Here is a 56,922-nt window from a genome sequence, read left to right on the forward strand (position 1 = left end):
GATCGCCTTCACGCCGGACCAGGTGAAGCCGGGACGCCCGACGCCAATGCCGTAGCGCATCGCCCTGCCGTTGCCCTCGACGAGATAGAGGAACTTGTTCGGGGTATCGACCACGATGGTGCCGGGACTTTCCTTGCCGCTATAGTCAACAGATTGCTTCTCGAACCTCGGATCGAACGGACGCTGCCGCGGGTCGACCGTCTCCTGCTGAACCGCGCCTTGCTGATATCCACCCTGCTGCGGCTCGCCCATCGGCGGCAGGCGGCGCTGGTCGTAATAGCCGGGCTGCTGTTGATAGACCGGCCGCTCGGGCGCGTAGGCCGGACCGCGGCCGGGACCGTCGCCGAACAGGAACTCGATGAAGCCGCCGCCCATGTTCGCATTGGAGGCGACGCGCACCGGCGCCGGCGGCACCTGCGGCTGGTAGAGCACCGCGGGCGGATCGTTCGGCACCGAATTGTCGAAGGCGCTGGCACTGTTTGCGCCGGCAATGAAGGTGCAAGCGCTGCCGAGCAGCGCGACAGACATTTTCTTGAACATCGACGTACTCTGTACTGTTTCGTCTAGATCACATGCGCCGTGGAGAGCTGATGGCTTTCCGCGCCCCTCGACGTGGTCAATAAAAGGCAAAAGCCGTTTTGTTTGGTAAACAGAAACGGCGTTTGGATTCACCACGTCGTCAGCAGCGGGGCAATTTGGCGATCAGCGTTTATTTTCGATGAACGCCGCGCGCGCATGGTTAATCGCTTCTTTGCGCGCCGTCGCGCGCAGCCGCACAACAGTTCCTGCCGTGAACTTCGTGTTAAATCGCTTCTGCCTACAAAGACGCGTGAGTGAGGTGGGGGGAGTATCCTGATGGCTGTTCACCGCAAACGTTTTCGCGTCGAGGATATCGCTGGTGGCGAGATGCCGATTTTGGACGTAACCGAAGAGGCAATCCCGATGCATAGCGAGATCATGGCCGAGCTACGTGCGATCCGTGCACAGATGGCGAAAGGCGCTGCGCCCTTGCCCTTGTCCGGCAGCGCAGCCATGGCGGCGATCGACGCCTCCACCGCCCACGAGCTCTCCGAGGCTCGTACCATGCTCGAAACCTATCGGGCCCAGATCGAGCAGTGCGAAAAGCTGAAGGTCGAGCTCGACCTCATCCATGACGCCATCGACCGCACCAAGCGCGAAATCGCGACGCTGCACGGCAAGAGCTTTGACGGCGGCGAAATGGCCAAGGTCAATGGCGAGCTCGGCGCGGTGGTCGGCGGCACCGAGCAGGCGACCCAGCAGATCCTCGAAGCCGCGGAATCGATCGACCAGGCCGCCAGCGCAATGTCCAAGGTGGACTCGATCGACCAGCAGAAGCGGCTCGCCGACGATATCCAGGAACGCGTCATCTCGATCTTCGAGGCCTGCAACTTCCAGGACCTGACCGGCCAGCGCATCAGCAAGGTCATGACCACGATGAAGTTCATCGAGCAGCACATCAATGCGATGATGGAGATCTGGGGCGGCGTCGACGCCATCAAGTCCCACGTCGTGCCGCCGGTCGACAATCGCAGCGAGGACGACAAGCTTCTCAACGGCCCCAAGCTCGCCGGCGACGTCGGCCACGCCTCGCAGGACGACATCGACGCGCTGTTCGACTGAGCGGACGCCAGATAGAGAAAAACAAAGCGCCGGCCTTTGGCCGGCGTTTTTGCTTTTTGGGACCATCCTCTCCGCTGTCATCGTCCGGCTTGACCGGACGATCCAGTATTCCAGAGGCAGCAGTGATTGAACCGAGAAGCCGCGGCGTACTGGATGCCCCGCTGTCGCGGAGCATGACGTAGGCGAGAAGCTACGCCCGCGGCGCGCAGCGGACGTAGACCATGTTGCCGTAGCGGGTGGCGGCGTCCTTGTCGATGAAGCGGGTGATCAGGACGCGGCCGTCGAAGGAGATGATTTCGCGGTCCTGCTCGCCGGGGGTCGGACCCGCCGGTCCGATGTAGTTCTTGCCGCTCGGCGAGCCCTTCAGCCGCAGCTCCTGCGGCGTTGCCTGGTCGGCCAGATGCATGATCACGCCGCCGGAGGAGCCGGCGGTGATCACGTAGGGATTTTTGCACTGGGCCCGGGCGGCAGCCTCGGTGCGGGCGCGGTCGGCCGGGTTCTGGAACGAGGCGAGGCCCCAGCGGCCGACGATCTCGTCGGCGCGAATGGTCGCAGGCATTTCGGGCGCGACGCCCGGCTCGGCTTCGGGCGGCGGCGAGGACGACGAGAAGGACGGCAGGCTCATGCCGCCGCCGCAGGCGCCCAGCAGCAGCGCCAGACAAGAGGCGGCGGCCAGATTGGCAACCGTGCGCGCGTGAGCTGAACTGATCATGGCATTCCCCCGAACAAGACCATGGCCGCACCCCTCCTGCAGCCAAGCGCAAAACCGCTGCCGGAGCAATGACGTCCTTTAATACGTCGGCGCCCCGAACAAGTTTCCAGTGCCACCATCCTATATCCGCCTCACCAATCGCTTAACCACCTTTGCTTGACAGGATCGCGGCCAAGCCATATTTCCGGGCCCACTATTAGCACTCGGAAAGCCCGATTGCTAAGCACGCCGTTCGATCCTCGGGATAGGGGGCGGACGGAAGCGCCGCCCCACCCACTTCACTACTTCCGAAGCGAGCCTCCAAAGGGAAACGTCATGGCTAAATCCAAATTTCGTCCGCTGCATGACCGTGTCGTGGTCAAACGTATCGACGCCGAGGAAAAGACCAAGGGCGGCATCATCATTCCGGACAGCGCCAAGGAAAAGCCGTCCCAGGGCGAGGTCGTCGCCGTCGGCCCCGGCGGCCGTGACGAGACCGGCAAGCTGACCCCGATCGACCTCAAGGTCGGCGACCGCGTGCTGTTCGGCAAATGGTCGGGCACCGAGGTCAAGATCGACAACGAAGAGCTCCTGATCATGAAGGAGTCGGACATCATGGGCGTACTGGCCTAAGGCCATCCGCCTGAACAGCCGCTGAATGTCATGCCCGGATCCAGGCGATCCGGGCATCCATCATTCCGCCGGGTTCGGTCCTCGAATCCCGGAATTGATGCGACGGGCGAGCGGCAGACACATCACCACACACGAGGGATTGCTAAAATGGCTGCCAAAGACGTCAAGTTTTCCGGAGACGCGCGCGATCGCATGCTGCGCGGCGTCGACGTTCTTGCCAACGCCGTCAAGGTGACGCTCGGCCCGAAGGGCCGCAACGTCGTCATCGAGAAGAGCTTCGGCGCACCCCGCATCACCAAGGACGGCGTCACCGTCGCCAAGGAGATCGAGCTCGAGGACAAGTTCGAGAACATGGGCGCCCAGATGGTGCGTGAGGTCGCCTCCAAGACCAACGACCTCGCCGGTGACGGCACCACCACCGCAACCGTGCTGGCCCAGGCCATCGTGCGCGAAGGCGCCAAGGCCGTTGCCGCCGGCATGAACCCGATGGACCTCAAGCGCGGCATCGACAGCGCGGTTGCTGCGGTCATCAAGGACATCGAGAAGCGCGCCAAGCCGGTCGCCGCCTCCTCCGAGGTCGCCCAGGTCGGCACCATCTCCGCCAACGGCGATGCCGCCATCGGCAAGATGATCGCCCAGGCAATGCAGAAGGTCGGCAACGAAGGCGTCATCACCGTCGAAGAGAACAAGTCGCTCGACACCGAAGTCGACATCGTCGAGGGCATGAAGTTCGACCGCGGCTATCTCAGCCCCTACTTCGTCACCAACCCCGAGAAGATGACCGCCGAACTCGAGGATGCCTACATCCTCCTGCACGAGAAGAAGCTCTCGGGCCTGCAGGCCATGCTTCCGGTGCTGGAAGCCGTGGTGCAGTCGGGCAAGCCGCTCGTCATCATCGCCGAGGACGTCGAGGGCGAGGCGCTGGCCACCCTGGTCGTCAACCGCCTCCGCGGCGGCCTCAAGGTCGCCGCCGTCAAGGCGCCGGGCTTCGGCGATCGCCGCAAGGCCATGCTCGAGGACCTCGCCATCCTCACCGGCGGCCAGCTCATTTCCGAGGACCTCGGCATGAAGCTCGAGAACGTCACGGTGAAGATGCTGGGCCGCGCCGGCAAGGTCGTGATCGACAAGGAGAACACCACGATCGTCAAAGGCGCCGGCAAGAAGCCGGATATCGAAGCCCGTGTCGGCCAGATCAAGGCGCAGATCGAGGAGACCACCTCGGACTACGACCGTGAGAAGCTCCAGGAGCGCCTCGCCAAGCTGGCCGGCGGCGTCGCGGTGATCCGCGTCGGCGGCGCCACCGAGATCGAGGTCAAGGAGAAGAAGGACCGCGTCGAGGACGCCCTCAACGCCACCCGCGCCGCGGTGCAGGAAGGCATCGTCCCCGGCGGCGGCGTCGCGCTGCTCCGCGCCAAGAAAGCGGTGGGCCGTCTCACCAACGCCAATGCCGACGTCCAGGCCGGCATCAACATCGTGCTGAAGGCGCTGGAAGCTCCGATCCGCCAGATCTCCGAGAACGCGGGCGTGGAAGGCTCGATCGTTGTCGGCAAGATCCTGGAGAACAAGTCCGAGACCTTCGGCTTCGACGCCCAGAACGAGGACTATGTCGACATGGTCGAGAAGGGCATCATCGATCCCGCCAAGGTGGTGCGCACCGCGCTCCAGGACGCCTCCTCCGTGGCCGGCCTGCTGGTCACCACCGAGGCCATGGTCGCCGAAACGCCGAAGAAGGAAGCCCCGCCCGCGATGCCCGCCGGCGGCGGCATGGGCGGCTTCTAAGCCTGCGTTCCGTTACAGTGTTGCGAAGGCCGCCTCCGGGCGGCCTTCTTTTTTGCCGACCCTGCCCCTCCGCTTTCCGATTCAACCGTCGGCCAAAACCCACTACGGTGACGCGCCGATTCGAATTGTTTGGGCATGATCCTCTCGGAAAACCGCTTCATACCTTTCCGGATCATGCCCGTTGCGCGAGGATTTCATCGATGCGTGCGCTTCTGGTTTGTTCGACAGCCGTTTTGGCGGCTCTGCTTGCAGCTTCTCCGCATCCCGCCTCCGCCCAGATGAAGCTGTCGCCGAAGGCCACGATGCCCGGCGGTCCGGAGACGCGCTATTTCACCTCGATCGACGGGCTGATGGACGGCAATGCCGACGTGATCCTGAAGGAGACGCGCCAGGGCAAGACGGTGACGGCGGCCGTGCTCGACGTCTGCTATCCCGTCGCAAAGAATTCCGACCGCAAGGACCGCTTCGTCGTCAATCTCCAGGTCGCGGGCCAGACCCTGACCGGCACCACGCAGAGCATCAGCGAGAAGTCGCCGGTCAGCGTCAAGCTGCTGCGCAAGCAGAGCGGCGACACTTTCGAATTCCGCGGCCAGATCAGCGTCGGCCAGGTGGTGACCGAGGTGACCTCGCCCGACAATTCCGATCTCAGCGAAAAGGAATTTCAGGACAACCAGACCTCCGACGACGGCATCACGCCGCAGCCGAAGGATTTCACCGACGTCTCGCCGGAGGCGATCGCGGTCAAGGTCAAGCTCGACGCTGCAACCGACTTCCTGAAGAGCCTGAAGGGCCAGGCGGTCGAGGTGACGCTGGCGAGCCTCACGGTCGGCTGCGATGCCCTGCGCGCAGGCGAGCAGACCATCAACATGTCGGTCGATCCCGAGCGCGCTGGCGCGCTGCTGGCGAAATTCAAGGCGACGCCGGGCGTCACCGCCGCGGGGTGGACTGCGGGCATGACCGAGATGGACCGCACCATCCGCTTCGCCGCGGCCGACTGGCGCGACGGCGACAAGATCAGCAAGGACAAGCTCGCGGCTGCCGTCTCGAACGTTTTGAGCCGGACGCTCGCGGCAAAGCCGGTTTCGCAGAGCTTCAACCCCGCCACGGGCAAGCTGAAGCTGGTCTTCAAGCGGCCGAACCCGGACTTCCCCGCGCTCGATCTCACCGACACGATCGAGGTCGCAGGGCTCGTCTCGCCCGACAAGCCGGGCACGACCGACAAGCTCATGCTCTGGATCGGCAGCCCCGCGACGACGACCGCCGACGAGAGCAGCGGCGCCAAGCTCAATCTCTCCGACGACACGTCGGTCGACGAGGAAGGCGAGCAGCCCGACGACAACGGTTCGGTCGAGGCGCTCGCCAAGGAGCTTAGGGGCCAGCGCTGGGATGCCGACAAATCGGTGTGGAAGTAGGCTCTCGTGCCCCGGACGCTGCGCAGCACGTCAGTGATGCGCTGCAGAGCCGGGGCCCAGAGGCCCCGCGCAGTCGCCGATCGAGTCTGGGTCCCGGCTCTGCGCAGCAGCGTTGCACGCTGCAGCGCGTCCGAGACACGAGAGCGGAGCTAATTCCCCGTCGTCCGAAAACGCAGCGGCTTGGGGCCGATCAGCGTCAGCACGTCGCCCTGACGCTTCCAGGTCTCGACGCTGCTCAGTGCCGCGACCAGATCGTCGTCGGCCTGGGCCCTTGCCGGCGGGCAGGAGCGATCCTGGATCTGGCCGGGGACGAAGATCACGGTGTTGCCGGCGACCGAGAACTGGCCCTTGCCGCCCTTGCACCAGAGCTCGAGCACGACCTCGCCATGGTCGCCGATCTCGATGTTCGGAATTCGCTTCGAGCCTGCTTGCGGCAGCGCTTCCAGCGTCATCTCGGTGCCGAACGGGAAACCGTCCTCGGCACGCGCGACAATGGACATCGCGAGCATTGCAACCGCAGCACACACCAATCGCTTGAGCGAAACCATGAGACCTCTCGTCCGACCTGATTTGCCGCACCTTCTATAAGACGGCGGCGCCATTGAGAAGGTTCGCGCAACGTAGAGCGCGATGAGATTTGATTGGGCACAAAAATCCCCGCGGGGCGGAACCTCGCGGGGATTTGCGTTCGAGCCTGAGTTGGCCTGCTACTTCAGGACCATTGCCGTGAACGGCCAGACATAGGCCTGCAACGTCACGAGCACGCCGACGAGACAGGCCAGCACGATCGAGTGCCAGAACACGAAGCGCAGGATCGTGCCCTCGTGGCCGTACCAGTTGGTGGCAGTGGAGGCGACCACGATCGACTGCGCGTCGATCATCTTGCCCATCACGCCGCCGGATGAGTTCGCCGCGGCCATCAGGACCGGCGACAGGCCGAGCTGCTCGGAGGTGATCTTCTGCAGGTTGCCGAACAGCACGTTGGAGGCGGTGTCCGATCCCGTCAGCGCCACGCCCAGCCAGCCGAGCAGCGTGCCGAAGAAGGGATAGAGCACGCCGGTTGCGGCGAAGGCGAGGCCGAGCGTCGCGTCGACGCCGGAGAGCCGCGTCAAGGTGCCGATCGCCAGCATCGCCGAGATCGTGATCAGCGAGATCGCGCAGAGCCGGATGGTGCGGCCGTACTCGGTCACGAGCTTGCCGGGACCGACGCCCATCAGGACACCGGAGATGATCGCCGCGATCAGCATGCCGGTGCCGGTGAAGGACAGGTAGGTGAAGCCGAACACCGCGCTCTCTTTCGTCGGCGCTGGCGCGACAGGCGGCATCTTGTTGATCATCTGGTGCAGCTCGGGCACGGGATAGTTCCAGACGAAGATCGAATTCGCCCAGGCCTTGAACGCCCCGTTGCCCCAGATCAGCATCACGATGCAGACGATGATCCACGGCAGCAGCGCGCCGAACAGTTCGCTCTGCGTCAGCGGCGTCTTGTCGAGCGGTTTGGCCGCCGCCATGGTGGCTGCCGATTCATCGCGGCCGCGCAGCGCCGGCGACAGCCAGAGCTGCCTGGGCTGCCAGACCTTGAGGAACAGGATCAGCGCGCCCATCGAGATCAGCGACGCACCGATGTCGACGATCCAGGGGTTGATGAAGTTCGAGATCACGAATTGCGGAATCGCGAACGACACGCCGGTGACCAGGATCGCCGGCCAGACATCCTTCATGCCCCTCCAGCCCGCGAACGCCCACACCACCCAGAACGGCACGATCAGCGAGAAGACCGGCAATTGCCGGCCGACCATGGCGCCGAGGATGTAGGGATCGAGCCCGGTGACCGAGGCAAGGCCCTGGATCGGCGTGCCCAGCGCGCCATAGGCGACCGGCGCGGTGTTGGCGATCAGCGACAGGCCGGACGCCGCGAGCGGCGAGAAGCCGAGGCCGATCAGCACGGCACCGGTGATGGCGACCGGCGTGCCGAAGCCCGAGGCGCCCTCGAAGAACGCGCCGAAGGAGAACGCGATCAACAGCAATTGCAGCCGCCGGTCCTCGGTGACGCCGCCGATGGCGCGCTTGAGCAATTCGAAGCGTCCCGTGCTCACTGTCACCTGGTAGAGGAAGATGACGTTGAGGACGATCCAGCCGATCGGGAAAAAGCCGGTGACGATGCCCAGCACCGAGGCGCGGATCGACATGTTCGCCGGCATGGTGAAGACGAAGATCGTGATCAGATTGGCCACGATCACGGCGATGACCGCCGCGATATGCGCCTGGACGCGGCCGCTCGCGATCAGAACCAGCAGCGTGACAACGGGCACCGCCGCCGCAATCGTCGACAGCACCGGGCTGTTCAGCGGATCATAGACTTGATTCCACATGGTCTTCCTCCCCACGCATGTTTGCGGCAGACGGCCCGCGTGGAGAGCCGATCCTGCTTGACGCTGGAAGCGGTAACCCCCGAGCTGGACGCGAATTCCTCGCGAATGCGGCGGTTCCCGTCCCGCTCACAAGCTCGCGAAATCCCCGAGCACCCCTACCCCGCGCCGTCGAACCCCATGCTAGGGTTGCGGGGTGCGACAAGACAACGCAAATTGCAGACCTTGCGACTTTAGTCTAAGCGCGCCGCTTTTCGCCATTGCCTCAAGTGGTTGGCTCAGGGCATTTGTGCACATCCCCCCAGGAGACCCCGCTCTGTGAAGAACATCAGCGCCACGCTCGCGATCGTCTGGCGAATCGCCGTCCCCTATTTCCGGTCGGAAGACAAATGGGCCGGCCGCGGCCTGCTCGCCGTCGTCGTCGCGATGGAGCTGGTGCTGGTCGCGATCAATGTGCTGCTCAATCAATGGCAGAACCGGTTCTACAGCGCTTTGCAGGCCTACGATCTGCCCGAATTCGTCAAGGAGGTCTGGATCTTCCTTGGGCTTGCCTTCACCTTCGTCGCGCTGGCCGTCTACAAACTCTACCTGAACCAGTGGCTCCAGATCCGCTGGCGGCAATGGCTGACTCAGCACTATCTCGGCGAATGGCTCGAGGGCGCCACGCATTACCGCATGCAGCTCAAGGGCGATGCCGCCGACAATCCGGACCAGCGCATCACCGAGGACGTCAAGAATTTCGTCGAGCAAACGCTGACCATCGGCCTCGGCCTGTTGTCGTCGATCGTGACGCTGGCCTCGTTCGTGGTCATCCTCTGGGGCCTGTCCTACAAGGCCCCCTTGTACATTTACGGCACCGATATCCTCGTGCCCGGTTTTCTGGTCTGGTGCGCCCTGGCCTACGCTATTCTGGGTACCGCGCTGACCCACTGGATCGGCGCCCCGCTCATCAATCTCAATTTCGAGCAGCAGCGCTTTGAGGCCGACTTCCGCTTCAACCTGATCCGCGTGCGCGAAAATTCCGAGCAGATCGCCCTTTTGAAAGGCGAGAACGCGGAGCGAGGGCATCTGCTGCGGCGCTTCGGCTTCGTCATCGGCAACTGGTACGAGATCATGGGCCGGACCAAGCGCCTGACCGCCTTCACGGCAAGCTACGGTCAGGCCGCGACGCTCTTTCCCTATGTGGTGGTGGCGCCTGCCTACTTCGCCAAGCGCATCCAGCTCGGCGACATGATGCAGACCGGCTCGGCGTTCGGCAGCGTGCAGGATGCGCTGTCCTTCTTCGTCACCGCCTATCGCTCGCTCGCAGAGTGGCGCGCGGTGATCGCCCGCCTCGATGGCTTCGAGATGTCGGTCAGCTCCGCCGCCTACGGCGCAGCGCTCGAACCGACCATCGACATCGCACCAGCGAACGGCAAGGCCATCGCGCTCGAGCAATTGCTCGTCAAACTGCCGAACGGCGCGCCTCTGGTCGCAGCCGATGCCTTCACGATCCAGCCGTCGGAGCGGGTGCTGGTGACCGGCCCGTCGGGCTCCGGCAAGTCGACACTGTTCCGGGCCATCGCCGGCGTCTGGCCGTTCGGCACCGGCACGATCGCCATTCCCGAGACGTCGAAGCTGATGATGCTGCCGCAGCGGCCGTATTTCCCGATCGGCGCGCTTGGCGACGCCGTCATCTACCCGACCGAGCACGGCTCCGTCCCGCCCGAGAAGATCCGCGACACCTTGATTGCCGTCGGCCTGCCGCGACTGGCGGACCGGCTCGACGAGCACGGCCACTGGAACCGGACATTGTCGCTCGGCGAACAGCAACGCCTTGGGCTTGCTCGTGCGCTGCTGCACATGCCGGACTATCTCTTCCTCGACGAGGCGACCGCCTCGCTGGACGAGCCGTCCGAGGACCGGCTCTATCGGCTGCTGACGGAGAAGCTGCCGCAGGCCACCATCGTCTCGATCGGCCACCGCTCGACGCTCGACGCCTTCCACACCCGGAAGGTGACGCTGGGGGAGGACGGCGAGATCCACGTCCTCGGTAAAGCCGGCGAGCCGGCCCGGGCGGAGCCGACCGCAGCGCGCTGAGGGGCCGGCCGGCATCTCGAACTACCAGGGCGGGCCCGCGGCCCCAAAGCAAAAGGGCGGCAGATTGCTCTGCCGCCCTCGTAGATGGTCTCGGAACAAACTTACTTCAGGTTGGTCATCGCCGTCAGGTCGAACGAGAGCTTGGCGATGCCGGTCGCGCCGCACCACTTGGAGCCGACGCCCGACGGATTGATGCTGCTGTAGCTGCTGCTGAAGGTGGCGGTGTTGTCGCTGGTGAAGGCGTTGCAGTTAGCCTTCGAGAGGTCGGTGTCGGAGTAACGGAGATCCAGGGTCATCACCTTGTAGGTGAAGCCGACGCCGACGTTCCAGGTGTTGTAGTCAGCGTATTTGATGCCGTTCGGGAACGGGCCTCCGCCCAGCGGGCTGGCGATGCCGGTGCCGTAGAATGAGTCGGAGGTGCCGAACCACTGACGGCCGAATTCACCCGACACATACATGCCGACGCCGCTTGAGCCGAACGTCGTGCTCGGCGCCGTCCACTTGGCCGTGACCGAGGTGTAGTTGCCCCAGGCGCCGGTGTTGAGGAAGTTCGGCGAATAGAACTCGTTGATGCCGAACGCCCAGTTGTCGTTCACCGTGTAGGTCATCTTGCCGTAGACTTCGAAGAAGCTGACGTCCTTCTTCATGACGTTTCCGTTCGCCAACGCGTTGGCGGCGCATTCTGCGCTGAGCGGATTGCCGGCGGTGTCGAAGCCGGCGCCGTAATAGCAGGTCCCACCCGGATACAGGTAACCCCAGACGCCGATGTCGAAGGCGAAGGCACCGAAGGTCGGGCGGATACCGCCGTAGATGTCGATCTCGGCCGCGGCGCGGTTCGGGAAGGAAATGCTCTCACCGGCGACGCCGACATAGAGCTGCAGGTCCTTGGTGACGTTGTAGCGCGGCTCGAAATAAGCCGCGACCGACGGCTTGTTGTTCGACTGGGTGATACCGCGGAAGACGTAGTTGCTCATGATCGCGCCGCCGAAGGCGATATCCCAGGGGTCGAAGGCGGGCGGCGGCGGGGCCTTCAATGCCTTCACGCGCAAGTCTGCCGCGAAAGCCGAACCCGTCGTCACCATTGCCAGCGCCGTTGCCAACAAAGCCACTTTCTTCATTTCGATCCCCATCGTCAGTTCTTACCCAGTCGGATCCCGGAAGCCCCCCGGGGCAAACGACTTGTTCTGCAAAATTGCGTTACTGCGACAATCTGGATTGAGGGATGGGGACCGTGAAGCAAAAATCACGGGCATCTGCCGACTTTTTGGGCGTTTTGACGATTCCACGAAAGGTTATCGCCCTGTGTGTCTTCTCGATCACATTATTTGCATTCCAAAGTGCACGAAGGGACCGTGCAAGTACGGGGAAGGCAGTTAGCGTGGCAACCGGGCTACGAATCAGGCTGGCGGGGGGAAGAGACGGCTTCGGGAGGTACTTGCGGCGATGCAAAAAGGCCGCAGCGTCACCGCAGCGGCCTTCCCTGTTGGCGATCGCGGTCGCAGGACGGGAGCTAGCTTTGCCCCTCGGCCGGTGCCGCTTCCGCAGAAGACGAAGGCATCGCCCAGCTCGTCTCGGCGGCCGGCTCGGGAGCCGGAGCTGGCGCCGGCGCTGACGGCTTCGGCGCGGGAGCTGCCTTCGCCTTCTTCGGTGCCGCTTTCTTCGCGGCCTTCTTCGGTGCAGCCGGCTTGGCTGCTTTCTTGGCTGCCTTCTTCACAGCCTTCTTGGCGGCCTTCTTCGAAGCTTTCTTGCCAGCTTTCTTGCCAGCTTTCCTGGCAGCTTTCTTCGTGGATTTCTTGGCAGACTTCTTCGCGGACTTCTTCGCCGCTACAGCCTTCTTCGCCTTTTTGGCCTTCTTGCTTTTCTTCTTCTTCGCTTTCGCCATCGTGGTCCTCCTGTTGCCGACGAACAATGGTCGATCGGGCGTCGTTCTACCGTCGCTGCCGGAGGAAAGCTCAGGCTTGAAAGCTCAAACTTGCGCGTTCAATGCCGGCCGCGACCCGCCCGTAGCCCAATCGAGAAGCTCAATCGTGTGTACGACCGGAACTGACGTGCCACTGGCAATCTGCACCATGCAGCCGATATTGCCCGCGGCAATCATGTCCGGCTTGACGCTTGCGATGTTGGCGACCTTGCGATCGCGCAACCGGCCCGCAAGCTCGGGCTGGAGAATGTTGTAGGTCCCCGCCGAGCCGCAACACAAATGGCTCTCGGGTACATCTTTCACCACGAATCCATTCTTGGAAAGCAATTCTTTCGGAAGGCCCGTGATTTTCTGCCCATGTTGCAACGAACACGCCGAGTGATAGGCGACGACGATGTTGTCATGTCGCGCAGTCGGCTCGAGTGCGAGGCCGGCGATGTATTCGGTGATGTCCTTGGCGAGCGCGGACACCCTCGCCGCATCGGCGGCGAACGCAGCATCCTCGCGCAGCAGATAGCCGTAGTCCTTGATCACTGTGCCGCAGCCGGACGCCGTCACCAGGATGGCGTCGAGCCCCTCGCCGCCCGCTTCCTTCCGCCAAGCCGCAACGTTGGCTCGCGCCCGCGCCAATGCATCCTGATCGTTGCCGAGGTGATGGGTCAGCGCGCCGCAGCACTGCTCGTCCCGGACCAGGACAACCTCAACACCGTGGCGGGTGAGAAGACTGATGGCCGCCTGGTTGATGCGCGGCGCCAGGACCTGCTGGGCGCAGCCCTGGAGCAGCGCGACCCGGCCGCGCTTCTTGCCGAGCGCCGCGAACACGCTGCCGGCGGCGGGGCCCGGCGGCGGCAGCCGGTGCGGGGCCAGCGCCAGCATCGCCTTGATGCGCTGGATCAGGCCGGGCGTCGCCGAGGGCCGCGGGGTCGGCAGGAAAACGGCAAGCGGACGGGCCAGCCGCGCCAGCACCATGCTGATGCGGAAACGCTGCGGATCCGGCAGGACGAAGGCCAGCACCTGGCGCAGCAGCCGCTCGGCCAGCGGCCGCTGATAGCGCTGCTCGATCCTGACCCGGGCCTGGTCGACGAGATGCATGTAGTTCACCCCTGAGGGGCAGGTCGTCATGCAGGCCAGGCAAGACAGGCAGCGGTCGACGTGCTTGACCACCTCCGCCGTCGGCGCCTGGTCCTTCTCCAGCATCTCCTTGATCAGGTAGATGCGGCCGCGCGGGCTATCGAGCTCGTCGCCGAGCAGCACATAGGTCGGACAGGTTGCGGTGCAGAAGCCGCAATGGACGCAGGCGCGCAGGATCTTGTCGGCTTCCGCAATGTCGGGATCGGCAAGCTGGGCGAGTGAGAATTCGGTCTTCATGCCACAGCGCCTCGGCTCAAGCGGCCCCGGTTGAGAACGGCCTTTGGATCGAAACTGGCGCGCACCCGCTCGCTCAGGGCGGCAATGCCCGGCGCCTGCGGATGAAAGACGTCGACCTCGCGCCTGACGTCCTCGGCCGCCCGGATCAGCGTGGCGTGACCGCCGACGGCGTTGGCACGCATCCGAACAGCCGGAGCATGCGCGTCGCCCTTTGGCGGCAATGCCGCCCAGATCAGACCGCCGCCCCAATCATAGATCACGTCGCCGCCGGTCTCGCGCGCCAATTGCGAGCCGAGCGCAGCGCCTGAGGCCGGCGGGCAGACGATCCGCCAGACCGGCCAGGCGCCGAGCGCGCCGCTGGCCGCGAACGGCAGCACGTCGCGGATCGTGGCCCACAGCGCGGCAGACGCCGCGTCCTCGATCAGCATCGCGGTTCCGAACGGCGTCAGCAATTCCCGCAGCGAGTTGGCGCGGTGGGCGGCTGAGGCCGTGATGCCCTCGAGCCGCAGCACAGTCAGCGACTCGTCCTGGCCTGCGAGATCACCAAGCCCGTCGGTCTTGGCCCGGAACGCCGATTTCGGCAGATGCGCGGCACCGGAAACGTCGAAGGGCGAGCCGAGCGCCGCGGTCATCGCCTTGTTGGCGGCGGCATCATCTAACCCGCGCAGCAGCAGCGTCCGCTCGGCCTCGGGCTTGGGCATCACCTTCAGCGTGACCTCGGTCATGACGGACAGCGTGCCCCAGGACCCCGCGAGCAGCTTGCAGAGGTCGTAGCCGGTGACGTTCTTCACCACCTTGCCGCCGGTCTTGAAGCTGTCGCCGAAGCCCGAGACGGCGTGCGCCCCGAGCAAATGGTCGCGCGCCCCGCCCGCCCTGATCCGCCGCGGCCCGGCCAGCCCAGCCGCGATCATGCCGCCGATGGTCCCGAGCGCGGGCGTGCCGAGCAGCGGCGGGGTGTTGACAGGCTCGAACGCGAATTGCTGGTTCTTGGTATCGATCAGCGCCAGCACATCGGCCAGCGGCGCGCCGGCCTGGAGCGTGATGATCAGCTCGTTCGGCTCGTAGGAGGTGACGGCGTTCAGCGCGGAGAGGTCGAGCACGGCATTGGTCGCCATGGCATGACCGATGCCGCGCTTGGAGCCGTGACCGATAATCTCGAGCGGCTGCTCATTGGCAATCGCCGCGCGCACCACCTCTTCGACGTCTTTGGCGTCTCTGACCTTAAGCGTATCCACGACTGAGCCGGTATCCAAGTTTAGAACGGAAAGCAAATTTGGCGGTTGCAGCGAAGGCGCAGCGACCGACGCTAGAACCGCGGGAGATCCGGAAACGCCAGCTTGCCGGCATGCACATGCATGCGGCCGAGCTCGGCGCAGCGGTGCAGAGTCGGAAACACTTTTCCGGGATTGAGCAGGCCTTGCGAATCGAAGGCGCATTTCAGCCGCTGCTGCTGGTTGAGGTCGATCTCGCTGAACATGTCGGGCATCAGGTCGCGCTTCTCGATGCCGACGCCGTGCTCGCCGGTGAGCACGCCGCCGAACTCGACGCAGGCGCGCAGGATATCGGCGCCGAAGGCCTCGGCGCGCTCGATCTCGCCGGGCTTGTTGGCATCGTACAGGATCAGCGGGTGCAGATTGCCGTCACCGGCGTGGAACACGTTGGCGCAGCCGAGCTGGTATTTTTCGCCGAGCTCGCGGATGCGCGCCAGCGCCTTCGGCAGCGCGCCGCGGGGAATGGTGCCGTCCATGCAGAGATAGTCCGGCGAGATCCGGCCGACGGCGGGGAACGCAGCCTTGCGGCCGGCCCAGAACAGATTGCGCTCGGCTTCCGAATTGGAGATCTGCAGCGTTACCGAGCCGCAGCCGCGTGCGATGGTCTCGACGCGCGTGATCAGCTCGTCGACCTCGATCTTGGGCCCGTCGAGCTCGATGATGAGCAGCGCTTCGACATCGAGCGGATAGCCGGCATGGACGAAGGCCTCGGCGGCGTGGATCGCGGGCTTGTCCATCATCTCCATGCCGCCAGGAATGATGCCGGCGCCGATGATCCGCGCCACGCATTCGCCGGCGGCCTCGACCTCGGCGAAGCCGACCATCAACGCGCGCGCCGTCTCCGGCTTCTGCAGGATGCGCACCGTGATCTCGGTGATGACGCCGAGCAGCCCTTCCGAGCCGGTGATGACGCCCATCAAATCGTAGCCCGGGTTCTCGCACCCCTTGCCGCCGATGCGCAGGATCTCGCCGCTCATCAGCACGATCTCGCAACCGAGCACGTTGTTGGTGGTCATGCCGTATTTGAGGCAGTGCACGCCGCCGGAATTCTCCGCGACATTGCCGCCGATCGAGCAGGCGATCTGCGAGGACGGGTCGGGCGCGTAATAGAAGCCGGCATGAGCGACCGCCTGGCTGATGGCGAGGTTGGTGACGCCGGGCTCGGTGACGACGACGCGGTTGTCGAAATCGATCTCGCGGATGCGCTTGAACTTGCCGAGCCCCAGTAGCACGCCGTCTTCGAGCGGCAGCGCCCCGCCTGAGAGCGATGTGCCGGAGCCGCGCGGCACCACCTTGATACCTTGCCCTGCACAATATTTCAGGATGAGGGAGACCTGCTCGGTCGTATCGGGCAGCACCACGACCATCGGCGGCTGCCGATAGGCCGTCAGCCCGTCGGATTCATAGGCCCGCATCTCCGCAGGCGTATCGATCACGCCCTCGCCGGGCACGATCGCGCGCAATGCAGCAACGATCTCGGCACGCCGCGCGAGCACGGCCTGGTCGCTTGCGGGCATCATGATGGCCATTTTATGGAGCCTTCGTCCGACGGATGGAATTGTTTCGGCAAATCAATCATGTCTTGCCGTCTTTGGGTAGGTCCTCCGAAGGTCTCATTGCTTTGTTGCAGCGCAAGTTCTCTCTGGGGCAAGTCTGCTATCAGGAAACCTGTCAAAGTTTCGCGGCTTGTCCACTTGCATCGAACCTGCCAAAACCACGACCCTCCATCTGACCCGGGAAGAGACGAAGAGCACACTTATGACAAAACTGACTTTCGGCGCGCTGACGATCCTCACCGTCATTGCCACCGCACCCGCCGCGATGGCGCAGGATGTCGCGGCCGGCAAGACATCGTTCAACAAATGCCTGGCCTGCCACGCGATCGGCGAAGGCGCCAAGAACAAGGTCGGCCCCGAGCTCAACGGTCTCAACGGCCGCAAGTCGGGCACGGCTGAGGGCTACAGCTACTCGGACGCGAACAAGAATTCCGGCATCACCTGGGACGAGGCCGTGTTCAAGGAATACATCAAGGACCCCAAGGCCAAGATCCCCGGCACCAAGATGGCGTTCGCCGGCATCAAGAACGAGACCGAGATCAACAATCTCTGGGCCTATGTCTCTCAGTTCGACAAGGACGGGAAGATCAAGCAGTAAGCCTGCACAAGGCATTCGCTGCAGCTTCGGATCCGATCGAATCAGGGCCGAAGCTGCAGCTTTTTGTTTTGACGCGCTTTCTTCGCGCGGCCCGTCATTGCGAGCGCAGCGACTTGCCCGCCGAAACCTTGGCGGAGGCGGAAGCAATCCAGAATCATTCCTCCGAAAGACTCTGGATTGCTTCGTCGCAAGAGCTCCTCGCAATGACGGAGCAAGGGGCGGCATCGCGATGCTCCAATGCATATCCCAGCTGCAGTGCCGTAGGGTGGGCAAAGGCGCATAGCGCCGTGCCCACGATCTCCGTCCATAAGCAACAAGGCGTGGGCACGCTGCGCTTTGCCCACCCTACAAAATCGAGATTGTGGCATGCAGCTCAAGTCGCGGACACGCCTTCGCGTTCTCGCGGCGCATTCGCCCGAGCTTTGCTTCGTCGCTACCCTCTAAAGCCAAGAGGGCGCAGGGAAGGCCGGGTGCCGGCTGGCACCCGCGGTCCGCTGCGCGAAAAGCGCACGCAAGAAGACCGCACAGCAGCATACAGGTGTCGCCGATCACTCGGCCTTCCCTGCGCGATGGTTGGACGGCTTATGCCGTGATCTCCCGGGAGCCGACCATTCCTTCTGGCCTCCCTCGCCGTTCGAATTGATGATGCCGTCCACCCGGTTGGGCTCGCGCGCATCTTCGAAAGGCTTGACCGTAGCAACGACGGCCAGGACCACACGGTTTTGCCGTACGCGCGTTCGCTGGTCACCACATTATCTCCCGGCCTTGTCGACGTTGCCGAAAGAATGTGGCGAGACGAACTGAACAGCGCCGTCGTCCGCACGAAGCCTCGGGCTCACAGGGACTACCCGCCCTGCCCGCGCCTCTCGTGCCGACGCTGCCGCGTCCACCGCAAGCCCGGCTCGCGACAGTGACGACCACATCGTCGCCCCTCTTGGGTGAGCCGGGACGGGCGACACATACGCCGAAACCGAATTTCGGTAAAGTGGAATATTTTTGGCGAAGCGGATTGACAGAGGGCGACACAGGCACGGTGCCGTAGGGTGGGCAAAGCGAAGCGTGCCCACGTATCTTTCGCGACCGAGAGAGCTCGTGGGCACGGCGCAAATGCGCCTTAGCCCACCCTACGAGAGCTCTACGGGTGCAGCCACTTCGCGCGAAAAAGCTTAATCAGCCGCCGCCTGTGCCGGGGCGATGCTACCGATCATCGTCTCGATTTCCGTCTTCACGAGCTCCGGCACGGCGTTCTGCACCATGTGGCCGAGCTCGGGCAGCACGATCAGCTTCGCATGCGGCACCATGGCTGCGAATGGGCGCGCGTGGATGTTGGTCTTCACCGTCTTGTCGGGCTCGCCGGCAATGATCGTGACCGGCGCCGAGATCTCGCCATAGCGCGCGGCTTGCGCAGTCACCGCCTCCTTCAGCGTCACCAGATCATCGGCATTGGCGATGAACTCGCGCGGGCGCAGCAGCAGCGGCGTCGCGGAGTCCTGCACGAATCCATCCGGCATCATTTGCGGCAGGAACACGTTGCGCGCGCCGGGCTCGGCCAGAAAGTAGCCGAGCGGCAGGGTGATCGTGTAGGCGAGCAGCGGACCGATCACCGGCGTTGCGATGATCTCGTTGTAACGGCCGACACCGCCGCGCCAGGGATGGGTGACGGGGGCGAGCATGACCAGGCCGGCGACGCGGCCGGGATGATCGAGCGCGATCCGCGCGCCGAGCGCACCGCTCCAGGAATGCACGACGAAGACCGCGCGATCGATGCCGAGCTTGCCAAGCGCCTCATCGATCATCCGCGCCTGGACCTGCGGCGTCGAATCCTCGCGCCGCGCGCGTGTGCTCCAGCCATGGCCGGGACGGTCGACCAGGATGACGCGATGATCTTTGGCGAGCAGGTCCCCGAGCGGGCGCCGCATCGCTTCGAGATTGGAGCTCGCGCCGTGCAGCATCACGATCGGCAGGCCTGCTTCGCGCGGACCGATATCGACGACGTGAAGCGTCGCGCCATCAACCTCGACCATCCCGCCCTGCGGCGGAAAGGCGCGCTGCACGGCGACGATTCCAGCCTGCGTGACCAGCGCCAGCAGAACCAGCGCCGTCACGACTGACATCACGATCATGGAGAGAATCCGGGTGATCCTGGGCACAGGGCAGTTACGGGCATTATGGGCGGCAGTTTCGCTCCGCCAGCCTTCCGCGCTTGCGCCGAAACTGCCGGGGCTGTGGATATGTGCATAATTGAAGAACGTGAAAACTCAATAGAATCAACAATATTCCAGGAGGGCACGCAAGCCTCGGAACAGCTTCATGGGGCCGTCATCGCGGCCTCCATATAATCGCCATGGTCGGTTCCGCCATCTAGGAGCGGGTGGGCGCCGATCCTCCTCGCAGGCCCCGGGGCAACCTCAGGGGATGCGGGAAAGACCGGCAGGATTTGTCCTGATTTGAACCGGAGGATTTTCGATGAGCTTCAGATCGAACGACACTGCGATCGACGAGATCGTGGCGAGCTGCAACGGCGATCTGCGCGGTGCCGTGCGGGCGCTGCTGCTGATCAACGAGCACCTGGAATCGGAGCTTGCAAAGGCTTACGCCGCAGCCGCCGATCGCGGCCTGGTCGAGCGCGGCGGCAACGCCCTGCACTAGATGCAGGCTAGTTCGTGCCGTCCTCGGCTTTTTCCTCGTCCGGCGTAGGCACGGGACAGGCACGGATCGTCGAACGGGCAAGCTTGGCATCGGCCCTCGACTTGTAGGGACCGTCGCCGAACCAGATATCGCCGATGATGACCGGGTTGCTGGTCACGATGTTGCATTTTCCGGTGGCGCGGTTGCCGACCACCCAGAAAAGTCCATCGGCGAAGCTCACCGTCCCCGACGCGAGCAGCAAGCTACCCGCAAAGATCAAACGCTTCATGGCTTTTGCTCCTGCCATGCAGGTAGGCCTGCGGCGGCGCCGGCAATAGTGCTCACGATGCCGCGCTTCCGATCGTGGTTAATCGGCGCAGGCGGCCATCACTCGGAAGATGATCAAACTATCCGCGTCCGGATCGTGCGCTAGATATCCCGTCCCTCGACCTTCTCGGTCAACGCCTTGACCTGGTCGGGAATCTTTTCGAGATGCGGATTGACGGCGAGCGCCTTGCGATAGGCCTCGAGCGCGCGCTTCTCGTCGCCAACCTCCTGCATGATCATGCCGAGGCCAGCGAGCGCGCCGAAATGGCGCGGCTCCCGGATCAGCACCTGCTGGATGTCCGCGAGCGAACGGCCATAGTCGTTCTGCATGTAGTAGAGCGTGGCGCGCCGGTTCCAGGCCTCGATGTAGTCGGGCCGGAGCTTGATGACCGAATCCAAGAGCTTGATCGCGACCTCGATCTTCTTGGCGTCGACCGCGGTCTTGGCGCGGGCCATCAACAGCGCAGCGGTGTCGCTCGGGGTCTGCAGCCAGATCGCCCAGATCCGCGCCTCGACATGCTTGGCGCTGGCCTCGTCGGGCGCCGCCTTCAGCGCGCCGAACAGGAATTCGAGATTCTTGTTGCGATCGACCTTGGGCAGCTTGGCCGGCGCCTCGGGGAGCTTCTTCTGCTTGCCGGGCGGCTCAATCTGCTGTGCCAGGGCCGGGGCAAGGCCGGAGGTTCCCAGCACAAGGGCCAGACACAGGGTGCGCGCGAAGAGGAATCTCACTGCCATGGTCAAAGTCTAAACGCGCAAAGCCGCCCTTGCAAAGCAAAGGCGGCGTCAAACTCGTGTGAGACCGTGGTCTTGCGGGGCGCGCGCGGGCGTCCGGCAGGGCAATATCAGCCCTGACGAGCCTTGAAGCGGCGCTGCACCTTGTTGATCACATAGACCCGGCCCTTGCGGCGGACCAGGCGGTTGGCGCGATGGCGACCGCGCAGCGATTTCAGCGAGTTACGGACCTTCATGGCGGAATCCTGAACGTTCGAAAGGCCGTGTTCGGCACTACCGTTTCGGCACGCGCGAATGTGGCAAAATGAGATTTTTCCCGCCGGCGGACGACCGCCCGGGACGGGGCGGTTCTTAAGGCATGGCGGGAGGTGATGTCAATGTTAACTGCCCCGTTCCGAACCCGCAAATTCGTGAAAACAACCCCATGCACCGTAGAACCGGCCGGATCGGCCCGATTTATCGCAAGGGAATCAGACCTTTCGACGACGTCTTGCCAAATTCGTTATATGATATAATCAATTCGGCAACCCGTCGGGAGGAAACCCATGCCGAAGCTGAAGCTGCCCAATATCGACGATGTCGTCGCCATCGACATCCACACCCACGCCGAGGAGCCCTGCGGCTGCCATCCCGACGACGGCTACGATGATTTCCAGGCGCAGATGGCGGAGTATTTCAAGTCGCCGAACAAGCATCCGCCGACGGTGCCGGAGACCGCGGCCTACTACCGCTCCAAGAACATCGCCGCGGTGATCTTCCCGGTCGACGCCGAGCGCGAGACCGGCTTCCGCCGCTACAACAATTACGAGATGATCGAGGCCGCCTCCGATCATCTCGACGTCCTCATCCCCTTCGTCTCGATCGACCCGCATAAGGGCAAGCTCGGCGCGCGCGAGGCGCGCAAGCTGATCGAGGAATACGGGGTGCGCGGCTTCAAATTCCACCCGACCATGCAGGGCTTCTACGCCAACGACCGCATGGCCTATCCGCTCTACGAAGAGATCAACAATGGCGGCGCGGTCGCGCTTTTCCACACCGGCCAGACCGGCGTCGGCTCGGGCATGCCCGGCGGCATGGGCATGCGGCTAAAATATTCCAACCCGATGTACATGGACGACGTCGCGGCCGATTTCCCCGACCTCAAGATCATCCTCGCCCACCCCTCCTTCCCCTGGCAGGAAGAGGCGCTCTCCGTCGCGACCCACAAGCCGAACGTCTATATCGACCTCTCCGGCTGGTCGCCAAAATACTTCCCGCCGATCCTGGTCCGCTACATCAACTCGATCCTGCAGGACAAGATGCTGTTCGGCTCGGACTGGCCGGTGATCACACCGGACCGCTGGCTGTCGGACTTCGCCAAGATCGAGATCCGCGACGAGATCCGGCCAAAGGTGCTGAAGGCGAACGCCCGAAAACTGCTGGGGATCTGAAGCGGTGGGCTGACGTCCGATCGAACTCGGACAATAGCAGCGCTCTCTCCGTTCCCTCCCCCCTTGTGGGGGAGGGGCAGGGAGGGGGGTGCCACTCGGAGATTCTTTCCGTCGCGCACCCTAGAGCGCTGTGCATCGTCAACAGCCGGCGCCTTTTTCTGGGCTACCCCTCTCCCTAGCCCTCCCCCACAAGGGGGGAGGGAACACACGTCCGCCGGGGCGCTCGGCGGATCTTATCTCATCACGCCTTCGAAAGCGCATGAGGGCTTCGATCGAGCGACCGAAGCCCTCATGCTCAAGACCTCATACTTGCGCGAGGCCTCCATCGACGAAGACCTCGCCGCCCGTCATGAAGCTGCTGTCCGAGGACGCCAGGAATGCGGCGACCGCGCCGGTCTCGGAGGGATCGCCCACACGGCCGATCGGCGTGGTGCTTCCGAGCGCATCGAACGCTTCCTCGCCGACGATCTCCAGTGCCAGCTCCGTCTTGGTCGCGGCGGGGACGTGCGCCGACTGGCTAGCTTGAATGGTTGCATCGAACACCATGCAAACTCTACTGCGTCTGCTTCCTCTTGAAACGGTTGTTTAGACAGTTGGCTGGCGAACAATATTTGCGGTGTTTTGCAAAAGCCGAACCGTCCATGGCGCAACTTCCGGTGGGACATTGTCCGCTGTCAGAGCTCATCTTGGCTGCTGGACTGTGCACCTGAGCCCTCGCTTCGACCGCAAGCACCAGCGAACACATCACAACCAAAAGAACTGCAAAAATCCTCGACATCAACCGCCCCCTCGATTCAGTATCAAGTCAGACTTTACCTAAGAATTGACTCGGAAAGAAAGCAAATCGCTCGTTGAGAGCATACGCCTTGCGCCTCGAGCGCGGAACGTCTCCATCCATTTGAGCTGATGCAAGTTCAAAACGCGACTAAGCCGACAACAGCCCGACCACAAGCAACTTTCATTTTTCTCCGCCTTGGTGATTCAGCACGTCGGCTGCCGACTGCACCAGATTTTGGCTCTCTGCGGGTCCATCTGCTGAATAGCCCTTGCGTAACATCCCGTGATGGGGCCCATGCATTTCTGGTAGGTGCCGTTAGATAGAGCCGCATCAGCGCGCGTGACGGCGGAGGACGAAGAGGGTCTTACTTCGCGGTGCTGCAGCTCTGGCTTTTTCTTTGCTTCAGGCGACGCTCCCTTCTTCTCGCACTCATTCTCGTCGTTCAGGACGTAGCCCTTGCGGCAGCTGATTTTCGTGCAGCGGTCCCCCTCTGCGCGGTAGCCGTTCTCGCAAATCAGCGGACATATTCGCCCGCCCTTGTTTTTGACGGCGTCGAGCGCGTCGGTAGTGGCGACGCTCACATTCAGTTTCATGCCGGCGTGCTTGTTGAAGAGGTCGAGGGCTTTCTGCGAGGGCTCACCCCAAACGCCGTCTACAACGCCCACATTGCATCCCACGCGGCGTAGCTCGGCTTGCAGCGCACGAGCTGTATCGGCGCTGATCTGCTCCGTCTCGACGGGAGGTGGTAGAGCAGCGACTTGCTGGTTCTTTTCTCGCGAGGCCTTCTCACGAATTGCGAGTTCCCGTGCCGCGTTCTCCTGGGCTGTCAGACGAGCTCTTTCAGCGGCAGCGGCCTTGTCCTGCTCGATCTGCTTGACCTTCTCGGCAGCGATGCGGGCCTCTTCAGCAGCCTTGGCAGCCGCAGCTGCTTTTTCTATCTCGAACTGTCTTGCACCTTCTGCGGCAAGTCGAACCCTCTCCTGCTCCGCAAGCCTCGCCTTTTCAGCGGCAGCTGCCCGCGCCTCTTCTGCGGCGATTTTTTTCGCGTGCGCTCTCGCAAGGTTGGCATAGAAGCCATCTGGATATTGAGACAGAAAAGCTTCCCAGCCATCGTGGGTGCCGAGTTGCAGCGCCAGCTCGTAGTCCCTTCGGATCGCCGTCTGAGGATCGGCCTGCGGTCCTGTTGGTGACGGCGCCGCCACTGCCGGGACAAGCGATAGATCATCGCCTCCAAGTGAGCCGTAGAGATATGGCTCTTGCCTATTGGCGGTAGACTTCAAAACTTCGTCGCGGACGTAACCAAAAGCCTTTCGCAGATCCAGACCCGGCTTGGTAACGTGGTGAACCATCGCCGCCGTGAACGGACTATTCTTGCCATCGCCATCCAGCGCCGTTGAACCTGCCTTTGATGCGAAGGCAATCAGGGTGTTGGGGCTTGACGGTTCTACCTTTGCGAGGCCGCGCCCAATCGCCCTGGACGCGAGGGTCCGCTTCATCACCTTCGAGAACGGGCTGTCACGGCATGCGTCAAGAACCACCAGCCGCAACTTTTTCGCAGGCTCGATCGCTACTAACACCCGATCCAGCGACATTGCCTCGTCATAAATGTCAGTGTCACGTTCGAGGACAGCATCGATCGGGACGAGATAATTGACCCCATCAACCTCGATGCCATGACCTGCATAGTAAACGACCGCAACCTCGGCATCGCGGGACTGTTCGATAAAGTCCCGCAGCGCCCGCCTCATATCAGCTACTTTTAGGTCACGACGCAGGTCGACAAGATCGAAGCCGGCCGCCTTCAAGGTTTCCGCCACGAGCGCTGCGTCGCTGGAGGGATTGCCGAGCCGCGCGACCTTTTCATAAGCCGAATTACCGATCACCAGCGCCACGCGACGCTCGGCATGCGCCGAACCGCAGGTCAGCCAGATGAAAAAGAATAATGAAATCCAGCGAAGAGCGCCCATTGTAGGCCCCGATCAAAGTGTGCGCAGCCTACGTCGAGCCTGATGAAAGGCAAGCATTGGCTCTGTGATGTTGATCACACTTCGATGCCATGCCTGCAGTGGCAAACTTCCGCTGTGCCTTGGTAAGCTAACGACAATGCGTACTCCCCCAAGCGGAGTTCGTGTGACCACAACGGCCCGGAAGGACACCCGATGCCCATCAAAGCCGTCGTCTTCGACGCCTACGGAACGCTCTACGACATCCAGTCGGTCGCTGAAATCACCGAGGATGCGTTTCCGGGATACGGCGAGATCATCACGCAGGTCTGGCGCATCAAGCAGCTCGAATACACCTGGCTGCGCTCGCTGATGCGGCGCTACCAGGACTTTGCCGCGGTCACCCGCGACTCGCTGGCCTATACACTGCGCGTGCTCGGGCTGGCCTATGAGAGCGAGACCTTCGAGCGCGTGATCGAGAAATATCTGCATCTCGACCTCTATCCGGACGCGATAAGCGCGCTCACCGCGCTCAAGCCGCGAAAGCTCGCCATCCTCTCCAATGGCAGCCCGGACATGCTGAATGAGCTGGTGCGCAACACCAAGCTCGACCGTCTGCTCGATGCCACCATCAGCGTCGATGCCAAGAAGATCTTCAAGCCGAGCCCGGAGGCCTACATGCTGATCGGGGAAGTGCTCGGCACCGCACCGAGCGAGACTCTGTTCGTGTCCTCCAACCCCTGGGACGTGGCGGGAGCGAAGGCGTTCGGCCTGAACGTCGCCTGGATCGAACGGGTGACGCCGGAGGCGATGGCGCTGGCTTGCGTCGAGAACGAACTCGTGGCACCGCTGACCATGTTCAAGGCGATCCGCACCCAGATGGACGAGCTTGGCTTTGCGCCGGACCAGCGCGTCCGCGCGCTCTCCGAGCTGCCAGGGATTGCTTAGGCATCGCCGCCCGCCCGCAAAGTCTGAAATGAGCTGCCCGGAATGAGCCTGGAATCCGTTCGCGCCTTTTTCGCCGAGAAAGCCCCCGACATCTCCGTCATCGAATCTCCGATCAGCTCGGCCACGGTGCCGCTGGCCGCCGAAGCCTATGGCGTCGAGCCCGGAATGATCGCCAAGACGCTGAGCTTGCGCGTCGGCGAACGCGTGATCCTGATCGTCGCCGCCGGCACCTCGCGCATGGACAACAAGAAGGTCAAGGCGCAGTTCGGCGGCAAGCCGAAGATGCTGGGGCTGGAGGAGGTCGCCGACATCACAGGCCACGAGGTCGGCGGCGTCTGCCCGTTCGGCCTGAAGTCGCCGCTCCCGATCTATTGCGATGTGTCGCTGAAGGCATTCGACGTCGTGGTCCCGGCCGCGGGCTCGACCCACAGCGCGGTGCGCATCACGCCCGACCGCATGGCCGAGCTGACCGCCGCCGAATGGGTCGATGTCTGCGAGGTCAGGCCTTAAGGCGGCACCGGGTACGATCCCTGATGCATTTGCCGATCAGGGAGGCTAGCATGGCGCCGATGACCGACGACAAGGTGAAACGACGACTGACCACCGTGCTGTGCGCTGACGTGTACGGCTATTCTCGTCTCATGGAAGCAGACGAGACCGGAACGTTGGAGACGCTCCGCCGCTACCGCACCGCCATCGCGCGATTGGTCGAGCGCCATGACGGCCGCATCGTCAATACCTGGGGCGATGCCGTGATCGCCGAGTTCGCCAGCGTCGTCGAGGCCGTGCAATGCGCGGTCGAGATTCAGCAGGAGATCTCCAGTCAGGCTGCGGACGCGCCGCAGGCGAGCCCGATGCAGTTTCGCATCGGCATCAACCTCGGCGACGTCATGGTGGACGGCTCCGACATCTATGGCGACGGGGTCAATATCGCATCACGGCTGCAGGAGCTCGCTGAGCCCGGCGGCGTCGTGATCTCGAGCTCCGTCTACGACCAGGTGCACAACAAATTATCGGTCGGCTTCGACTGTCTCGGCCAGCGTCCCCTGAAGAACATTGCTCCCCTGACCAGCTATCGGCTGACCCTGGGCGGCCGAGCCGCCGCACAAGGGAGCTTCCCGATCGAGGAAAGCGCAGCTCCCTCAGAAAGAGCGCGTGCTCCGCGGATCGGAGACAGGCGCGAGCTGTCTTCGGCGACGAATATCGTCTCGGATTGGCTCGCAAGGCTGCCCCGCCCGCTGGCAGCGGCCCTCACGGTGTCGGCCTTCCTAATCCTGATCAATCTTTTCACGGGCAACAAGATCTGGTTCCATTGGCCGGTCGCGGCCATTCTCTTCGGTATCGTCCTGCGAATGGTGCTTGGACAACGACCTGAATCGGACAGCAAGACCGAGCGCTGAACGAGGCGGCACGACCGCATCGTGCGCGCCTAAAGCGCGATGAGATCTGATGAATCGTCATCGCGCTTTAGGTTGTTGTTTGCGCATGATCTTTTCCGGAAAACCGCTTCGCACTTTTCCGGATCATGCTTTAGCGCTGCGCAATTTTCCCGATCATGCGCTCTTCAAAGCCTAATCGTCGTAATCGTCATAGGGACGCTGCGGAGGTGGCAGCGGCGCATTGTTATAGCGCGGCGGTGCGGCGCGATTGCGTGGGACCTGCTGCGGCGGCATCTGGTTGTTGGACTGGAACACGGCGCGGCAGCCGCTCGACAGCTGCGGCGTGTTCTGCTGCAGGCAGGCGGTGATCCGGCTCACGTCCGGAATCTGGTCGCTGCAGAGACGCCAGACGTCCGGCGTACACGCCATCTGCTGTTCCATGGTGCCGCGATATTCCTGGGCGAATGCAGCGCCCTGCGCGACGATGCCGCCGACCGCGAGCGCCACACCCAGCGCAATCCGCTCTGTTCGCATGTCCCGATCCTTCTCGATTCCCATCGATTTTCATCAATCAATGAGGCAGGACCCGGTTCTGGACCAACAACAAAATGTGAAAATGGCGCTGGAACCTACTCCACCTTGCCGATCTTCTTCACCGCCGCGATCAGCCGCTTGCTGTCGGTCGCGACGAATTCGGCGAAGGCCGGTGCGTCCTGATAGGCGACGAGGCTGCCCGAGGTTTCGAAGGCCTTGAGCACGTCGGGACTCGTCATCACCTGTGCCATCGCCTCGCGCAGGCGGGTCGCGATCGGCGCGGGAAGAGAGCTCTGCGCGAACAGCCCAGCCCAGATGTACATCTCGACGTCCTTGTAGCCGAGCTCCTGGAAGGTCGGCACATCGGGAAAGCTCGCGATGCGCTGGGCGCCGCAATTGCCGAGCACGCGGAGCTTGCCGTCGTCGACCTGCGGCTTCAGCGTCCCCGGTGCGGCCGCGATCGCCTGCACGGTGCCACCGAGGATCGCGGTGAGCGCGGGACCTGCGCCGCGGAACGGCACGTGCAGCAGCTTGATGCCGGCGCTGCTCGCGAACATCTCCATCGCCACATGCAGCGTGCCGTAAGGCCCTGACGAGCCGTAAGTGATCTGACCCGGGCGCTTCCTGGCATCCTCGACGAAATCCTGCGCCGTCTTCCACGGCGCGGACGCCGGCACCGCCAGCAGCGTGGGATCGGCGAGCACGCGCGCGATCGGCATGAACTGCGAGACCTCGTAGGCGGCGGGACGGTCGAACAGCCGGTCGGCCTCGGGCAGCACCGCGAGCGAGGACAGCGTCATCAGCAGCGTGTAGCCGTCGGGCTCGGCGCGTGCCGCCGCGGCATTGCCGACCGAGCCGCCGCCGCCTCCGGCCCGGTTGTCGACAATGACGGCCTTGCCCAGGATCCGCTCCAGCGCCATCGCCACCGGCCGCGCCGCAAGATCGGCCTGTCCGCCGGCCGGAAACGGCACGATCATGGTGATGTTGCGGGCGGGATAGGTCTGTGCGGAGGCCGGTCCGGGTAACGCAGCGCGCAGCAACGGCAGTGCAGCAGCGGCACGCAGGACGTCGCGTCGATCCATGGCAGGTCCCTCCCCCCGATTTTTCTTGTTTCGCACCCAGCCTAGCGCCGCGATCGGCAAGAACAAGACGTTTACGAAGCGTTAGCCATGTTCGGCCGAGCCCGGAACGCATGCCTGGAGCCGCTGTTGCCCTCTTGAGGGAGTGCGTGATGCCTAACATTGGAACCATCGATGTCGCGCTGGACGAGATGCTGGTGAATCTCGCCGCGATCGTTCTGAGGCTTGCAAGGCCCGAAGTGACGCGTACGCCGGAAGCGCGCCGCGCGCTGGCGCAATCGGTCCATCAATATGCGGTTTGTGCGAAGCGTTCGAGCGACCCTCGCGTTCACGAACTGAAGTCGCAGCTGGAAGAAACGCTGAAGCCAAGCCTGCGCATCGTCGCGATCGACGGCGTGAAGGTGGCGTAGTCGAAGACGTGGGCACGCTTCGCTTTGCCCACCCTACGATAGTTTGCACAAACGATAGATTGGCGAGCTGCCGTAGGGTGGGCAAAGGCGCGCTGCGCGCGCCGTGCCCACGGTCACTCTCCGAAATGACCGACGATGTCGCGCATGTCCCCGCCCCAATCCACGGGGAGGTCGCCCTGCTCCACGTAACGATGAAAGCTGCTGAGGGACCAGTCGCGCACGCGCGTGACGAGCCCGTGTTTCACGGGATTGAAATGGATGTAATCAACGTGTCGCTCCAGATCTGCGTCGTCGCAAATTGTGTGCTCCCAATAGCGACGCTGCCAAATGCCTTTCTCGCGCTTCTTCAATTTGCTCATTGAAGGCGACCCGCCCTCCAAGCCTCGCGAAAAGCCGCCCTTGATCAGATTCCACCGCGACGAAAAATCAGCATCGGCCTCCGGAAGCAATCAAACAGCATGGAGATGGTCGGGCAGGATACAAATGGCGATCGTCTCGAACGGGCGGCGCTGCTGAACTGTTCGGTAAATTCGCCTGAGGCGATCAACTTGGTCCACGAGCAGCGTGCTCGAGCGGTCGGCGAGCACGACGGTGAAGAAGAACATGCTGCCTTGTGCGCGGCGATATCGAGACACTTGCGATCCCCTCGAGCGAAGACGTGGGCACGCTTCGCTTTGCCCACCCTACGGCAGTTACGTTGCCCTCGCACCTTTCTTCGCCCGCCGCTTGCAGGTGCCCGGCAGCTTGGCCGCGAGGAAATCGCCGAGCGCTTCGACGCGGGCGGGACGGGGGCCGCCGGGTGGGGTCACCAGGTGCACGGCGCCTTCGGCCTGCTTCCAGTCCTTCAGGATCACTTCGACGGCGCCCGACGAGATCGCTTCGCCAACGATGAATTCGGGCAGCTCGGCGATGCCGAGGCCCGCAATCAGCGCCGGCATCACGGCTTCGCCGTTGTTGACGCGGAGCTGTCCACCCGGGCGCACGCTGGCCTGCTCGCCGGCGGAATTGGTGTAGTGCCAGATGTTGGGCGTCGACATATAGGCGTAGCTGAAGCACTTGTGCTCGGCCAGGTGCATCGGATGCGTCGGCCGGCCGTGCTTCTTCAGATAGGACGGCGCGGCCACGGTGAAGCGCGGCATGGTGAAGAGCCGCCGCGCGAGCAGCGAGGAGTCCGGTAGCCGCGCGATCCGCACCGCCATATCAAAACCCTCGCCGATCAGGTCGACGGTCGCATCGCTCAAATGCAGATCGACCGAGACTTCCGGATAGGCCTCGAAAAACTCCGGCAGCAGCGGCGCCACCGCCTTGATGCCGAACGTCATGGGCACGGCGAGCCGCACCAGGCCCCGCGGCGCCACCGATTGCGCCAGCGCCTCGTTCTCCGCCGCTTCACCGTCGGCCAACAGGCGCGTCGCGCGCTCGGCGAGCTTGTGCCCGGCGTCGGTCAGCGCAAGCCGGCGTGAGGTGCGGTTGAACAGCCGGGCGCCGAGCCGCTCCTCCAGGCGCGTGACCGCCTTGGACACCGTGGCCTTGGACATAACGAGCTCGCTCGCGGCCCCCGCAAACGACCGTAACTCCACAACTTTCGCAAAGATCGCGAGCGCCTCGAAATCGGGAAGTTTTGCCATGGCGGCTATCCATCTGGATATTTATGGAAACAATGCGTTTCAACAGTTTCTATTTCTATACCACAGACGGATGCTTATCCAAGGGGTCATCAGACATTCAGGACTGGAGAAATCCAATGACCAAGAAGCTCTCAGGCAAGGTTGCCCTCGTCACCGGCGGCTCGCGCGGCATCGGCGCGGCCTCTGCCCGCGCACTCGCCGATGAAGGCGCGGATGTCGCCATCAGCTACGTGGCCTCGCCGGAAAAGGCGGAAGCCGTCGTCACCGAGTTGAAGGCCAAGGGCGTCAGGGCCCGCGCTTTCAGGGCGGACCAGGCTTCCGCCAAGGACGTCACGCAACTGGTCAACGACGTCGCCAGGGAATTCGGCCATCTCGACATCCTCGTCAACAATGCCGGCGTTGCCGCGGGCGGTGCCATCGACGACGCCAATGCCGACACGGATGCCCTCGCCCGCCAGGATCAGGTCAACGTGCACGGCGTCATCGCGGCAATCCGCGCCGCCTCGCAGCTGATGGGTGAAGGCGGCCGCATCGTCACCGTCGGCTCCATGCTGGCCGACCGTGCCTCGTTCCCGGGCCTTGCCGACTACGTCGCCACCAAGGCGGCCGTCGTCGGCTACACCAAGGGCGCGGCACGCGACCTCGGACCGCGCGGCATCACCGTGAACGTGGTGCAGCCCGGCTCGATCGACACCGACATGAATCCGAAGGATGGCGGCGAGTTCGCCGAGACCCAGCGCAAGCAGCACGCGCTGCAGCGCTTCGGCCGTCCCGAGGAAGTCGCCGCCGGCATCGTCTTCCTCGCAAGCCCGGACGCCTCCTTCGTCACTGGCACGGTGCTCAACGTCGACGGCGGGTTCGGCGCCTGATCGAGGCGCCAACCACCCACACAAGGAATTACGCAGATGATCGAACTCAGACCTTTCAACAAGCTCGGCGGCGCCGATCACGGCTGGCTCAAGGCCAAGCATCACTTCTCCTTCGCTGGCCATTACGACCCGAACAACATGGGTCACGGCGCATTGCGGGTGTGGAACGACGACGAGATCGCGCCCAACACCGGCTTTCCCGCCCATCCCCACGCCAACATGGAGATCATCACCTATGTGCGCGAGGGCGCGATCACCCATCAGGACAGCCTCGGCAACGAGGGCCGCACTGAAGCGGGCGACGTGCAGGTGATGAGCGCCGGCAGCGGCATCCGCCACTCCGAGTACAATCTGGAGCCGACCCAGACGCGGATCTTCCAGATCTGGATCGAGCCGACGACGCGCGGCGGACAGCCGACCTGGGGTTCGAAGCCGTTTCCGAAAGCGGATCGCTCCGGCAAGCTCGTCACCATCGCGAGCGGGTTCGATGACGATGCGGATGCGCTGCCGATCCGCGCCGATGCGCGGGTGCTCGCCACCACGCTCAAGGCCGGCGAGAGCGCGGAGTACGCACCAGAGAAGGCGCGGCATCTCTACCTGGTGCCTGCGGCAGGTTCAGTCGAGATCAACGGCGTGCGCGTCAACGCCCGCGACGGCGCCGCGATCCGCGACGAGGACCGGCTGAAGATCACCGCGCTCGAGGACACCGAGCTCGTGCTCGTCGACGCGGCCTGACGACGCTCTCCGTCATGGCCGGGCTTGTCCCGGCCATCCACGGCTCAAACAACCATTCAAACTCATCCCCCAAACGGAGACCACCATGACCAAAGTTCTCGTCCTCTATTATTCCGCCTATGGCCATATCGAGGCGATGGCCAACGCCGTCGCCGAGGGCGCGCGCGAGGCCGGCGCCACCGTCGACGTCAAGCGCGTACCGGAGCTGGTGCCGGCCGAGGTCGCCAAAGCCTCCTATTACAAGGTCGATCAGGACGCCCCCATCGCCAAGATTGAGGATCTCGCCAATTACGACGCAATCATCGTCGGCACCGGCACCCGCTTCGGCCGCATGGCCTCGCAGATGGCGAACTTCCTCGATCAGGCCGGCGGGCTCTGGGCCAAGGGCGCACTGCACGGCAAGGTCGGCGGCGCCTTCACGTCGACTGCGACCCAGCATGGCGGCCAGGAGACGACGCTGTTCTCGATCATCACCAACCTCTTGCATTTCGGCATGGTCGTGGTCGGCATGAACTACGGCTTCGCCGGCCAGATGAAGCTCGACGAAGTCACGGGCGGCGCACCCTATGGCGCCACCACGATCACCGGCGGCGACGGCAGCCGCCAGCCCAGCGCCAACGAGCTCGCCGGCGCGCGCTATCAGGGCCGCCAGATCGCAGAGACCGCCAAGAAGCTCCATGGTTGAGCTGCACGGCTGGTGCGACGGGCGGCATTCTCTTTCGGGAATGCCGCCTCAGCTCCGCTCAGTCTTCTTCCTGACGAGCTCGCGGCCGATCGGCCGCGCCGGTTCGCTCCGCAGCACCAGCGAGGTCGTCACAGTGCCGAAACCGGCAATGCGATCCACGATCGTCTCCAGGTCTTCCGGCGCCGGAACCAGCACCTTCAGCACGAAGCAGTCATCGCCGGTCACGCGATGGACCTCGATGATGTACGGAATCTCACTGAATCTCTTCAGGCAGGTCTTGATGTGCTCATGCGACGTGCGCAGGCGCACCAGCGCCATCAGGCCAAGCCCGAGCGCACGCGGGTTGATCCGGGCACCGTAGCCTTCGATGATGCCGGCTTCCTCCAGCCGCTTGACGCGCTCGGAGACCGCCGGCTGGGACAGGCCGACGGAACGGCCAAGCTCGGACAACGGCACGCGCGCATTGGCCTGCAGCGCCTCCAGGATCTTCAGATCCTTGGCGTCGATGCTTCCGAAACGATCCAAGAAAATTCTCCATTCCGCCTTGAGATCATCGGCAGATGATCGATTCCGCCGATGACTTGCCATGTCCCGCAGCACCCTGACCGGCCACACTGCGCCCCCATCTCAGATATCACGGGACGATCATGCACGACATCATCACCTTGCCCGGCCTCGGCGGCTCCGGCGACACTCATTGGCAGACGCTCTGGGAGCGCAGTGATGCGTGCTTCGGACGATTTCAGCCGACGAGCTGGGACCAGCCCGAGCTCGACGACTGGGAGCAATCGCTGGAGCGAGCGGTCAGGCGCTGCGCGAAGCCGCCGGTGCTGGTGGCCCACAGCCTCGCCTGCCTCCTGGTGGCGCACTGGGCCGCCCGCTTCCCATCCGCGATCGCCGGCGCGTTTCTGGTCGCGGTCCCCGATCCTGACGGCACCAGCTTTCCCGCCGAGGCCGCCGCGTTCAAGCCGGTCCCCGACCGCGGGCTGCGCTTCCCTTCGCTCATCGTCGCCAGCACGAACGATCCCTATGGCAGCCTCGAGGTGACACAGCGACGCGCACGCGCCTGGCAGTCGGGCCTGATCGTGCCGGGCGCACTCGGCCACATCAATGGGTCGAGCGGGCTCGGCGACTGGCCGCAGGGTCGCGCATTGCTGGATGCCTTCTGCGCGGGCCTTCCGAGATGACGGGCGAGCAGACAGCCTGTGTCAGCGCATCTTGCGTATCGCCCGCGCCGCGAGGGCGGCGGCCGCGGGATAGCGGCGCAGGCCCTGCGCGGCGTGGTCGCGCCATGCGAAAGGAGCGCCGCGCCAGGTCAGCGCGACGCTGACGTCGGTCAGCGGCACCCGCTCGGCGCCGAAGCGCCGCTTGTAGTCCTGATTGCCGATGCTGAGGTCGAAACGGCGCACGCCCGCCGCATGCATCGCGGCCATGGTGCGCTCGGCGACGAGCAGCCCCGGCGAGCAGCTCGACCATGAGTCGCCGCCGTGGCTGATGCGCAGCAGGTAATAAGTCGCGCCCTGCCTGATGCCGAATGACGTGCCGATGACAGCTTCATCGCAGACCAGTGCCGCAACGACGGCATAGCCTTCCGCGACGCCCTGGCGGGCAACCTCGCGGTAGAACTGCGCATGGGCGTCGTCATTGAGGACGAACCGCGAGCCGAGCTTTCGCATGCGCGCCTGCTGCTGCACATCCATGACGTCCAGCAGCTCATGCGCGCGCGCAACGTCCGCGGCGATCTCGAACCGCGCGCCTTGGTGACGGCTGAAGACGCGCCAGCAGCGCGGCATCTGCATGCGCTTGATCGACGCTTGATAGTTCTCATAGTCGTCGCCCATCAGCACGACATTGCCGTTCAGCGATGAGGATCCGATCCGCCCGAACGCCACCAGCGGATTCGGCTTGCCACCGACCTGGGCTGGCATCTTCTTCAGGCGGAGCAGGTCGAAGCGGTCCGGCAAGGCGCGCAATGCCTCGACCAGTGCCAAGCTGATCGCATGCGCCGCCGCCGCGTCCAACGCGGCATCGCTCGCCAGGATCGGCGCGTTGTTGTCGGAGACGCCGAGATCGGCGAATTCGACGATGCGGATGCCGCGCCTGATGTGGCTGATCATCGGCACCATCGCGATGTCCTTGCCGGTGGCGGCATCCGAGATGATCGCAATCAGCGGCGCAAAATCGTGAAACGCCTCATACCATGCATCGAGCCAGTAACCATGCTGGAATGCGGTGCGATGCCCGGCGCTCAGACGCGACGCGGCCTGCCGCCAGTCACGCAGGAAATCGACAGCGATGTTCGACGTGCTGGACACGAGGCCATCTGGTTGCTCGACGCTGAGGAACGTCATCTGCGGGGCATACGATTACTGAATGTTTCGAGATAGATTATGTTTTGTCGCGCATCACAAGAGACCTAGCCGCTCAATCGTTAAGCCGATGCCACCATCGCCCCGACTGCGACAAGCTGTCAGCGCTCCGGTTCCTTCTGCTCGACGCATTGGAACCTGGCGAGGAAATGCAGGCCGGCCACCGCGAGCGCGAACATGAACCAGATCGGATTCTGCCGTTCGAGCAGGAAGGTCTCGGTCGCGCCGTAATACAGGCCGAACAGCCATACGGTCAGGAACAGCTTTGCCAGTGCGCCACTGCGGTTGTGTGTCTGGGCTGACTGGAAATTACGGAGGGGGGCGAGCACGAACACGAGAATCACGAGCAGCAGCCCCGGCAGACCGATGGTGACCGCGAGGTCGAGATAGCTGTTGTGGCTGTGCGCCGCCGACGTCGCCCATTCGGCGCCCTGGGCGGTCTGCCGCGCCGTGACATCATCCCAGAAGGCGGCATAGCCGTGACCGATGACCGGCTTCTCGGCGACGGCCGCCAGCGCGAACTCCCAAATCGCGGAACGGCCCGTGAAGGTCGGATCAAGGGGAAGCAGCCGCGTCATGCCGCCGAGCGCCGGGCTCAAGACACTGCCGACTGTCAAAAGGTTCATCACGATCAGCGGCACGAAGCAGATGATCCGCTTCAGCCACAGACTCGGCGTCACGTAGACCAGCGACGCGAGCGCGTAGATCGCAAGGCACAGCACCGACGACGTCTTGCCGCCGGTGAAGATCAGGAAGATGCCGGCCAGCGCGGCGATCGCCGGTCCCATCACGAACGAGCCGACGGCGGTCAGGTAGATCCCGACATAGACCAGGATGGTCATCATGGGCGAGGCGATGTTCTTATGGCCAAAACTGCCGCGCCAGTCGCCGGCAAGCTGCGGCTCGCCAATATCAAGCCCGGTGTGGATCGAATATTGCGGCGCGAGGAAGACGCCGAGATAGCAGAGCGCGAGCAGCACCAGCGCGGCAGCACCCAGGCACAGGTTGAAGCTGCGCTGCGTCGGCGGCAGCAATGGCAGCAGGACTGCGAGCGACGTCACGCTGGCGGCGAGCACGAAGCGCTGGATCGAAACGCTGCGGCTTTCGGAGAGGACGATGTTGATCACCAGCCAGCCCACGAGGCAGAGATGAAGCGGCGTCACCAGGGTCTTCAGCGCGGGCGCATCCGTGGTCGCGACGAGCAGCACCGCGACCGCAGCGAGCAGTCCCCACGAAACATAGGCCAGCGCCATTCGTCCGCCGACGACGGTGGTGACATCTGGATTGCGCAGGTCCGGGAACGGATCGAGCGTCACCAGCACCAGCAGCAGCGAGGCGACGGCGACGAGGCAGCGCGCCGCCTGCACGGCATTGAGTTCCGCCAGGCCGTCGCGGAAGGCGCGGCCCAACGATCGGGCCTCGAGGTCAGTCATGTCGGCGGCGCTGCGGTCCATGCTGCGGTCCACGGCTCAAGACACTTGGTGACGCCGGTGAAGCTCGAGGTCCCGGTTCAACCCCATTGAGCGTCCATCACCAGGCCTTTCGGAAGCCTGCGCCACCGGCTGCCGCACGATGCTCCGCGCGATCTCGTAATATTGCAGCGCCCGTTGCTCCAGCGTGAGACTGTCCAGGATATAGCCGCGCGGATCGAACGCGCCCGCGGCACACCCTTCCCAGAAATTGTCCCACCCCGCCTCGAATCCCGCGACGTCGACGAATTTGGCCCCGCAGCGCTCATCCCAATACGGCACCGACGACACGGGCGCGAACTGCACGCGGTGCGGATAGTAATCGGGGTCTCGCCACGGGCCGCCCGGATCCCAGGCGAATACCGGCACGCCGCAAGACAAGGCCTGCTGATAGGCGATGCCCTGGCTCTCGTTCTGACACAGGAAGATCATCGCGCGCGAGGCCGCCAGCGCCGCCTGATAATCTTCTTCCTTGTAGCTGCCATAGCGCAGCTCCGTGAACGAGCGCCCCTCTTTTCGCAGGCGGGCGCGGACGGGTTCGATCAACTCCGGCGCATAGCGCTCGCGGTCCCAGTGGACCTTGTCGTAGATCAGCACGTCGACCGCCTTCTGCGAGGCCTGCGACGGCGCCCAGAGATCGGTTTCGATGCCGACCGGCCAGGCCTCCGTCTCGGGCCAATACGGCCGGTACATGTCGACGTACCAGGGGCCGGGCACCACGACCTTCTTCACCGGCAGGCGCTTGAACAGATCGGGGTCGTCGAGCGGATGATTGTGGGCGGCGACGCCGAGCAGGATCGGATTCTTCCACGCGAATTTGTCGAGCAGGAAGGTGCGGCCGACGATGCAGGCGAGCTCGTCGGGATGCCGCGCGATGTAGCCGTAATCGTTGACGCGGTAGCGGATGCCGAGCCGATCGAGCCCCGCACAGAGATTGAGGAACACGCGAAGCTGACCGCTCATGCGCGGCTCGCCGAGCAGCAACCGGCGCGCCATGCGTCGCAGATGCCGGTCGCCGGGAAACCAGCGATCGTCCTTGTCCTCATAGAAGAGGTTGAGGATCATCGCATCTGGGTCGTGTTCGAATGTCTTTGCGGGCACTGGATTCCATCCGCGGCAGCCGGATGCGGATTCTCGCATGGGACCGGCGGTCGCACTCTTCCAAATTTGCCACAGGCTTAATGCCAGCGGCTTAACGCTAATTGACGAAACCAGCGCCACACACGGCTTCACGGCAACGATCTGGCTGTAATGCGAGTATCATTCGCGGGGCCTGCCCACGTTGCGATCGATCGCATCATCCATTCAGCGCACGCGTCCTGGTTAACAGACTCTTAAAGGCGAGCCGTGGCTCAGATCACCGCCGAAGACGTCCTCGATTTGCCGGCCACCAGACGCGTCGTTCCGGCGGCACGCCAGCCGCTGCCCTCGAGCTCGACCTGGTCGGTGTCCGTCGTCATTCCCGCCAAGAACGTTGCCGCCTATGTCGGCGAAACCCTCGCCAGCGCACTGGTGCAGGGCGAGGTGGGCGAAGTCATCGTCGTGGACGACGGCTCGACCGACAACACCGCCGCCATTGTCCGCGGCATTCGCGATCCGCGGCTGCACCTGATCACGAATGATTCCGCCGGTGTGTCGGCAGCGCGCAATCTCGGTGCGCGATATGCCCGCGGCGACTGGCTGCTCTTCCTCGATGCCGATGACCGCCTTCGCCCCGGCGCAGTGGCGGCGCTGCTGGAGGCGGCACGCGCGGCTCCGCGGGCGGTGCTCGTCTATGGCGATTACAACACGATCGACAGCGAAGGACATCAGATCGGCCGGCGCGGCCTGCTGAAGGGGCGCCGGAAGCCGTCCGGCGACGTGCTGACGCGGCTCGCCGCCGGCAATTTCATCGTCAATGGCGGTATTGCGCTGGCACGCGCGGAAGCCTTCCGCGCCATCGGTGGTTTCGACACCTCGCTCAGATATTGCGAGGATTGGCATTGCTGGTGCCGCTTGGCAGCGATCGGCGAGTTCGAGTTCGCGCCAAAACTGCTGCTCGATTATCGCTTGCATACCGCCAACACCATGAACGCGGCGGTGCGGACGCCGAAGGATTTCTTCCCTGCCATCGCGCGGGTATTCGACGACGGATTGATCCTGGCACGCCTGCCCGAGGGCTCGGCGGCCGGACTGCGCCTCGCCGCCGAACTTCATCTCATCACCTACTCGGCGATGCAGGCGGTTCGCTTCGGCCGATATCGCCAGGCTTTTGGCTATCTTGGAATGGTCGGCCGGCGCTCGCTCAAGGCGTTGCCGCGCGCCGCAGCCAGGACCGCCCTCGCCCGCTTCGGCATCTAGTCGTCACGACACGATCTTCGAGGCCTCATAGGGCTTCGGTTCGATCCCGAATGCCGCGAGCATCGAGCCGAACGCGACCATCACGGGGTGCATCGCGACGACGGCTTTCGACGACGTCAGCAGACCTGCGGACCGAACCAGCGAGAGCGGCAACCGTCCGAGCATCTGTACCAACACCCGCGCCCGCGCCGCCGCGCTCTGCGCGGCCTTGTACTGCACGCGATAATTGATCGCGCCGATGCGCAGGCCACGCTTGGCGATCCAGCCGAGGCTGGTGCGGCTTTGCGGCACGGTCTCGGTGATGACGGCCTCCGCCGTCCAGTGGAAGATCATGCCGGCATCACGGCACCGCACGAAGAAATCGCAATCGCCGCCGCCGAGGAAATTGAAGCGCAGGTCGAACGCGGGACGATCGAACCGCTCGAAGGCCGCGCGCGTGATCAGACAATTGCCGCAGCCATAGATCAGCGGCACCGCGCCGGAATAGTCGTAGGCGGGACGGAAAGCGGGATGACGCGACAGCCACGGCTTGCTGTCGTCATCGAACACAGGCAGCACCGGCCCGCCGACCACGTCGGCGCCGGTCGCCTCCGCGGTGCGGACCATCAGTTCGAGCCAGTCGCTTGACGCGATCTCGTCGTCGTCGATCATCAGGAAGCGGGTTGCGGCAGGAAACAGTGCCTGCGCCGTCTCGAACGCAGCGTTGATCGCCTGGCAATTGCCCTGCCGCTTCTCGACGAGGCAGACACCCTGCAGCCTGCCGGCGGCCAGAAACTCCGCGGCAACCGGCGCGCTCTCGCGCTGCGTGGCATCGTTCTCGACCATGACGACGGCAAAGGAACGCGGGGTCCGCTGGTTCGCCAGCGACTCCAGCGTCAGCCGCAGATGCTGCGGACGGCGGAAGCAGGGAATGCAGACGACGATACCGACCGACAGGTCGATGACGCGGGAGCTCGCCGCGATCTCCCGGTTGGGATCGCGCACGGCATCCGCGATACGCGTGGCAGACAGGTCTGTCGGGATCAATGTCATGACGTTCTAGATGTCCGAGATATATTGAAAAAGCCCTGCTTCATTCGTACGTCCCGCGACGGCACATCGTCGCGGGACAGATGCGTCCCAAAACGAACGGCTGGCGAGCACACCAAGCCGATGCAAATCCGCAATCTCCGGCTAAGCCCAGCACTTTACCGTCTTCGTGTGTTGTCCGGCGCCATTCCTTTCGCGCGTGATACTGCAATTCGCGATCCATTGCGCCGGCAACGGGCGAACATGAACAATGCCGTAGTTAATGCGCATGCGCATTAACCCGACCGTAAGCACTGCGACCGGTGAGACGGCGCGGCATCAGATTTGCTCTTCGGGCTCGCGATATTTTTCCTGTAAATTTGAATAGAACAAGCGCGGTCAGAAAATATGAACAAGCCAGCCACGATCGATTTTGCGACAGCCACGGCGATCCGGATCCCCGCGACCGCGGCCCCCGTCCAGGCACTTCACGATCTCGTCCCGGGCGAAGCGCGCGACAGCCTGCTCGCCGTTCACGACGTGCTGCGCCGTGAACTGCCGCAAGGCCAGCTCGCCATCTATGAAGCCGGCGGCGGCTCGTGCAGCGTCCTGCCGCCGGAATTGCCTGGACGCAGCAAGGTCACCGTCGTTGACATCGACGAGGACCAGGTCCGCAACAACACTTACGCGGATGAGGCGATTCTCGGCGACGTGCAGACCTACCGCTTCGAGCGCGAGACCTTCGATCTCGTGATCTGCTACAACGTGATCGAGCATCTGCCCCACGTCGACGCCGCGCTCCTGAACTTCCGCGATGCGCTCAAGCGCGGCGGCATGATCCTGATCGGCGCGCCCAATCCCCGCTCGCTCTCCGGCGTCGTCACCAAATATTCGCCGCACTGGTTTCACGTCTGGTTCTACCGGCACATCCGCGGCATCAAGGATGCCGGCATGCCCGGTGAGCCACCGTTCCCGACCTTCTTCCATCCGCTGGTGACGCTGCCCCGGCTCGAAGCCTTCGCGGCCGCCAACGGCCTTGAGATGATCTACCGCCGCGAGGTCGAGAGTCCGCGCTATCCCGAGATGCGCCGGAGCAAGCCGCTGTTCGCGGCGCTCGTGGACGCCGGCGCCGCCGTGCTGAATACCATGCTTTCGCGCGGGACCGACGTCCGTCGCGGCGACTATCACGTCATCCTGCGGAAGAGCTGACCATCATGGCGCGCGCGCGGTCCATTGCGGAACAAGCGGAGCCTCGCAGCCATGCCGCGCGCGGTAACGAACCGTTAATCTCCAGGGAGCCCCGGCATCGCTGGCGTCACGAGGACGCACTGCGGAGTGGCATGCGCTTAAACGCTTTGTTTGCCATTTCGGTGAATAGTCCCTCAATGAGTATGGTTAATTTTCCCTGTTGCGTTGATTGGGCACCTATATCCCGGGTGCATGGCGTAGAGCGAAGAGTAGCCCCTCAGCCTGCGGCATTTGGAATGAAAGCTGGGGATCATGCTTGACTATAACCAGCCGATAGATCGGGCCAGACCGGAGTCGCCGCAACAGAGGCCCCAGGCCGGCTTCAACGTGCTGGAGCTCGCCAATTTGCTCTGGCGACGCAAGATCGCGATTGCCGCGGCCGCTCTGCTCGGTGCAACGCTTGCCGTCACCGTGGGCAAGAGCCTTACGCCCCGCTACACCGCCACCGCCCAGCTCTATGTCGATCCGCGCGAGCTTCAGCTCGTCGACCGCGAACTCACACCGCGCGCGCAGGACGTCTCCGGCATGGCCATGGTGGTGGAGAGCCAGGCGCGGCTGATCACCTCCAACAGCGTACTGCTCAAGGTGATCCAGCAGGCGGGTCTCGACAAGGACCCGGAATTCGGCGGCGGCAGCGACGGCCAGAGCCTGATGTCGTCGCTGCTCGGCCTGATCGGTCTGCAGCCCCGCGCTCCCTCCGCTGCGGACAACAAGGAGGTGCAGCTTGCGGCACTCGAGGCGCTGAACAGGCACATCACGATCCGCAAGACCGAAAAGAGCTTCATCGTCGACATCGAGGTCTGGTCGACGGATCCGGCGAAGGCGGCGATGCTCGCCAACACGCTGACCAATGCCTATCTCGCCGAGTCCCGCAACTCGCAGGCTTCGGCCGCACGGCGCGCCACCAACGACCTCTCCGGCCGCCTCAAGGAGCTGCGCGAGCGGCTGCGCAACGCCGAGACCGCGCTCGCCACCTACAAGGCCCAGAACAATTTCGTCGGCACCCAGGATGCGCTGATCAGCGATCAGCAGCTTTCCGCCAGCAACCAGCGGCTTTCCGCGGCCCGCGCGGCGACGATGGATGCCCAGGCGCGGCTCGACCAGATCGAGGCGAACCGCCGTACCGCGGCCGACGCTGGCGCGATCCCGGAGGCGCTGCAATCGCCGACGATCGCGAACCTGCGCGCGCAATATGCCGATGCGCGCAAGAAATATGCTGAGCAGGCTGGCGAGCTCGGGCCGCGCCATCCGGCACTGCGCCAGACCGAGAAGCAGGTCGAGGATCTCAAGCGCACCATCAGCGAGGAGATCGATCGCTTCGCCCAGTCGGCCAAGAACGATCTGACGCGCGCCCGCGACTATGAGGCCTCGCTCAACCGGGCCACGGAAGCGCAGAAGCGGCAGAGCGTGCAGCTCAGCCAGGCCGCCGTCCGTCTGCGCGAGCTCGAGCGCGAGGCCGATGCCAGCCGCGACGTCTATCAATCCTTCCTCAAGCGCTCGCGCGAGACCGAGGAGCAGGAGACGCTGAACACTTCGGCGGCCCGCGTCATCGGCGAAGCGACGGTGCCGCAGCGGCGCTCGTTCCCGCCCGCCATGAGCCTGTTCGCCATGATCGGCTTCATCTTCGGCGCGCTCGCGGCGTCAAGCTGGTTCGCCGCGGTCGAACTCCTGCTCGTCGGCGCACCGGCGCCCGCGCCAGCCCGCCGTGAGCGCAAGCCGGCGCCGGAGAGAACGCGCGCTCCCGAGGTATTGCCGGCTCCCGCAGCTCCGCAATCTCCTCAGGTCTCGCGACCTCAGGAAGTGGCGCAGGCCCTGCCCGAACTTGCCGCGCCATCGCTGCAGCCTGCGATGGTCGAAAAGCCCCTGATCGAAAAGCCGCTGATCGCGCGTCTCCAGGAGGCCGACGTCATCCACACGCTCGGAGCCATTCTCGCCACCGGCGGCGGCGTCGACCTCACCCGGCTGGGCTGGCCGACATTGCGGCCCGGCTTTCCGCTGACGAAGCTGCTCAACGCCTGGCGCGATATGCGCACTGCGGTGGCCCGGCGCGCCGGCGAGAAGGCGATGCCGGTCATCGCGCTCGTCGGCGCCGGCGACACCACCGGACGCAGCGTGATCGCGCTGAATTTCGCGCTTGCGGCTGCGCGCGACGGCGCCCGCGTGCTGATGATCGATGCCGACCATCAGGCCCACGCACTCTCGAACAAGGTCAGCCGCCCCGGCAGGAACGAACCGAGCAGGCTCGGCTGGCTCTCGATCGGCAGCAAGGCCGCACGCGAGATCAAGACGGTCAACGGCATTTCGGTGCTGCCGGCCGGCGAGGGCGACGCCGGAAAGGCTGCCGATGCGATCCGCAAGGCGATTGCGCAGGCGCGCGCCGCGGGCGGCTATGACCTCGTGATCCTCGACGGCCCCGTGATGCCGCTTCTTGCCGGCGGCCGAAAGCTGCTGGACGACACCGACGCGCTGGTGGCGGTGCTGCCGACCAGCCTCGACATCAACGACAGCTTGGAAGAGATCCTGACCGCGCTGGGCCGCGCCGAGCGCAAGCTCGTCGGCGTCGTGCTGGACGAGCTCACCCCTGCAATCCAAACGCGCCAGCGAGGCAGACAATATGCTTGAGCGTCGCGTCAACCTCGACGGACGGGCAGCAACGGCCGACGTGCCGCGAATCACCGTCGGCGGGCTCCGCATGGCCGCGATCGATCTGGAAGCGACCGCCGATTTCATGATCGAAGCGACCGATCCGGACAATCGCATCGGCCGTCCGCTGTTCCTGACCTCGGCCAACGGTGAGGTGCTGGCGCGCTGCTCGACGGAACCGCAGACCGAGCGCCTGTTCCGCGCCGCCGACCTGATCAATGCCGACGGTCAGCCGCTGGTCGCGGCATCAAAGCTGCAATCCTGGTTTCCCCTGCCCGAGCGCGTCGCGACCACGGACCTGTTCCACGTCGTCGCGCGCAAGGCGGAAGCGGTCGGCCGCACCTTCTACATGTTCGGCGCCAGCGAGGCCGAAAACATCGTGGCGGTCGAGAACGTCCAGAAGATGTATCCGAACCTCAAGATCATCGGGCGCAGCCACGGCTATCTGCGAGGCGAGGCGCTGCGCGCCAAGGTCGAGGAGATCAACGCGCTTGCGCCGGACTATCTGTGGGTCGCGCTCGGCGTGCCCAACGAGCAGGCATTCGTGGAGGAATTCACGCCGTACCTGACCAATGTTGGCGTTATCAAGACATCAGGCGGCCTGTTCAACTTTTTGTCGGGCAGCCGTTCCCGCGCGCCGCAATGGATGCAGAAGATCGGACTCGAATGGGCCTGGCGCACCTTGCTCGAGCCGCGCCGCCTGTTCTGGCGCTATTTGACCACCAACCCCCGCGCGCTCTATCTTCTCTTCAGCCGCAACCGGCCCCTCCGCTAAGAGAAGAGCAGAAGACGATATGACCGACCGACCGACCGTCCTCGTCACCGGGGGCGCGGGCTATATTGGCTCGCATGCCTGCCGCGCATTGACCGCCGCCGGCTACCAGCCCGTCGTTTATGACAATCTCTCGACAGGTCATCGCAGCTTCGTTGCCGGCCCCCTGGTGACGGGCGATCTGCTCGACGGCACGGCGCTGGCACGCGCCTTCGCCGACCACAAAATCACGGCGGTGATGCATTTCGCGGCAGCGAGCCTGGTCGGCGAGTCCATGACCGATCCGCAGAAATACTACATCAACAACGTTCAGGGCACGCTGTCGCTGTTGCAGGCGATGCGCAACGCAGGCTGCCATCGCATCGTGTTCTCCTCGACCGGCGCCGTCTACGGCAATGCCGATTCCAAGGAGCTGCCGGAAGACTTTCCCTGCATGCCGATCAATCCTTACGGCGCATCGAAACTGATGATCGAGCGGATGCTCGCCGATTATCGCTCGGCCTATGGCTTCGGCGCGTTCTGCCTGCGCTATTTCAACGCCAGCGGCGCCGATCCGGCCGGTGGCATCGGCGAGCTGCGCGACAATGAAACCCACCTCATTCCCCGCGCCATGATGGCGCTGCAGGGCCATGTCGACTTCGCGGTGTTCGGCGACGACTACGACACGCCCGACGGAACCGCGATCCGCGACTACATCCACGTCACCGACCTCGCCGCGGCGCATGTCGCGGCCCTGAAGCTGCTGGAAGAGGGGCATGCCGGCGGCAGCTTCAACCTCGGCACCGGTTCCGGCTTTTCCGTGCGCGAGATCCTGAACGCGATCAGGCAGGAGACCGGCCGCGAGGTGCCGCACACCGTCAAGCCGCGCCGCGCCGGCGATCCCACTTATCTTGTCGCCGATCCTTCCGCTGCGCGAAAGGTGCTGAACTTCGTGCCTGGCCATTCCGACCTGGCGACGGTCATCCGCACCGCCTGGGCCTGGCACCAGAAGGCGCATCCGTTCAGACCGCGTTAGGCAATCGGGGCGCCCGCGCCTTGCTCGGCGGAGGCGTGAACGGCTAGACTGGGCCTTCGCTGCCGGCGACGATGCCGGCATGCATGCTCGGCCGATTGAGCGAGCCGATTTTTCCGAGCGTCAGGTCACGATCATTTCGGCGCGAAGGCCTGTCATCGGTCGCGGATCCCTGGGAGCATGGAACGAATGCATCAGGCCGCCCGCCTGGAGTTCGAGCGCGTGATGGAGGAGTTTGCCCGCTGGCACATTGTGCCTGCGGAGGAGCGCTCGCCCGCGCCCGCCTGGTGGTGGGGACCTGCCATGGCGGTGTTCGACGACCAGGAGCCGATGAGTTGCCCATGGTGCGCCGAACTCGGTTTGAACGAGGGTGCGAGCTTCGCCGAGGGCGCGCACGCGATTCTCGGGCTGTTCGTCGAGCAGACATCGCTGACGGGACCTCAGGATTTTCCGAACAAGGTCGAGGGCGGGGAGCACGACGTCCGCGAGCTGCACCCGCAGCCGTCAGACGACAGCGCGTTTCAGCCGTGACGCCGCAGCTTCAGTAGCGGCAACGTCCGGCTCCGGCTGGAGCGGCGGGGCGACAGGCAGGACCATCGGCCGCAGCAGCTCGGCCATCTGCTTGGCCGGCAGCGGCTTCGAGATCAGGAAGCCCTGCATCTCGTCGCAGCCATGGGTACGCAGGAACGCCTCCTGCTCGACGTTCTCGACGCCTTCGGCGACAACGGTCATGCCGAGCGCCTTGCCCATGCTGATAATGGCCTGCGCGATCGCCTGGTCCTCGGAATCCTGCGGCAGATCGCGCACGAAGGAGCGGTCGATCTTGATGGTGTCGATCGGGAAGTGCTTCATCAGCGACATCGACGAATAGCCGGTGCCGAAATCGTCGATGGCGAGGCGGATGCCGCGGCTCTGGATGGCATCGAGCACCTTGAGCGCGCGGCCGACATTGCGCATCATCATGCTCTCGGTGACTTCGAGCTGGAGCAGCACCGGCGACATGCCGCTGGCCGCCAGCGCCTCGTCGACGTCCTGCAACAGATGCTCGTCGGCGAACTGCCGCGGCGACAAATTGACCGCCATCGACAACGGCAACAGGCCGCGGCGCTGCCAGGCCATGGCCTGCGCGCAGGCCTCGTTGAGCACCCAGCGGCCGATCGGCACGATCAGGCCGGTTTCCTCGGCGAGCGGAATGAACTGAGCCGGCGAGATGTTGCCGAGATCGGGATGCGTCCAGCGCAGCAGGGCTTCCACGCCGGTGATCTGGCCGGTCTCCATGTCCACCTTGGGCTGGTAGTTCAAAGAGAACTGCTCGCGCTCCAGCGCACGGCGCAGCGCGCTCTCCAGCGACAGCCGCTCGATCGACTGCGTCTTCACCTCCTTGGAGAAGAAGCGGTAGCCGTTCTTGCCGTCCTCCTTGGCCAAGTACATCGCCATGTCGGCGTTCTTGGTCAGTGTCTGCGCATCGGAGCCGTTGGCCGGATACATCGCGATACCAATCGAGGCCGTGGTGTGGCACTCGTGTCCGGCGAGCTCCATGGGCTCGGCGAGTGCCGCGAGCAGCCCGGTCGCGATGCGCTGGACGTCGTCGATCTCGCCGCACTGGTCGAGGATCACCACGAACTCGTCGCCGCCGAGGCGCGCCACCACATCGCTTTCCCGCAGCGCGCCGCGCAAGCGGTTGGCGACTTCGAGCAGGAGCAGGTCGCCGGCCTCATGGCCGAGCGAATCGTTGATGACCTTGAAGCGATCGAGATCGATGAACAGCACCGCGAAACGGTGATCGTGGCGCTCCGCCGTTTCGATCGCCCCGCGCAAAAGCCCGTTGAAGGTCTCGCGGTTCGGAAGGTCCGTCAGGCTGTCATGCGAGGCGAGATACTCGATCCGCTCGTCCGCCTCCTTCTTCTCGTCGGCGCGATCGAAATTCTCCATCGCGAAGGACACGTTGTCGGCGAGACGTTGCAACAGCTCGACGAACTCGGCCGTGAAGGTAGCCGGCTCGGTCGACATGTAGATCATGACGCCGACGGCCTGATCGTGCACGATGAGCGGAAAAGCCGCGCCCGATCGCGCGCCGTCGCCGCGGACGACGGCGTGGAATGCGCTGACGCGATTGTCATTGAGATAGTCGTTGCTGATGCAGGGCCGGCGCGTGCGGAACGCCGTGCCGCTCATCCCGCGTCCTTCGGGCCGCTCGGGGTCGATCGAGAGGCGAACGTTCCGCGTGGTGTTGGAAGATGGCCCGGCGCTCGCCACGATCTCCAGCCGGTCGCTGTCGGCCCTGGCCAGCGCGATGGTCGTCGACGTGAACTTGGCACCGTTCGAGGCCGCCAGACAGACGAGATCGAACAGCTCGGCGCGCGACTTCGCCCGCATGATCGCCTCGTTGGTCGCGCTCAGAGCCGCGAACATGCGCGTCAGGCGCTCTTTCTGCGCCTCGGTGCGGGCCTTTTCCTCGGCGCGGTCGAAATTGTCGAGCGCGAAGGAGACGTTTTCGGCAAGGCGCCCGAGCAGTTCGACCAGATCGGGCGTGAATGTGTTCTCCTCGGGCGCGAGGAAAAGCAGGATGCCGATCGGCTCCTGGCCCGCCTTTAGAAGCGGGAAGCTGGCGGCGGCCCGCGTTCCGTCCTCGATCGCCTTCGCCCGCCAGTATGCCGACCGCGGCTCGTTCAGATAGTCGTTCATGACGCTGGGCCGGCGGGTCCGGAGCGAGGTGCCGATGATCCCCTTGGCTTCGGGATGGTCGGCGGAAATGTTGCAGGTCCGACCAACCATCTGCCGCTGCAGGCGCCCCTTTACCGCGACGACGCGGACGAGCTCGTTTTCCTCGTCGATGATGCCGATCGTTGCCGACGCGAACACGTCGCCGAGAATAGCTGCCTGGCACGCGGCCTCGAACAGGTCCTCGCGCGTCTTGGCGCGCATGATCGCTTCATTGGTTGCGCTGAGCGCTTCGAACATTCCGCTCAGGCGATTGCGCTGCTTGTCCACTTGCGCCTTCTCCTCGGCGCGATCGAAGCCTTCCAGCGCGAAGGCGACGTTGGCCTGGAGCTTGCGCAGCAATTCGACGAATTCGGGTGTGAACGTGCCGCACTCCGGGGAGTTGAACAGAAACACGCCTTCGACCTGGTCGCCGTTGAAGAGCGGCAACGCGGCGGAGGACGCGATCCCGTTGCGGCGGGCGCTGGCGTGCCAGGGCGCGATGCGCTCGTCGGCGAGAACGTCGTTGCTGACGGCGGGCTGGCGCGTGCGGAACGCGGTGCCGGTCAGTCCGCGCCCTTCCGGCACCTCCTCGGAGATGGATAACTTGAAGTTGCGAACGTGGTCGGCGTTCGGTCCGTAACAGGCGACGACGCGCAGCAGCCCGGCGTGAGGGTCGACCAGGGCGATGTTGGCCGAAGTGAACTTGGCGCCCTTCGCCGTCGCCTCGCAGACGAGGTCGAACAGATCGGCGCGCGACCGCGCCCGCAGGATCGCCTCTTTGGTGGCGCTGAGCGCCGCATACATGCGCGCCAGCCGCTCTTCTTCCGCAGCGATTTTGGCCTTCTCGGACTCGCGGCCGAAATTATCGATCGCGAACGAGACGTTCTCCGCCATACGCAGCAGGAGCGCGACGATCTCCTCGTCCTTGGCCCAGGAGCGGCTGATGAAAAACAAGAGCACGCCGACACTTTCACCGTGCCTGATCAGCGGCGCGACCACGCAGGCGGCAACGCCAGTGTTGACGTTGGCCTGCTCCCACGGCGTGCCTCTGGTGCGGCTGGCGAGATCGTCCTCGACGATGGCCTTCTGCGTCCGGAACACCTCGCCGGATAGTCCCTTGCCGTAGGGATTCTCCGGATCGATCGAATAGCGCGCCTGGGTGATTAGTGCGAGGTTCTGGCCGGTGGACGCGACCGGACTCATCCAATGCGAATCCGGTTCGCGGAGCAACACGATGGTCGCCAGCGATTTGCCCCCGTGAACGGAGGCGTCACACACGAGCTGATACAGCTCCTGCTCGGTCTTGGCGCGCAGAATGGCTTCGTTGGTGGCGCTGATGGCGCCGAACATACGGTTGAGTCGCCGCGTCGCCCGTTCGCTGGTCTGCCGCGCAGTCTCGCGCGCGAAATTGTCCAGAGCGTAGGAAATGTTGGCCGACATGCGCTCGAACAGCGACACCATCTGCTCGTTCAGCGAGCCGGCTTCGCGGCGGGTCACGTAGAGCACGCCGACGCTCTCGCCGTTGCAGAGCAGCGGCAGCGCCGCAGCCGCGCCAATGCCGGCGGAAGCTGCACCCTGACGCCACGCCAGCGAACGCGGGTCGTTCAGATAATCATTGCTGACGCACAGCTTCTGATCTCGAAATGCCTCGCCGCCGACGCCCGAGCCTTCGGGTGTGCCGGCATCCGTCGTGATCTCGATCGAGCGCAGCCGCGCAATGTCATCGCCACAGCCGGCCGCAAAATGGAGCCGCCGGTCGTCCGCTCCGACCAGAAACACGGCGACAGCCAGGAAATCCCCGCTCGAAAACCCGGCGTTGCAGACCTTCTGGTACAGCTCGTCCGGCGATTTCGCATAGAGGATCGCTTCGTTGATGGCGCTCAACGCCGCAAATGTGCGCGCGAGTGTCGTCGGCACGATCTCAGCTCCCGGGCATTTCTGCCTATTTCTCCCGGGTGACTTTATGAGGGGCCATCGCCTAAGTGGTGGTTATTGCGCGCTGCAAACAATCGATCAAAGTGAACGAGCTGCGAACGACCCCGGGTAAACTACCGAAAATACCGCCGCGCGGGACGAATCCTCAGCGAGAGGCGCGATCTCTTTACGAATTTGCAGCCCTGTATTGGTTTACGGGAGATTGATATCGCTGCCGCGCTTTGAGACGATGGCCTCCAACAATCAGTGCCCGCCAAGGGCAAAGACCCCGGGGAACGCCATGCCGATCGTCACGGCCGATCGCCTCACGCGCGTCAGCGCCGCCCTGCTCCGCGCCGCCGGGGCCTCCGAGGAAGAAGCCGACGCCGTCGCCGTCGGCTGCGTCAATGCCAATCTCGCCGGCCATGATTCCCACGGCGTGATCGCCATTCCCACCTACATCGACCGGATCAAGGCCGGCCACATCGTTCCCGGCGCCAAATGGACCGTGGTCCAGGAATCGCCGACCACGACCGTGATCGACGGCCATTGGGGCTTTGGTTTCCACGTCAACGCCAAGGCGATGGCGCTGACGATCGAGAAAGCCAGGACGGCGAATGTCGCTGCCTGCACCGTGTTCCGGCAAAGCCATGTCGGCCGCCTCGCCGCCTACCCCTTGATGGCGATGCGCGCAGGCATGATCGGGATTGCCACGGCGGATTCCGGCCGCTCGCCGAAGCACGTGGCGCCGTTCGGCGGCAAGGAAGCGCGGCTCGGCACCAACCCGATCTCGATCGCGGTGCCGTCCGATCTCGATGCGCCGTTCTATCTGGATATGGCGACTTCAGCTGTCGCAGCCGGCAAGATCCAGCTCGCGGTCGCCCGCGGCGAGGAGATTCCGACGGGCTGGATCATCGATGCCGAGGGACGGCACACCACCGATCCGACCCAATACCGCAAGGGTGGTGCGCTGCTGCCGCTCGGCGGCACCGAGGGTTACAAAGGCAGCGGCCTTGCTGCGATGGTCGAGGTGCTGTGCGGCCTCCTCACCGGCCTCGGCTTCGGCGTCGAGCCGACGGGGCGACACAATGACGGATGCTTCATGGCGGTGTTCAATGTCGCCGCATTCCGCCCGCTGCAGGAGTTCAAGCGCGAGGTCGCCGAGTTCGCGCGCTATCTGAAATCGACGCCGCCGTCAGAGGGCAGCAAAGGCGTCTACTATCCCGGCGAGATCGAGGGCCTGCGCGAGCAGCAGCGCCTGCGCGACGGCATCGAGATCGAGGATGCCACCTGGGAAAAGCTGCGCGCGCTGGCGCGGGAATACCGGCTCGACACCGTCCTCGATCTGGCCTGACGGCATCAGGAGAACAGCAGCATGAATCGACAGATGGTCCTGGTCGGCTTTCTCCAGGCGCAGAACTGCACCAACCTGCCGAGCTCCTGGCGGCATCCGGACTCGCGCGACGATTCGATGTCGGCGGACTATTATCAGGAGATCGGCAGAATTCTCGAAGCCGGCAAGTTCCACATGGCCTTCTTCGACGACCGCCTGGCGATGCCGGACCGCTACGGCAACGACCACGCCCATACCGTCGAATACGGCATCCGCTGCGTGAAGATGGATCCGCTGATCGTGCTGACCACGATGGGCATGGTCACCGAGAAGCTCGGGCTGGGCGCGACGTGCTCGACCACTTATTACGAACCGTTCGACGTCGCCCGCCGCTTCGCGACGCTCGATCTCATGTCCGGCGGACGCGCCGGCTGGAACGTCGTCACCTCGCTCAACGACGGCGAGGCGCTCAACATGGGGCGCGACTCCCATCCAGAACATGATTCCCGCTACGACAAGGCCGACGAGTTCATGGAGGTCGTGCTCGGCCATTGGGACACCTGGGAAGACGGCGCGCTCATCATGGACAAGAAGACCGGCCGCTTTGCCGATCCGACCAAGGTGAAGCGGCTCGACCACAAGGGCGCGGCGTTCAAGTCACGCGGGCCGTTCACCGTGCCGCGTTCGCAGCAGGGCCATCCCGTGATCATCCAGGCCGGGGCATCGGGCCGAGGCCAGCGCTTTGCCGGGCGGTGGGGCGAAGTGATCTTCACCGCCGCGCGCAATCTTCAGGGCGCCAAGGACGGCTATGCGTCCGTGCGCAACGAGGCCGCCAAAGCCGGCCGCGACCCTGATGAGATGTTCCTCTGCAATCTGACGACGCCGGTCTGTGGCGCGACCAAGGCGGAAGCCGAAGACAGGATGGCGCTGATCAACAAGCTGCCGCTCCAGATCGACGCGCTGTCGCTGCTTGCCGAAGCGCTCAACTACGACTTCGCCTCCAAGGATCTCGATGAGCCGCTGACCACTGACGAGCTGAAGAGCATGCAGGGTATCCTGGGCATCCGCGACGGCGTGCTGAAGAATTCGGGCAAGAGCAATCCGAGCGCGCGCGACTTCGTCACTTTCTCCGGCCGCGGCCAGGTGCAGGACGCAATGGTCGGCGGCCCCAAGGAGATCGCGGACAAGCTCGAGGAGATGTTTGTCGAGCGCGGCTGCGACGGCTTTGTCATCGCCGCGACCTATGTGCCCGGCTCCTACGCCGATTTCGTCCAGCATGTCGTTCCGGAGCTGCAACGCCGCGGACTGTTTCAGAAAGACTATCGCGGCAAGACGCTGCGCGAAAATCTCGGACTGGAGCGGCCCGCGGCCGGCGCCTGGAAGGTGCCGCCGCGCGATGCCGCGGAATAGCAACGAGGACTTGGCATGCGCTGGCTGAAATTTACTGATGCAGGCAAGACCTCGTGGGGAATCATCGAGAACGACAAGGTAATCGCAGTCGAAGGCGATCCCTTCGACGAATGGCAACGCAGCTCGCGCACGCATTCGCTGTCGGACGTGAAGATCGAGTTGCCACTGATCCCCCGCACCTTCTATTGCGTCGGCTTGAACTACCTCAAGCACCTGAAGGAAGCCGCCGACAAGGCCGGCACCGTGCCGGCCGTGCCCGACCGTCCCGAGATCGGCTATCGCGCCCAGAACGCGCTGATCGCACATGACGAGGACGTCGTGATCCCGTCCTTTGCGACGGAGAAAATCCACTACGAGGGCGAGCTCGTCGTCGTCATCGGCAAGAAGGTAAAGCATCTCACGGAGGACAACGCGATGGATTGCGTGTTCGGCTACACCATCGGCAACGACGTCAGCGAGCGCAGCTGGCAGAAGGCCGATCGTAGCCTGTGGCGCTCGAAGAACGCCGACACGTTCAAGCCGATGGGGCCGTGGATCGAGACCGAAGCCGATCTCGAACAGATGGAAACGATCGTCCGGGTCAACGGCAACGAGACCAATCGCTTCGCGACCAACGACATGATCTTCGGCGTGGTGCCGTTCCTGGTCGAGCTGACCAAGTATTTTACCTTATGGCCCGGCGACGTGATCTGGATGGGCACGGACGGCGCCTCGCCCGACATCAAGCACGGTGACGTCGTGGAGATCGACATCACCGGTGTCGGGACGTTGCGGAACAGGTTTGTGCGGGAGGGGCGCTAGCGGCCCCGCAGCACCGGTGCCGTAGGGTGGGCAAAGGCGCTCTTGCGCCGTGCCCACCATCTTTTTCCGTCGTGAAAGATCGTGGGCACGCTTCGCTTTGCCCACCCTACGGCATCTCTCGGGAATCAAAACGGCAGCGACACGCTCGACTTGATCTCCTTCAGCACCACGTTGCTGCGGACGTAGCGGATGCCGGGAATGCGGAACATGAACTCGTCGAGGAAGCGGTTGTAGGCCGCCATGTCCTGCACGACGACGCGCAAATGATAATCGGCGTCGCCCGTGGTCGCAAAGCACTCCAGCACCTCGCGGCGTTTGGTTACCCGCGCGACGAATTCGTCGACGAACTTTGCGTCGTGCCGTTCCAGCGAGACGTGGAGAATGGCGGACATCGCGAAGCCCGCCGGCTCGCGCGCGACCAGCGCCGCATAACCCTGGATGATGCCGGCCTCCTCCAGCGCGCGCACGCGTCGCCAACAGGCAGAGGTGGACATGCCGACCTCATCGGCGAGCTGCTGGTTGGTGGCGCGGCCGTCCTTCTGGAGGTGGGCGAGAATCCGGGTGTCCTGGTCTTCGATCATGGCGACCTCACAATTCAGTCAAATCTACCAAATTTGCCGATGTATTGCAAAATTCTACCGATTATTCACGCCATTGGGGATGAATAGGTAAGACCTACCAGCGTCCCAGGCCTAACCTTCCAGCATCGGCAAGGATGCCGCGGGAGGTCCGCATGGACGCCTTTCCGTCACTCGACCCCTACGAACTCTCCGATCGCTACGATCGCGAACACGGCCGCGTCTTCCTTACGGGCACACAGGCCATCGTCCGCATCGCGTTCGACCAAGTCAGGCGCGACCGGGCCGCGGGGCTCAACACGGCCGGCTTCATCTCAGGCTATCGCGGCTCGCCGCTCGGCGGCATTGACCTCGAGCTCTGGCGCATCCAGGAGCGGCTGAAGCGGGACCGCATCGAATTCCTACCCGCAGTGAATGAGGACCTCGCCGCGACCGCGGTGCTTGGCTCGCAGCAGGTCGAAACGCAAGGAGATCGCGAGGTCGATGGCGTGTTCGGCCTCTGGTACGGCAAGGGCCCCGGCGTTGATCGCTCCGGCGATGCGCTGAAGCATGGCAATGCCTACGGCTCCTCGCCGCATGGCGGTGTGCTGGTGGTCGCCGGCGACGACCATGGCTGCGTCTCCTCCTCGATGCCGCACCAGTCCGACGTCGCCTTCATGAGCTGGTTCATGCCGACGCTGCATCCCGCGAGCGTCGGCGAGTATCTCGCGTTCGGCGAATATGGCTATGCACTGAGTCGCTTCTCCGGCATGTGGGTCGGCTTCAAGGCGATCTCGGAGATCGTCGAGTCGGGCGCCTCCGTCGCGCTGCAGCCGCCGCGCCACTTCCGCACGCCCGAGTTCACGCCGCCGCCAGGCGGCCTGCACTATCGCTGGCCTGATCTGCCGGGCCCGCAGATCGAGGAACGGCTCGAGGCGAAGAAGCACGCGGTCTACGCCTTCGCCAAGGCCAATCCGATCGACCGTCACATCTACGACATTGCGGATGCCACCTACGGCATCGTCACCACAGGCAAGGCCCATCTGGACCTGATGGAGGCGCTGCGGCTGATGGGCCTTGACGAGGCCGCCTGCCGCAGCATCGGCATCGACGTCTACAAGGTCGGCATGGTCTGGCCGCTGGCGCTGCATGACGCCATGGATTTTGTGAAGGGCAAGCGCGAGATCCTCGTGGTCGAGGAGAAGCGCGGCATCATCGAGAGCCAGTTCAAGGAATATTTTTACGACTATCCTGGCAGCAAGCCGGAGCGCATGGTCGGCAAGCACGACGAAACCGGCGCCAGGCTGATCTCCTGGATCGGCGAATTGTCGCCCCGCGCGCTGGCGGGCGTGTTGGCGCGCCGGCTTGATCCGATGTTTCCAGGCCTCAATCTCGCCGCACGCGCGGCCGCTCTGATGCCGGAGGCCGCACGCACCATCAACGTCTCTGGCGCGACGCGCACGCCGTATTTCTGCTCGGGTTGCCCGCACAACACGTCAACAAAGGTACCTGAAGGCTCCAAGGCGCTGGCCGGCATCGGTTGTCACTTCATGGCAAGCTGGATGGACCGGGAGACCTCGTCACTGATCCAGATGGGCGGTGAAGGCGTCAACTGGGCGGCGTCGTCACGCTTCACCGGTCACAAGCACATCTTTCAGAATCTCGGCGAAGGCACCTATTACCACTCCGGCTCGATGGCGATCCGGCAGGCGATCGCCGCCAAGGCCAACATCACCTACAAGATCCTGTTCAACGACGCCGTCGCGATGACCGGCGGCCAGCCGGTCGACGGTCCCATCAGCGTGCATGCCATCGCCCACAGCGTCCGCGCCGAAGGTGTGACGCGCATCGCGCTGGTGTCGGATGATCCGGCACAGTTCTCGCCTGCCGACCTGCCGGCCGGCGTCACCCTTCATCCGC

Annotated in this window: 50 protein-coding genes and 2 pseudogenes (2 of these 52 running past the window's edge); 26 read left to right on the forward strand and 26 right to left on the reverse strand. The window is 64.2% G+C overall.

Annotated elements, in window-relative coordinates:
* A protein-coding gene (locus GGD67_RS06360; protein ID WP_092255294.1) for a L,D-transpeptidase crosses the window boundary here: on the reverse strand, positions 1-540 show its 5' portion. 270 nt of this gene lie to the left of the window's left edge; the window shows 540 of its 810 coding nt (coding positions 1-540); the start codon lies at positions 538-540; its stop codon lies off the left edge, out of view.
* Positions 541-855: 315 nt separating this feature from the next.
* On the opposite strand from GGD67_RS06360, the gene GGD67_RS06365 reads away from it, so the two are divergent.
* Entirely contained in the window at positions 856-1,641 is a 786-nt protein-coding gene (locus GGD67_RS06365; RefSeq protein ID WP_026202637.1) for a protein phosphatase CheZ, read from the forward strand.
* Between the two features lie 190 nt (positions 1,642-1,831).
* On the opposite strand, the gene GGD67_RS06370 is transcribed toward GGD67_RS06365, so the two are convergent.
* The gene (locus tag GGD67_RS06370) at positions 1,832-2,353 is read right to left on the reverse strand and encodes a hypothetical protein (protein WP_026202636.1); all 522 of its coding nucleotides are present in this window, start codon (positions 2,351-2,353) and stop codon (positions 1,832-1,834) included.
* 315 nt (positions 2,354-2,668) lie between these two features.
* Between GGD67_RS06370 and groES the strand changes: the two genes are divergently transcribed.
* From groES to GGD67_RS06385, 3 genes are all read left to right on the forward strand, one after another.
* Complete coding sequence (gene groES, locus GGD67_RS06375; protein ID WP_018321905.1) at positions 2,669-2,965, forward strand: co-chaperone GroES; 297 nt, start codon at positions 2,669-2,671, stop codon at positions 2,963-2,965.
* A gap of 147 nt (positions 2,966-3,112) precedes the next feature.
* Positions 3,113-4,744 (forward strand): chaperonin GroEL, encoded by a 1,632-nt coding sequence (gene groL, locus GGD67_RS06380; protein ID WP_018321904.1) that lies wholly within the window; start codon positions 3,113-3,115, stop codon positions 4,742-4,744.
* A gap of 200 nt (positions 4,745-4,944) precedes the next feature.
* Positions 4,945-6,156, forward strand: a complete 1,212-nt coding sequence (locus GGD67_RS06385) for a hypothetical protein (protein ID WP_018321903.1) — start codon at positions 4,945-4,947, stop codon at positions 6,154-6,156.
* Between the two features lie 149 nt (positions 6,157-6,305).
* Here the strand turns inward: GGD67_RS06385 and GGD67_RS06390 are convergent, their stop codons facing one another.
* Both GGD67_RS06390 and GGD67_RS06395 read right to left on the reverse strand, forming a co-directional pair.
* Complete coding sequence (locus GGD67_RS06390) at positions 6,306-6,704, reverse strand: META domain-containing protein (protein ID WP_038971171.1); 399 nt, start codon at positions 6,702-6,704, stop codon at positions 6,306-6,308.
* Positions 6,705-6,863: 159 nt separating this feature from the next.
* Positions 6,864-8,528, reverse strand: a complete 1,665-nt coding sequence (locus GGD67_RS06395) for an L-lactate permease (RefSeq protein WP_018321901.1) — start codon at positions 8,526-8,528, stop codon at positions 6,864-6,866.
* Positions 8,529-8,843: 315 nt separating this feature from the next.
* Here GGD67_RS06395 and GGD67_RS06400 point away from each other — a divergent pair, with 315 nt between their 5' ends.
* Positions 8,844-10,604 carry an ABC transporter ATP-binding protein/permease gene (locus GGD67_RS06400; RefSeq protein ID WP_179731671.1) on the forward strand — a complete coding sequence of 587 codons (1,761 nt, stop codon included), beginning with the start codon at positions 8,844-8,846 and terminating at the stop codon, positions 10,602-10,604.
* A gap of 101 nt (positions 10,605-10,705) precedes the next feature.
* Here GGD67_RS06400 and GGD67_RS06405 read toward each other — a convergent pair whose 3' ends face one another.
* From GGD67_RS06405 to GGD67_RS06425, 5 genes are all read right to left on the reverse strand, one after another.
* Entirely contained in the window at positions 10,706-11,722 is a 1,017-nt protein-coding gene (locus GGD67_RS06405; RefSeq protein WP_026202635.1) for a TorF family putative porin, read from the reverse strand.
* 392 nt (positions 11,723-12,114) lie between these two features.
* A complete protein-coding gene (locus tag GGD67_RS06410) occupies positions 12,115-12,486 on the reverse strand; it encodes a hypothetical protein (RefSeq protein WP_179731673.1) in 372 nt (123 codons plus the stop codon).
* 84 nt (positions 12,487-12,570) lie between these two features.
* Positions 12,571-13,893 (reverse strand): glycolate oxidase subunit GlcF, encoded by a 1,323-nt coding sequence (gene glcF, locus GGD67_RS06415; protein ID WP_179731675.1) that lies wholly within the window; start codon positions 13,891-13,893, stop codon positions 12,571-12,573.
* Positions 13,890-15,128, reverse strand: coding sequence for an FAD-binding protein (locus tag GGD67_RS06420; protein WP_179731677.1), 1,239 nt, complete (start codon positions 15,126-15,128; stop codon positions 13,890-13,892). The genes glcF and GGD67_RS06420 overlap by 4 nt, the downstream gene beginning before the upstream one ends.
* Positions 15,129-15,199: 71 nt before the next feature.
* Complete coding sequence (locus GGD67_RS06425; protein ID WP_018321895.1) at positions 15,200-16,693, reverse strand: FAD-linked oxidase C-terminal domain-containing protein; 1,494 nt, start codon at positions 16,691-16,693, stop codon at positions 15,200-15,202.
* 229 nt (positions 16,694-16,922) lie between these two features.
* Here GGD67_RS06425 and cycA point away from each other — a divergent pair, with 229 nt between their 5' ends.
* Positions 16,923-17,318 carry a cytochrome c-550 CycA gene (gene cycA / locus GGD67_RS06430; protein WP_018321894.1) on the forward strand — a complete coding sequence of 132 codons (396 nt, stop codon included), beginning with the start codon at positions 16,923-16,925 and terminating at the stop codon, positions 17,316-17,318.
* Positions 17,319-18,484: 1,166 nt separating this feature from the next.
* Here the strand turns inward: cycA and GGD67_RS06435 are convergent.
* The gene (locus tag GGD67_RS06435; RefSeq protein ID WP_179731679.1) at positions 18,485-19,441 is read right to left on the reverse strand and encodes an alpha/beta fold hydrolase; all 957 of its coding nucleotides are present in this window, start codon (positions 19,439-19,441) and stop codon (positions 18,485-18,487) included.
* Positions 19,442-19,784: 343 nt separating this feature from the next.
* Here GGD67_RS06435 and GGD67_RS06440 point away from each other — a divergent pair, with 343 nt between their 5' ends.
* Entirely contained in the window at positions 19,785-19,967 is a 183-nt protein-coding gene (locus GGD67_RS06440; protein ID WP_038972834.1) for a hypothetical protein, read from the forward strand.
* Positions 19,968-19,974: 7 nt separating this feature from the next.
* Here GGD67_RS06440 and GGD67_RS06445 read toward each other — a convergent pair whose 3' ends face one another.
* From GGD67_RS06445 to ykgO, 3 genes are all read right to left on the reverse strand, one after another.
* Positions 19,975-20,235 (reverse strand): hypothetical protein, encoded by a 261-nt coding sequence (locus tag GGD67_RS06445; protein ID WP_026202573.1) that lies wholly within the window; start codon positions 20,233-20,235, stop codon positions 19,975-19,977.
* A gap of 140 nt (positions 20,236-20,375) precedes the next feature.
* Entirely contained in the window at positions 20,376-21,008 is a 633-nt protein-coding gene (locus GGD67_RS06450) for a tetratricopeptide repeat protein (protein ID WP_026202572.1), read from the reverse strand.
* A 107-nt stretch (positions 21,009-21,115) separates the two neighbouring features.
* Positions 21,116-21,241, reverse strand: a complete 126-nt coding sequence (gene ykgO, locus GGD67_RS06455; protein WP_006611362.1) for a type B 50S ribosomal protein L36 — start codon at positions 21,239-21,241, stop codon at positions 21,116-21,118.
* Between the two features lie 309 nt (positions 21,242-21,550).
* Here ykgO and GGD67_RS06460 point away from each other — a divergent pair, with 309 nt between their 5' ends.
* Positions 21,551-22,435, forward strand: a complete 885-nt coding sequence (locus GGD67_RS06460) for a 4-hydroxyphenyl-beta-ketoacyl-CoA hydrolase (protein WP_018321552.1) — start codon at positions 21,551-21,553, stop codon at positions 22,433-22,435.
* A gap of 303 nt (positions 22,436-22,738) precedes the next feature.
* Here GGD67_RS06460 and GGD67_RS06465 read toward each other — a convergent pair.
* Positions 22,739-22,936 (reverse strand): annotated as a pseudogene (locus tag GGD67_RS06465) (SDR family oxidoreductase); the annotation flags it as partial.
* A gap of 480 nt (positions 22,937-23,416) precedes the next feature.
* Positions 23,417-25,180: a caspase family protein gene (locus GGD67_RS06470; RefSeq protein ID WP_179731681.1), complete on the reverse strand. Its 1,764-nt coding sequence runs from the start codon at positions 25,178-25,180 to the stop codon at positions 23,417-23,419.
* 192 nt (positions 25,181-25,372) lie between these two features.
* Here GGD67_RS06470 and GGD67_RS06475 point away from each other — a divergent pair, with 192 nt between their 5' ends.
* The 3 genes from GGD67_RS06475 to GGD67_RS06485 are packed head-to-tail and all read left to right on the forward strand — an operon-like array spanning position 25,373 to position 27,504.
* Positions 25,373-26,104 (forward strand): haloacid dehalogenase type II, encoded by a 732-nt coding sequence (locus GGD67_RS06475; RefSeq protein WP_179731683.1) that lies wholly within the window; start codon positions 25,373-25,375, stop codon positions 26,102-26,104.
* Positions 26,105-26,146: 42 nt separating this feature from the next.
* Positions 26,147-26,614 (forward strand): YbaK/EbsC family protein, encoded by a 468-nt coding sequence (locus tag GGD67_RS06480; RefSeq protein ID WP_018321547.1) that lies wholly within the window; start codon positions 26,147-26,149, stop codon positions 26,612-26,614.
* A gap of 59 nt (positions 26,615-26,673) precedes the next feature.
* Positions 26,674-27,504 (forward strand): adenylate/guanylate cyclase domain-containing protein, encoded by an 831-nt coding sequence (locus tag GGD67_RS06485; protein WP_179732238.1) that lies wholly within the window; start codon positions 26,674-26,676, stop codon positions 27,502-27,504.
* 171 nt (positions 27,505-27,675) lie between these two features.
* On the opposite strand, the gene GGD67_RS06490 is transcribed toward GGD67_RS06485, so the two are convergent.
* A complete protein-coding gene (locus GGD67_RS06490; protein ID WP_049815046.1) occupies positions 27,676-28,017 on the reverse strand; it encodes a hypothetical protein in 342 nt (113 codons plus the stop codon).
* A 95-nt stretch (positions 28,018-28,112) separates the two neighbouring features.
* Complete coding sequence (locus GGD67_RS06495; protein WP_179731685.1) at positions 28,113-29,099, reverse strand: tripartite tricarboxylate transporter substrate binding protein; 987 nt, start codon at positions 29,097-29,099, stop codon at positions 28,113-28,115.
* 149 nt (positions 29,100-29,248) lie between these two features.
* Here GGD67_RS06495 and GGD67_RS06500 point away from each other — a divergent pair, with 149 nt between their 5' ends.
* The gene (locus tag GGD67_RS06500) at positions 29,249-29,506 is read left to right on the forward strand and encodes a hypothetical protein (RefSeq protein ID WP_018321542.1); all 258 of its coding nucleotides are present in this window, start codon (positions 29,249-29,251) and stop codon (positions 29,504-29,506) included.
* A gap of 113 nt (positions 29,507-29,619) precedes the next feature.
* Here the strand turns inward: GGD67_RS06500 and GGD67_RS06505 are convergent.
* Together GGD67_RS06505 and GGD67_RS06510 are read right to left on the reverse strand one after the other, a co-directional pair.
* Positions 29,620-30,141, reverse strand: a pseudogene (locus GGD67_RS06505) (REP-associated tyrosine transposase).
* Between the two features lie 57 nt (positions 30,142-30,198).
* Positions 30,199-31,134, reverse strand: a complete 936-nt coding sequence (locus tag GGD67_RS06510) for a LysR family transcriptional regulator (RefSeq protein ID WP_179731686.1) — start codon at positions 31,132-31,134, stop codon at positions 30,199-30,201.
* A gap of 116 nt (positions 31,135-31,250) precedes the next feature.
* On the opposite strand from GGD67_RS06510, the gene GGD67_RS06515 reads away from it, so the two are divergent.
* The 3 genes from GGD67_RS06515 (at position 31,251) to wrbA (ending at position 33,423) form a co-directional block, all read left to right on the forward strand.
* A complete protein-coding gene (locus GGD67_RS06515) occupies positions 31,251-32,003 on the forward strand; it encodes an SDR family NAD(P)-dependent oxidoreductase (protein WP_179731689.1) in 753 nt (250 codons plus the stop codon).
* A gap of 36 nt (positions 32,004-32,039) precedes the next feature.
* Positions 32,040-32,738, forward strand: a complete 699-nt coding sequence (locus GGD67_RS06520; protein ID WP_179731691.1) for a pirin family protein — start codon at positions 32,040-32,042, stop codon at positions 32,736-32,738.
* Between the two features lie 85 nt (positions 32,739-32,823).
* Positions 32,824-33,423, forward strand: coding sequence for an NAD(P)H:quinone oxidoreductase (wrbA, locus tag GGD67_RS06525; RefSeq protein ID WP_179731692.1), 600 nt, complete (start codon positions 32,824-32,826; stop codon positions 33,421-33,423).
* Between the two features lie 48 nt (positions 33,424-33,471).
* Here the strand turns inward: wrbA and GGD67_RS06530 are convergent, their stop codons facing one another.
* The gene (locus GGD67_RS06530) at positions 33,472-33,948 is read right to left on the reverse strand and encodes an Lrp/AsnC family transcriptional regulator (RefSeq protein WP_018321535.1); all 477 of its coding nucleotides are present in this window, start codon (positions 33,946-33,948) and stop codon (positions 33,472-33,474) included.
* A 122-nt stretch (positions 33,949-34,070) separates the two neighbouring features.
* On the opposite strand from GGD67_RS06530, the gene GGD67_RS06535 reads away from it, so the two are divergent.
* On the forward strand, positions 34,071-34,610 hold the full coding sequence (locus GGD67_RS06535) for an alpha/beta hydrolase (RefSeq protein WP_179731694.1): 540 nt from the start codon (positions 34,071-34,073) through the stop codon (positions 34,608-34,610).
* A 21-nt stretch (positions 34,611-34,631) separates the two neighbouring features.
* Here GGD67_RS06535 and GGD67_RS06540 read toward each other — a convergent pair whose 3' ends face one another.
* From GGD67_RS06540 to GGD67_RS06550, 3 genes are all read right to left on the reverse strand, one after another.
* Positions 34,632-35,774, reverse strand: coding sequence for a GNAT family N-acetyltransferase (locus tag GGD67_RS06540; RefSeq protein WP_179731696.1), 1,143 nt, complete (start codon positions 35,772-35,774; stop codon positions 34,632-34,634).
* Positions 35,775-35,893: 119 nt separating this feature from the next.
* Positions 35,894-37,246: an O-antigen ligase gene (locus GGD67_RS06545; protein ID WP_179731698.1), complete on the reverse strand. Its 1,353-nt coding sequence runs from the start codon at positions 37,244-37,246 to the stop codon at positions 35,894-35,896.
* 15 nt (positions 37,247-37,261) lie between these two features.
* On the reverse strand, positions 37,262-38,362 hold the full coding sequence (locus GGD67_RS06550; protein ID WP_179731700.1) for a glycosyltransferase: 1,101 nt from the start codon (positions 38,360-38,362) through the stop codon (positions 37,262-37,264).
* Positions 38,363-38,608: 246 nt separating this feature from the next.
* Here GGD67_RS06550 and GGD67_RS06555 point away from each other — a divergent pair, with 246 nt between their 5' ends.
* Positions 38,609-39,601: a glycosyltransferase gene (locus GGD67_RS06555; protein ID WP_179731702.1), complete on the forward strand. Its 993-nt coding sequence runs from the start codon at positions 38,609-38,611 to the stop codon at positions 39,599-39,601.
* A 3-nt stretch (positions 39,602-39,604) separates the two neighbouring features.
* On the opposite strand, the gene GGD67_RS06560 is transcribed toward GGD67_RS06555, so the two are convergent.
* The gene (locus GGD67_RS06560; protein WP_179731704.1) at positions 39,605-40,633 is read right to left on the reverse strand and encodes a glycosyltransferase family 2 protein; all 1,029 of its coding nucleotides are present in this window, start codon (positions 40,631-40,633) and stop codon (positions 39,605-39,607) included.
* Positions 40,634-41,017: 384 nt separating this feature from the next.
* Between GGD67_RS06560 and GGD67_RS06565 the strand changes: the two genes are divergently transcribed.
* The 5 genes from GGD67_RS06565 (at position 41,018) to GGD67_RS06585 (ending at position 46,815) form a co-directional block, all read left to right on the forward strand.
* Positions 41,018-41,818, forward strand: a complete 801-nt coding sequence (locus GGD67_RS06565) for a bifunctional 2-polyprenyl-6-hydroxyphenol methylase/3-demethylubiquinol 3-O-methyltransferase UbiG (protein ID WP_018321528.1) — start codon at positions 41,018-41,020, stop codon at positions 41,816-41,818.
* A gap of 291 nt (positions 41,819-42,109) precedes the next feature.
* The gene (locus GGD67_RS06570; RefSeq protein ID WP_179731706.1) at positions 42,110-44,479 is read left to right on the forward strand and encodes an exopolysaccharide transport family protein; all 2,370 of its coding nucleotides are present in this window, start codon (positions 42,110-42,112) and stop codon (positions 44,477-44,479) included.
* The gene (locus GGD67_RS06575) at positions 44,472-45,275 is read left to right on the forward strand and encodes a WecB/TagA/CpsF family glycosyltransferase (protein ID WP_179731708.1); all 804 of its coding nucleotides are present in this window, start codon (positions 44,472-44,474) and stop codon (positions 45,273-45,275) included. Before GGD67_RS06570 ends, GGD67_RS06575 begins: the two co-directional genes overlap by 8 nt.
* A 19-nt stretch (positions 45,276-45,294) precedes the next feature.
* Complete coding sequence (gene galE, locus GGD67_RS06580; protein ID WP_092255363.1) at positions 45,295-46,287, forward strand: UDP-glucose 4-epimerase GalE; 993 nt, start codon at positions 45,295-45,297, stop codon at positions 46,285-46,287.
* A gap of 186 nt (positions 46,288-46,473) precedes the next feature.
* The gene (locus tag GGD67_RS06585) at positions 46,474-46,815 is read left to right on the forward strand and encodes a hypothetical protein (RefSeq protein ID WP_179731710.1); all 342 of its coding nucleotides are present in this window, start codon (positions 46,474-46,476) and stop codon (positions 46,813-46,815) included.
* On the opposite strand, the gene GGD67_RS06590 is transcribed toward GGD67_RS06585, so the two are convergent.
* Positions 46,789-50,904, reverse strand: a complete 4,116-nt coding sequence (locus GGD67_RS06590; RefSeq protein ID WP_179731712.1) for a GAF domain-containing protein — start codon at positions 50,902-50,904, stop codon at positions 46,789-46,791. The two genes, GGD67_RS06585 and GGD67_RS06590, sit on opposite strands and share 27 nt — an antisense overlap.
* A 298-nt stretch (positions 50,905-51,202) precedes the next feature.
* Here GGD67_RS06590 and GGD67_RS06595 point away from each other — a divergent pair, with 298 nt between their 5' ends.
* From GGD67_RS06595 to GGD67_RS06605, 3 genes are read left to right on the forward strand one after another with little or no spacing between them, the layout of a single operon-like run.
* Complete coding sequence (locus GGD67_RS06595) at positions 51,203-52,255, forward strand: Ldh family oxidoreductase (protein WP_179731714.1); 1,053 nt, start codon at positions 51,203-51,205, stop codon at positions 52,253-52,255.
* A 21-nt stretch (positions 52,256-52,276) separates the two neighbouring features.
* A complete protein-coding gene (locus GGD67_RS06600; RefSeq protein ID WP_179731716.1) occupies positions 52,277-53,644 on the forward strand; it encodes an LLM class flavin-dependent oxidoreductase in 1,368 nt (455 codons plus the stop codon).
* Between the two features lie 15 nt (positions 53,645-53,659).
* Positions 53,660-54,445 carry a fumarylacetoacetate hydrolase family protein gene (locus GGD67_RS06605; protein WP_179731718.1) on the forward strand — a complete coding sequence of 262 codons (786 nt, stop codon included), beginning with the start codon at positions 53,660-53,662 and terminating at the stop codon, positions 54,443-54,445.
* 125 nt (positions 54,446-54,570) lie between these two features.
* Here the strand turns inward: GGD67_RS06605 and GGD67_RS06610 are convergent, their stop codons facing one another.
* Positions 54,571-55,026, reverse strand: a complete 456-nt coding sequence (locus GGD67_RS06610) for an Lrp/AsnC family transcriptional regulator (protein WP_179731720.1) — start codon at positions 55,024-55,026, stop codon at positions 54,571-54,573.
* A gap of 152 nt (positions 55,027-55,178) precedes the next feature.
* Between GGD67_RS06610 and GGD67_RS06615 the strand changes: the two genes are divergently transcribed.
* Positions 55,179-56,922: the 5' portion of an indolepyruvate ferredoxin oxidoreductase family protein gene (locus GGD67_RS06615; RefSeq protein ID WP_179731722.1), read on the forward strand. 1,706 nt of this gene lie beyond the right edge of the window; 1,744 of the gene's 3,450 nt are visible here — the first part of the coding sequence; the start codon lies at positions 55,179-55,181; its stop codon lies beyond the right edge, outside the window.

Origin of the sequence: Bradyrhizobium sp. IAR9, assembly GCF_013408065.1 — a bacterium.
Classification (GTDB): Bacteria; Pseudomonadota; Alphaproteobacteria; order Rhizobiales; family Xanthobacteraceae; genus Bradyrhizobium.

Excerpts from the sequence above, each read along its gene's own strand:
- GGD67_RS06365 (WP_026202637.1), top strand. The coding sequence starts at position 856 with ATGGCTGTTCACCGCAAACGTTTTCGCGTCGAGGATATCGCTGGTGGC.
- GGD67_RS06370 (WP_026202636.1), bottom strand. The coding sequence starts at position 2,353 with ATGATCAGTTCAGCTCACGCGCGCACGGTTGCCAATCTGGCCGCCGCC.
- groES (WP_018321905.1), top strand. The coding sequence starts at position 2,669 with ATGGCTAAATCCAAATTTCGTCCGCTGCATGACCGTGTCGTGGTCAAA.
- groL (WP_018321904.1), top strand. The coding sequence starts at position 3,113 with ATGGCTGCCAAAGACGTCAAGTTTTCCGGAGACGCGCGCGATCGCATG.
- GGD67_RS06385 (WP_018321903.1), top strand. The coding sequence starts at position 4,945 with ATGCGTGCGCTTCTGGTTTGTTCGACAGCCGTTTTGGCGGCTCTGCTT.
- GGD67_RS06390 (WP_038971171.1), bottom strand. The coding sequence starts at position 6,704 with ATGGTTTCGCTCAAGCGATTGGTGTGTGCTGCGGTTGCAATGCTCGCG.
- GGD67_RS06395 (WP_018321901.1), bottom strand. The coding sequence starts at position 8,528 with ATGTGGAATCAAGTCTATGATCCGCTGAACAGCCCGGTGCTGTCGACG.
- GGD67_RS06405 (WP_026202635.1), bottom strand. The coding sequence starts at position 11,722 with ATGAAGAAAGTGGCTTTGTTGGCAACGGCGCTGGCAATGGTGACGACG.
- GGD67_RS06410 (WP_179731673.1), bottom strand. The coding sequence starts at position 12,486 with ATGGCGAAAGCGAAGAAGAAGAAAAGCAAGAAGGCCAAAAAGGCGAAG.
- glcF (WP_179731675.1), bottom strand. The coding sequence starts at position 13,893 with ATGAAGACCGAATTCTCACTCGCCCAGCTTGCCGATCCCGACATTGCG.
- GGD67_RS06425 (WP_018321895.1), bottom strand. The coding sequence starts at position 16,693 with ATGGCCATCATGATGCCCGCAAGCGACCAGGCCGTGCTCGCGCGGCGT.
- cycA (WP_018321894.1), top strand. The coding sequence starts at position 16,923 with ATGACAAAACTGACTTTCGGCGCGCTGACGATCCTCACCGTCATTGCC.
- GGD67_RS06435 (WP_179731679.1), bottom strand. The coding sequence starts at position 19,441 with ATGATCGTGATGTCAGTCGTGACGGCGCTGGTTCTGCTGGCGCTGGTC.
- GGD67_RS06440 (WP_038972834.1), top strand. The coding sequence starts at position 19,785 with ATGAGCTTCAGATCGAACGACACTGCGATCGACGAGATCGTGGCGAGC.
- GGD67_RS06445 (WP_026202573.1), bottom strand. The coding sequence starts at position 20,235 with ATGAAGCGTTTGATCTTTGCGGGTAGCTTGCTGCTCGCGTCGGGGACG.
- GGD67_RS06450 (WP_026202572.1), bottom strand. The coding sequence starts at position 21,008 with ATGGCAGTGAGATTCCTCTTCGCGCGCACCCTGTGTCTGGCCCTTGTG.
- ykgO (WP_006611362.1), bottom strand. The coding sequence starts at position 21,241 with ATGAAGGTCCGTAACTCGCTGAAATCGCTGCGCGGTCGCCATCGCGCC.
- GGD67_RS06460 (WP_018321552.1), top strand. The coding sequence starts at position 21,551 with ATGCCGAAGCTGAAGCTGCCCAATATCGACGATGTCGTCGCCATCGAC.
- GGD67_RS06470 (WP_179731681.1), bottom strand. The coding sequence starts at position 25,180 with ATGGGCGCTCTTCGCTGGATTTCATTATTCTTTTTCATCTGGCTGACC.
- GGD67_RS06475 (WP_179731683.1), top strand. The coding sequence starts at position 25,373 with ATGCCCATCAAAGCCGTCGTCTTCGACGCCTACGGAACGCTCTACGAC.
- GGD67_RS06480 (WP_018321547.1), top strand. The coding sequence starts at position 26,147 with ATGAGCCTGGAATCCGTTCGCGCCTTTTTCGCCGAGAAAGCCCCCGAC.
- GGD67_RS06485 (WP_179732238.1), top strand. The coding sequence starts at position 26,674 with ATGACCGACGACAAGGTGAAACGACGACTGACCACCGTGCTGTGCGCT.
- GGD67_RS06490 (WP_049815046.1), bottom strand. The coding sequence starts at position 28,017 with ATGCGAACAGAGCGGATTGCGCTGGGTGTGGCGCTCGCGGTCGGCGGC.
- GGD67_RS06495 (WP_179731685.1), bottom strand. The coding sequence starts at position 29,099 with ATGGATCGACGCGACGTCCTGCGTGCCGCTGCTGCACTGCCGTTGCTG.
- GGD67_RS06500 (WP_018321542.1), top strand. The coding sequence starts at position 29,249 with ATGCCTAACATTGGAACCATCGATGTCGCGCTGGACGAGATGCTGGTG.
- GGD67_RS06510 (WP_179731686.1), bottom strand. The coding sequence starts at position 31,134 with ATGGCAAAACTTCCCGATTTCGAGGCGCTCGCGATCTTTGCGAAAGTT.
- GGD67_RS06515 (WP_179731689.1), top strand. The coding sequence starts at position 31,251 with ATGACCAAGAAGCTCTCAGGCAAGGTTGCCCTCGTCACCGGCGGCTCG.
- GGD67_RS06520 (WP_179731691.1), top strand. The coding sequence starts at position 32,040 with ATGATCGAACTCAGACCTTTCAACAAGCTCGGCGGCGCCGATCACGGC.
- wrbA (WP_179731692.1), top strand. The coding sequence starts at position 32,824 with ATGACCAAAGTTCTCGTCCTCTATTATTCCGCCTATGGCCATATCGAG.
- GGD67_RS06535 (WP_179731694.1), top strand. The coding sequence starts at position 34,071 with ATGCACGACATCATCACCTTGCCCGGCCTCGGCGGCTCCGGCGACACT.
- GGD67_RS06540 (WP_179731696.1), bottom strand. The coding sequence starts at position 35,774 with ATGACGTTCCTCAGCGTCGAGCAACCAGATGGCCTCGTGTCCAGCACG.
- GGD67_RS06545 (WP_179731698.1), bottom strand. The coding sequence starts at position 37,246 with ATGGACCGCAGCGCCGCCGACATGACTGACCTCGAGGCCCGATCGTTG.
- GGD67_RS06560 (WP_179731704.1), bottom strand. The coding sequence starts at position 40,633 with ATGACATTGATCCCGACAGACCTGTCTGCCACGCGTATCGCGGATGCC.
- GGD67_RS06565 (WP_018321528.1), top strand. The coding sequence starts at position 41,018 with ATGAACAAGCCAGCCACGATCGATTTTGCGACAGCCACGGCGATCCGG.
- GGD67_RS06570 (WP_179731706.1), top strand. The coding sequence starts at position 42,110 with ATGCTTGACTATAACCAGCCGATAGATCGGGCCAGACCGGAGTCGCCG.
- GGD67_RS06575 (WP_179731708.1), top strand. The coding sequence starts at position 44,472 with ATGCTTGAGCGTCGCGTCAACCTCGACGGACGGGCAGCAACGGCCGAC.
- galE (WP_092255363.1), top strand. The coding sequence starts at position 45,295 with ATGACCGACCGACCGACCGTCCTCGTCACCGGGGGCGCGGGCTATATT.
- GGD67_RS06585 (WP_179731710.1), top strand. The coding sequence starts at position 46,474 with ATGCATCAGGCCGCCCGCCTGGAGTTCGAGCGCGTGATGGAGGAGTTT.
- GGD67_RS06595 (WP_179731714.1), top strand. The coding sequence starts at position 51,203 with ATGCCGATCGTCACGGCCGATCGCCTCACGCGCGTCAGCGCCGCCCTG.
- GGD67_RS06600 (WP_179731716.1), top strand. The coding sequence starts at position 52,277 with ATGAATCGACAGATGGTCCTGGTCGGCTTTCTCCAGGCGCAGAACTGC.
- GGD67_RS06605 (WP_179731718.1), top strand. The coding sequence starts at position 53,660 with ATGCGCTGGCTGAAATTTACTGATGCAGGCAAGACCTCGTGGGGAATC.
- GGD67_RS06610 (WP_179731720.1), bottom strand. The coding sequence starts at position 55,026 with ATGATCGAAGACCAGGACACCCGGATTCTCGCCCACCTCCAGAAGGAC.